Origin of the sequence: Moraxella sp. CTOTU47616 (genome assembly GCF_032017465.1) — a bacterium.
Taxonomy (GTDB): domain Bacteria; phylum Pseudomonadota; class Gammaproteobacteria; order Pseudomonadales; family Moraxellaceae; genus Faucicola; species Faucicola tetraodonis.
This window is the reverse complement of the sequence record NZ_DALZPU010000002.1, coordinates 230,686-288,356: the sequence shown is the minus strand read 5'-3', so window position 1 is coordinate 288,356 and position 57,671 is coordinate 230,686. Positions and strand designations below refer to the sequence as shown.

At 43.3% G+C, this 57,671-nt stretch carries 51 protein-coding genes and 3 tRNA genes (1 of these 54 running past the window's edge); 32 read left to right on the top strand and 22 right to left on the bottom strand.

Going from position 1 to position 57,671, the window contains the following annotated elements; all coding sequences use genetic code 11:
• Positions 1-145: 145 nt before the first annotated feature.
• From RTS10_RS03345 to RTS10_RS03315, 7 genes are all read left to right on the top strand, one after another.
• Positions 146-934, top strand: a complete 789-nt coding sequence (locus RTS10_RS03345; RefSeq protein WP_312539225.1) for a KilA-N domain-containing protein — start codon at positions 146-148, stop codon at positions 932-934.
• Positions 935-999: 65 nt separating this feature from the next.
• Positions 1,000-3,150, top strand: coding sequence for a hypothetical protein (locus tag RTS10_RS03340; protein WP_312539224.1), 2,151 nt, complete (start codon positions 1,000-1,002; stop codon positions 3,148-3,150).
• A gap of 58 nt (positions 3,151-3,208) precedes the next feature.
• Positions 3,209-5,449 carry a glycoside hydrolase family protein gene (locus RTS10_RS03335; protein WP_312539222.1) on the top strand — a complete coding sequence of 747 codons (2,241 nt, stop codon included), beginning with the start codon at positions 3,209-3,211 and terminating at the stop codon, positions 5,447-5,449.
• Complete coding sequence (locus RTS10_RS03330; RefSeq protein ID WP_312539221.1) at positions 5,440-5,676, top strand: hypothetical protein; 237 nt, start codon at positions 5,440-5,442, stop codon at positions 5,674-5,676. The genes RTS10_RS03335 and RTS10_RS03330 overlap by 10 nt, the downstream gene beginning before the upstream one ends.
• A gap of 414 nt (positions 5,677-6,090) precedes the next feature.
• Positions 6,091-6,441, top strand: a complete 351-nt coding sequence (locus tag RTS10_RS03325) for a hypothetical protein (RefSeq protein WP_312539220.1) — start codon at positions 6,091-6,093, stop codon at positions 6,439-6,441.
• Complete coding sequence (locus RTS10_RS03320) at positions 6,438-6,827, top strand: hypothetical protein (protein ID WP_312539219.1); 390 nt, start codon at positions 6,438-6,440, stop codon at positions 6,825-6,827. Before RTS10_RS03325 ends, RTS10_RS03320 begins: the two co-directional genes overlap by 4 nt.
• Positions 6,817-7,515, top strand: a complete 699-nt coding sequence (locus RTS10_RS03315; RefSeq protein WP_312539218.1) for a glycoside hydrolase family 19 protein — start codon at positions 6,817-6,819, stop codon at positions 7,513-7,515. The genes RTS10_RS03320 and RTS10_RS03315 overlap by 11 nt, the downstream gene beginning before the upstream one ends.
• Here RTS10_RS03315 and RTS10_RS03310 read toward each other — a convergent pair.
• The 6 genes from RTS10_RS03310 to RTS10_RS03285 all read right to left on the bottom strand — a co-directional run bounded on the left by RTS10_RS03310 (position 7,512) and on the right by RTS10_RS03285 (position 10,284).
• Positions 7,512-7,706: a hypothetical protein gene (locus RTS10_RS03310; RefSeq protein WP_312539217.1), complete on the bottom strand. Its 195-nt coding sequence runs from the start codon at positions 7,704-7,706 to the stop codon at positions 7,512-7,514. The genes RTS10_RS03315 and RTS10_RS03310 overlap by 4 nt on opposite strands.
• A gap of 14 nt (positions 7,707-7,720) precedes the next feature.
• Complete coding sequence (locus RTS10_RS03305; RefSeq protein WP_312539216.1) at positions 7,721-8,137, bottom strand: hypothetical protein; 417 nt, start codon at positions 8,135-8,137, stop codon at positions 7,721-7,723.
• A 108-nt stretch (positions 8,138-8,245) separates the two neighbouring features.
• Positions 8,246-8,371, bottom strand: coding sequence for a YHYH domain-containing protein (locus tag RTS10_RS03300; RefSeq protein WP_312539215.1), 126 nt, complete (start codon positions 8,369-8,371; stop codon positions 8,246-8,248).
• 150 nt (positions 8,372-8,521) lie between these two features.
• Positions 8,522-9,769: a tyrosine-type recombinase/integrase gene (locus RTS10_RS03295; protein ID WP_312539214.1), complete on the bottom strand. Its 1,248-nt coding sequence runs from the start codon at positions 9,767-9,769 to the stop codon at positions 8,522-8,524.
• A gap of 176 nt (positions 9,770-9,945) precedes the next feature.
• A tRNA-Leu gene (locus tag RTS10_RS03290) sits at positions 9,946-10,032 on the bottom strand.
• Between the two features lie 178 nt (positions 10,033-10,210).
• Positions 10,211-10,284, bottom strand: a tRNA-Cys gene (locus tag RTS10_RS03285).
• Positions 10,285-10,507: 223 nt separating this feature from the next.
• Between RTS10_RS03285 and folD the strand changes: the two genes are divergently transcribed.
• From folD to RTS10_RS03250, 7 genes are all read left to right on the top strand, one after another.
• Entirely contained in the window at positions 10,508-11,377 is an 870-nt protein-coding gene (folD, locus tag RTS10_RS03280) for a bifunctional methylenetetrahydrofolate dehydrogenase/methenyltetrahydrofolate cyclohydrolase FolD (RefSeq protein ID WP_312539213.1), read from the top strand.
• Positions 11,378-11,457: 80 nt separating this feature from the next.
• The gene (locus RTS10_RS03275) at positions 11,458-12,237 is read left to right on the top strand and encodes a class I SAM-dependent methyltransferase (RefSeq protein ID WP_312539212.1); all 780 of its coding nucleotides are present in this window, start codon (positions 11,458-11,460) and stop codon (positions 12,235-12,237) included.
• Between the two features lie 280 nt (positions 12,238-12,517).
• Complete coding sequence (locus RTS10_RS03270) at positions 12,518-13,675, top strand: beta-ketoacyl-ACP synthase III (RefSeq protein ID WP_312539211.1); 1,158 nt, start codon at positions 12,518-12,520, stop codon at positions 13,673-13,675.
• Positions 13,676-13,809: 134 nt separating this feature from the next.
• Positions 13,810-14,904 carry a peptide chain release factor 1 gene (gene prfA / locus RTS10_RS03265; protein WP_203172078.1) on the top strand — a complete coding sequence of 365 codons (1,095 nt, stop codon included), beginning with the start codon at positions 13,810-13,812 and terminating at the stop codon, positions 14,902-14,904.
• Between the two features lies 1 nt (position 14,905).
• Complete coding sequence (locus RTS10_RS03260) at positions 14,906-15,589, top strand: phospholipase D family protein (RefSeq protein WP_312539210.1); 684 nt, start codon at positions 14,906-14,908, stop codon at positions 15,587-15,589.
• A 29-nt stretch (positions 15,590-15,618) separates the two neighbouring features.
• Complete coding sequence (lysS, locus tag RTS10_RS03255) at positions 15,619-17,166, top strand: lysine--tRNA ligase (RefSeq protein WP_312384113.1); 1,548 nt, start codon at positions 15,619-15,621, stop codon at positions 17,164-17,166.
• Between the two features lie 340 nt (positions 17,167-17,506).
• Positions 17,507-18,775 carry a S1C family serine protease gene (locus RTS10_RS03250; protein ID WP_312539358.1) on the top strand — a complete coding sequence of 423 codons (1,269 nt, stop codon included), beginning with the start codon at positions 17,507-17,509 and terminating at the stop codon, positions 18,773-18,775.
• Between the two features lie 86 nt (positions 18,776-18,861).
• Here the strand turns inward: RTS10_RS03250 and RTS10_RS03245 are convergent, their stop codons facing one another.
• The 5 genes from RTS10_RS03245 to rsgA form a co-directional block, all read right to left on the bottom strand.
• Positions 18,862-19,665 carry a pteridine reductase gene (locus RTS10_RS03245; protein WP_312539209.1) on the bottom strand — a complete coding sequence of 268 codons (804 nt, stop codon included), beginning with the start codon at positions 19,663-19,665 and terminating at the stop codon, positions 18,862-18,864.
• A 328-nt stretch (positions 19,666-19,993) separates the two neighbouring features.
• Positions 19,994-20,425, bottom strand: a complete 432-nt coding sequence (gene secB / locus RTS10_RS03240; protein WP_050325070.1) for a protein-export chaperone SecB — start codon at positions 20,423-20,425, stop codon at positions 19,994-19,996.
• A gap of 152 nt (positions 20,426-20,577) precedes the next feature.
• Positions 20,578-20,838 (bottom strand): glutaredoxin 3, encoded by a 261-nt coding sequence (gene grxC, locus RTS10_RS03235; RefSeq protein WP_036589920.1) that lies wholly within the window; start codon positions 20,836-20,838, stop codon positions 20,578-20,580.
• 134 nt (positions 20,839-20,972) lie between these two features.
• Positions 20,973-21,401 (bottom strand): rhodanese-like domain-containing protein, encoded by a 429-nt coding sequence (locus RTS10_RS03230; RefSeq protein ID WP_312539208.1) that lies wholly within the window; start codon positions 21,399-21,401, stop codon positions 20,973-20,975.
• A 131-nt stretch (positions 21,402-21,532) separates the two neighbouring features.
• Entirely contained in the window at positions 21,533-22,603 is a 1,071-nt protein-coding gene (gene rsgA / locus RTS10_RS03225; protein ID WP_312539206.1) for a ribosome small subunit-dependent GTPase A, read from the bottom strand.
• 220 nt (positions 22,604-22,823) lie between these two features.
• Here rsgA and orn point away from each other — a divergent pair, with 220 nt between their 5' ends.
• From orn to RTS10_RS03210, 3 genes are all read left to right on the top strand, one after another.
• Positions 22,824-23,375 carry an oligoribonuclease gene (orn, locus tag RTS10_RS03220; protein WP_100270198.1) on the top strand — a complete coding sequence of 184 codons (552 nt, stop codon included), beginning with the start codon at positions 22,824-22,826 and terminating at the stop codon, positions 23,373-23,375.
• 302 nt (positions 23,376-23,677) lie between these two features.
• The gene (locus RTS10_RS03215; protein ID WP_157819377.1) at positions 23,678-23,842 is read left to right on the top strand and encodes a hypothetical protein; all 165 of its coding nucleotides are present in this window, start codon (positions 23,678-23,680) and stop codon (positions 23,840-23,842) included.
• Between the two features lie 10 nt (positions 23,843-23,852).
• Positions 23,853-24,617, top strand: a complete 765-nt coding sequence (locus RTS10_RS03210) for a 3-hydroxyacyl-CoA dehydrogenase (protein WP_312539205.1) — start codon at positions 23,853-23,855, stop codon at positions 24,615-24,617.
• Between the two features lie 142 nt (positions 24,618-24,759).
• On the opposite strand, the gene hemP is transcribed toward RTS10_RS03210, so the two are convergent.
• Entirely contained in the window at positions 24,760-24,924 is a 165-nt protein-coding gene (hemP, locus tag RTS10_RS03205) for a hemin uptake protein HemP (RefSeq protein ID WP_007114963.1), read from the bottom strand.
• A gap of 152 nt (positions 24,925-25,076) precedes the next feature.
• On the opposite strand from hemP, the gene RTS10_RS03200 reads away from it, so the two are divergent.
• The 4 genes from RTS10_RS03200 (at position 25,077) to obgE (ending at position 29,743) form a co-directional block, all read left to right on the top strand.
• Positions 25,077-26,108, top strand: a complete 1,032-nt coding sequence (locus RTS10_RS03200) for an NUDIX domain-containing protein (protein WP_312539203.1) — start codon at positions 25,077-25,079, stop codon at positions 26,106-26,108.
• Between the two features lie 174 nt (positions 26,109-26,282).
• Positions 26,283-26,891, top strand: a complete 609-nt coding sequence (locus RTS10_RS03195) for a lipocalin family protein (protein ID WP_219331444.1) — start codon at positions 26,283-26,285, stop codon at positions 26,889-26,891.
• 126 nt (positions 26,892-27,017) lie between these two features.
• Positions 27,018-28,370, top strand: a complete 1,353-nt coding sequence (locus RTS10_RS03190; RefSeq protein ID WP_219331443.1) for a glyceraldehyde-3-phosphate dehydrogenase — start codon at positions 27,018-27,020, stop codon at positions 28,368-28,370.
• Between the two features lie 152 nt (positions 28,371-28,522).
• Positions 28,523-29,743 (top strand): GTPase ObgE, encoded by a 1,221-nt coding sequence (obgE, locus tag RTS10_RS03185; protein ID WP_312539202.1) that lies wholly within the window; start codon positions 28,523-28,525, stop codon positions 29,741-29,743.
• A 74-nt stretch (positions 29,744-29,817) separates the two neighbouring features.
• Here obgE and RTS10_RS03180 read toward each other — a convergent pair whose 3' ends face one another.
• Entirely contained in the window at positions 29,818-30,699 is an 882-nt protein-coding gene (locus RTS10_RS03180) for a DegV family protein (RefSeq protein WP_312539200.1), read from the bottom strand.
• A gap of 313 nt (positions 30,700-31,012) precedes the next feature.
• Here RTS10_RS03180 and proB point away from each other — a divergent pair, with 313 nt between their 5' ends.
• The 6 genes from proB (at position 31,013) to clpA (ending at position 38,994) form a co-directional block, all read left to right on the top strand.
• On the top strand, positions 31,013-32,161 hold the full coding sequence (gene proB, locus RTS10_RS03175; RefSeq protein WP_312539199.1) for a glutamate 5-kinase: 1,149 nt from the start codon (positions 31,013-31,015) through the stop codon (positions 32,159-32,161).
• A gap of 102 nt (positions 32,162-32,263) precedes the next feature.
• Positions 32,264-33,373 (top strand): uroporphyrinogen decarboxylase, encoded by a 1,110-nt coding sequence (gene hemE / locus RTS10_RS03170; protein WP_312539198.1) that lies wholly within the window; start codon positions 32,264-32,266, stop codon positions 33,371-33,373.
• Positions 33,374-33,394: 21 nt separating this feature from the next.
• Positions 33,395-34,462 carry an N-acetyl-gamma-glutamyl-phosphate reductase gene (gene argC / locus RTS10_RS03165; RefSeq protein ID WP_312539196.1) on the top strand — a complete coding sequence of 356 codons (1,068 nt, stop codon included), beginning with the start codon at positions 33,395-33,397 and terminating at the stop codon, positions 34,460-34,462.
• A 289-nt stretch (positions 34,463-34,751) separates the two neighbouring features.
• A complete protein-coding gene (locus RTS10_RS03160; protein WP_312116364.1) occupies positions 34,752-35,612 on the top strand; it encodes a hypothetical protein in 861 nt (286 codons plus the stop codon).
• A 42-nt stretch (positions 35,613-35,654) separates the two neighbouring features.
• Positions 35,655-36,140 carry an ATP-dependent Clp protease adaptor ClpS gene (locus RTS10_RS03155; protein WP_228274218.1) on the top strand — a complete coding sequence of 162 codons (486 nt, stop codon included), beginning with the start codon at positions 35,655-35,657 and terminating at the stop codon, positions 36,138-36,140.
• Between the two features lie 394 nt (positions 36,141-36,534).
• A complete protein-coding gene (clpA, locus tag RTS10_RS03150; protein ID WP_312539194.1) occupies positions 36,535-38,994 on the top strand; it encodes an ATP-dependent Clp protease ATP-binding subunit ClpA in 2,460 nt (819 codons plus the stop codon).
• 120 nt (positions 38,995-39,114) lie between these two features.
• On the opposite strand, the gene RTS10_RS03145 is transcribed toward clpA, so the two are convergent.
• From RTS10_RS03145 to RTS10_RS03115, 7 genes are all read right to left on the bottom strand, one after another.
• Positions 39,115-40,266 (bottom strand): AAA family ATPase, encoded by a 1,152-nt coding sequence (locus RTS10_RS03145; protein ID WP_312115159.1) that lies wholly within the window; start codon positions 40,264-40,266, stop codon positions 39,115-39,117.
• A 261-nt stretch (positions 40,267-40,527) separates the two neighbouring features.
• Positions 40,528-40,612 (bottom strand) — tRNA-Leu (locus RTS10_RS03140).
• Positions 40,613-40,723: 111 nt separating this feature from the next.
• Positions 40,724-41,707, bottom strand: coding sequence for a serine/threonine-protein kinase (locus RTS10_RS03135; RefSeq protein WP_312539192.1), 984 nt, complete (start codon positions 41,705-41,707; stop codon positions 40,724-40,726).
• Entirely contained in the window at positions 41,704-43,488 is a 1,785-nt protein-coding gene (locus RTS10_RS03130) for a sigma 54-interacting transcriptional regulator (RefSeq protein WP_312539191.1), read from the bottom strand. Before RTS10_RS03130 ends, RTS10_RS03135 begins: the two co-directional genes overlap by 4 nt.
• A 100-nt stretch (positions 43,489-43,588) precedes the next feature.
• On the bottom strand, positions 43,589-44,845 hold the full coding sequence (locus RTS10_RS03125) for a two-component system sensor histidine kinase NtrB (protein WP_312539190.1): 1,257 nt from the start codon (positions 44,843-44,845) through the stop codon (positions 43,589-43,591).
• Between the two features lie 284 nt (positions 44,846-45,129).
• Entirely contained in the window at positions 45,130-46,953 is a 1,824-nt protein-coding gene (locus RTS10_RS03120) for a TonB-dependent receptor domain-containing protein (protein WP_312539189.1), read from the bottom strand.
• Between the two features lie 260 nt (positions 46,954-47,213).
• Positions 47,214-47,702, bottom strand: a complete 489-nt coding sequence (locus RTS10_RS03115) for a hypothetical protein (RefSeq protein WP_007114980.1) — start codon at positions 47,700-47,702, stop codon at positions 47,214-47,216.
• 342 nt (positions 47,703-48,044) lie between these two features.
• Between RTS10_RS03115 and recJ the strand changes: the two genes are divergently transcribed.
• From recJ to RTS10_RS03095, 4 genes are all read left to right on the top strand, one after another.
• Positions 48,045-49,823 carry a single-stranded-DNA-specific exonuclease RecJ gene (recJ, locus tag RTS10_RS03110; RefSeq protein ID WP_312539187.1) on the top strand — a complete coding sequence of 593 codons (1,779 nt, stop codon included), beginning with the start codon at positions 48,045-48,047 and terminating at the stop codon, positions 49,821-49,823.
• A gap of 292 nt (positions 49,824-50,115) precedes the next feature.
• Entirely contained in the window at positions 50,116-51,201 is a 1,086-nt protein-coding gene (locus tag RTS10_RS03105) for a helix-turn-helix transcriptional regulator (RefSeq protein ID WP_312539185.1), read from the top strand.
• Positions 51,202-51,253: 52 nt separating this feature from the next.
• The gene (locus RTS10_RS03100; RefSeq protein ID WP_248145976.1) at positions 51,254-52,294 is read left to right on the top strand and encodes a TerD family protein; all 1,041 of its coding nucleotides are present in this window, start codon (positions 51,254-51,256) and stop codon (positions 52,292-52,294) included.
• Between the two features lie 381 nt (positions 52,295-52,675).
• The gene (locus RTS10_RS03095; RefSeq protein WP_312384075.1) at positions 52,676-54,913 is read left to right on the top strand and encodes an NADP-dependent isocitrate dehydrogenase; all 2,238 of its coding nucleotides are present in this window, start codon (positions 52,676-52,678) and stop codon (positions 54,911-54,913) included.
• Between the two features lie 139 nt (positions 54,914-55,052).
• Here RTS10_RS03095 and RTS10_RS03090 read toward each other — a convergent pair whose 3' ends face one another.
• Together RTS10_RS03090 and RTS10_RS03085 are read right to left on the bottom strand one after the other, a co-directional pair.
• The gene (locus tag RTS10_RS03090) at positions 55,053-56,405 is read right to left on the bottom strand and encodes an adenylate/guanylate cyclase domain-containing protein (protein WP_312539184.1); all 1,353 of its coding nucleotides are present in this window, start codon (positions 56,403-56,405) and stop codon (positions 55,053-55,055) included.
• 38 nt (positions 56,406-56,443) lie between these two features.
• Entirely contained in the window at positions 56,444-56,881 is a 438-nt protein-coding gene (locus tag RTS10_RS03085; protein WP_036601311.1) for an HIT domain-containing protein, read from the bottom strand.
• A 228-nt stretch (positions 56,882-57,109) separates the two neighbouring features.
• Between RTS10_RS03085 and RTS10_RS03080 the strand changes: the two genes are divergently transcribed.
• A protein-coding gene (locus RTS10_RS03080; protein WP_312539183.1) for a mechanosensitive ion channel family protein crosses the window boundary here: on the top strand, positions 57,110-57,671 show its start. Its footprint extends 1,202 nt past the window's final position; 562 of the gene's 1,764 nt are visible here — the first part of the coding sequence; it begins with the start codon at positions 57,110-57,112; its stop codon lies beyond the right edge, outside the window.

The following is a 57,671-nucleotide window of genomic DNA, read 5'->3' as shown; positions in this document are numbered from 1 at the left end:
AAAAATGTATTTGACAAGATAATAACACTATGGAATAATAAATTCAATGACAAGATAATCATGTCAGAAACTAAAAAGCCTTCGTTCTTCCGACCAAAGACTAACGAAGGCTTAGAACACTCAACGTCATAATGGAGAATATTCTATGACAAGTTTATCAGTTTTAAACCATGAAATCCATCAAGATGATGGTTTGTATTGCCTAAATGATTTGCACAAAGCAAGTGGTGGCTTAGAAAAACATCAGCCAGCATTTTTTATGCGTAATCAAGAAACCAAGGATTTGATTGCAGAACTTGAAAAGGAAACTAAATTAAGCTCTGCAAATTTGCAGACCATAGTTAAAAAGATTACTGGCAAAGGATTACATCAAGGCACTTACGTTTGTAAAGAAATCGTTTATCGCTATGCAATGTGGATTAGCCCAAAATTTGCTTTAGCGGTTATCCGTGTGTTTGATGCTTTTGTGACGGGCAAGCTTCAACCCCAAAACAAGGGTCAAGCCAAAACCACAGTCGCTGACCGTGTACCATTAAAAGATGCAGTTAATGTTTTGGTGGCTAAGTCATCATTAAATTACAGTGATGCCTACAAAATGGTTCATCAATTCATGGGCGTTGATAGCATCGACCAGATACCGCTTGAAGATTTGCCAAGAGCCGTAGCTTATGTGCATAGTTTGATGTTGGTGGCAGGTAGAGCAAGCCACCCATTAGATGCCTATGCTTTAACTAACCTAAAAGCCTTGGTGACTCATAACTTTTTGATGGTGTCGTTTTATAAAACGATTGAGCAACCGATAAAAGCACTTAACCCAAGTTTGTGGTCACATACTTTTGAGCATTTTTGGAGCGCCAAATCACTTGCTATTGGATTTAACAATCAATTTGATTTAGGCGTAGATGAGCGGTATTTATTGCCTTACCGTTGTTAGTATTAACTTTTAACCTACAAAACCTCAGTCGAAAGATTGGGGTTTTTATCGCCCAAGGAAACCACATGGCAATCTCTAAAGAAACCCAAGCCAAAATCAATATGGCACGCAAAGACGGCTATAGTGACGCAGAGATTTTTGCTCACTTGAAAAATAGCCCAAAGTACAAAAACCGCTTTACCATGGCTAAAAAAGACGGCTACACCGAAAGCGATATCGCCCAGCAATTAGGATTAAATATTACTATCACGGTCAAACAGCCTGAACAGCCGAAGTATGAGAAACCGTCTTTTTTGGCAGACGTTGGCGCGGGTATGGATGACGTATTTAGCGGTATCAAGCAAGGCGCATTGTACTTAAAAGATGGCGTTACTGGCGGTAATGACTACGAAAAATTCACCAAAGAAAAAGCCGATGAGAAAGCCTTTTATGAAAAAGCTCGAACAGAGTCAGGGGCAGGCACTAACTTTGGTCGTTTTGTTGGGCAAACCGTAGCAACATTGCCAGCCGCAGCATTTGCCAAGGGCTATCAAGGCGTCAATGCTGCAACGAAAGCGGGTAGAGTGGTGCAAGCCGCAGGCGTTACGGGTCAAAATGCGCTATCGGGTGCAGCGGCAGGCGGGGTGATGTTTGCCAAAGACGCAGATGAGCGATTGAAAAATACTCAGTATGCAGCGGCAGGCGGTGCCATCGGTGGGGTAATCGCGCATCCAATTGGCAAAGGCATTGCTAAGTTAAACACTAAACTATCGCCCAATGCGTCAAGCCGTGCGTCTGCTAGACTGGGCGCAACGATTGACGACCAAATTGAGATTGCGCTAACTTCTCGTAATATCCGTATGGGCGACCTGTCTGATGATATTTTGCGCGGTTTGCGTAAAGATGTGGGCGCGGCATTGAAGTCTGGCAAGGCGGTCAATAAAGAAGCGGTAGCGCGTAAAGTGGTGTTTGATAGACTTGGTATTACCCCTACTAAAGCGCAACTTACAGGCGACCCTAAGCTATGGAACAAACAAGCTGAACTTGCCAAAATTCACGGCGCTGGCGACCCATTGCGCGACAAACTCATTCAAGACAATGAAAAGCTATCTACCCTCATGGATGATTTTGTGACCAAGACAGACGGTCAAGCTATTGACCAATACGGTGCGATGAGTAAAGCCGTTGACGCACTAGATAATCACAACGCCACCATGAAGCAGCAAGTCGGACAAATGTATGACGCGGCTAAATCAGCGCAGGGTAATGATGTGCTGTTAGATGGCGCAGGGTTTGCCAATGACGCGATTACACGCCTTGATGCAGATTATGCCATGTCAAGCCTACCGCAAAACATGCATAAGCTAATCAAAGATATCAGTAATAACCCCGATAAATTCACACTAGGAAAATCTGAGGAATTTATCAAAATCTTGAACCGTGAGCACAAGGCAAGTCTGCAAAATGGAAAACCGACAAGTACTACTCATGCCATTGGCGTGGTGCGCGATGCTTTAACTAAGCGCCAAGAGCAAGCCATGCAAGGGCTACTAACCCAAGGCAACAATGATGCAGCTCAAATGTATAACCTTGCCCGCACCGCTCACAAAATGCGCGTTGAGCAAATTGAAGCCAACCCTCTGCTAAAAGCCACCGTAAAAGGTGAGCAGCCCGATAAGCTATTTAACAAGCATATCTTGGGCGGCAATATTGCTGAGCTTGAAAACACGGTGAAATTACTGCGTAGCGTTGACGCTCAAGCGGTCAATGACATTCGCGGGCAAGTTGCCAAGTACATCATGGATAAAACCTTGCAAAGCAATGGGCAGCCAAGCCCTGCTGCAATGGCAAAGGCACTGGGTCAAATCGGTGATAGACGACTTAATATCTTGTTTTCCCCTGAAGAAGTGGCAAAGCTAAAAGATATCGGCTCAGCGATGCACTATCTGATTACGCAGCCACCGCATAGCTATGTCAACAACTCAAACACAGCATCGGCAGCCATGAACTTCTTGGGTAATATCTTAAATCGCCCTGGTGTACGCCGCGCGCTATCGCCGCTTAAAGATGTGCAGGACAGTGTAAAAGTTAACCGTGCATTAAAAGGCTCGGTAGCCAGTGATGCAAAGGCGTCAAATGATATGTTAGACAATATCTTGTACGGCGAAGAAGAAAAGAAACTCATCGACATACTGACCAAACTCGGTGTTATTGGCGGTGCCAATACTGCCAAGTAATACCAAACCACCCAACAAACCACCCTAGCGGTGGTTTTTTATTATCTAAGGAAAAATTATGGTAAGAGCTGTAACCCCAATCCCGTTTGTAAAAGCTCGATTCTTTGACCGATGCGGCAAGCCGTTGACAGGTGGCAAAGTATATACGTATGAAGCTAATACCACCACCTCAAAAGCAACTTACAAAGACCCTTACGGCTTAACACCCAACACCAATCCGATTATCCTGGATGCGGCGGGTGAAGCGGATATTTATCTTGAGGGTACTTACCGCATCCGTATTACTGATCGCAATGATGTATTGGTCAATGATGTAGCAAAAATTGGCTCGTGGTTTAGTGACAATTTGCAAGACACGCTAGATAATATTTCGGGGGCTATGGACGATGCGCTCAAGCCCATACTGCAAAATCTTGACGATGTTATCAACACCGCAGCCGCAGCCGCAGCAGGTGCAAATGGTTGGACCGCTACGCTTGTTAAAGATGCGAGTGGTTTATCTCAACAGCAAGTGAATGACCAACTTGGAACAGGTTTTTACGCTGAGAAATGGGGTGCTAAAGGGGATGGTGTTACCTTTGATACAGCAGCTATTAAAGCTGGAATTGATGCACTATCAGCCAAATTTAAAGCTGATGGTAAACCACGTAGCTTACTTTTCCGCTCAGACGGTGTTTACGTATGTCGTTACATTGAATTAAAACCCGGTGTAAATTTAATTTGTCCTAATGGGGTGGCTAAGTTATTACGCACACCTGCTGAACCCTCAACACCAGAGTCAGAGGCAAAGTGGTGGCGAATTATACAGACTGCTACAAATACTTGGTCAACTGATGCTGATTTTGACCATCGAATTATTATTAAAAATCTAGTATTTGACGGTAATTACAGAAATACAAATTGGACGTGGAATACTTACAATCAAGAGCAAGCATCTTGCTTAGCTCTATCTGGTAATAGTTCCCTTACAGATATAACTAAACGCCGTAAGTTTCATTTAGAAAATTTAACTTTCATGAACTCAACGTCAGATGGTTTACACATAGTTAATGATGTTGATGTGACGTTTAAAAATCTAAATGCGGTACGTTGTTTCCGTGGTGGCTTGGTATTAACAGGTGGAAATTCAATAGTTTACGGTGACGGTATGGTGTCGTATGACGCACGAATGGATGTTGAGATTGATAGCAACGGCATCGGAGGCACAAACAAATCATACTTATACTTGAGTAATTATTATCAAGATGTTAATTTTCCCGATGATAAGCGTTTATTCGTGGCTGGATGCGATATCGGTGGTATGGGTGGCGGTGTAATGCACTTGAATAATGTTAATGTGCATAGCTATCCGCTACAAGTGTTTTTCGGTAGTGCTAAAAACGAGAAATTTGAAAAACTTTTAATAGAAAACTGTTTATTTCATACTAGCGGTAAAGCCAACGAAAGTTGGTATAACCCGACTAGCGGACTTGTCATAAATTGTAAATTTATTATTAGAAACGATGTTAATGCGTCCGCTATATTTAATTTTTATACAGCATTTAACGGTTATGCTCAAGACAATACAACTGAACTTGTTTTTGATAGTTGTGTTTTTGAGTATAAAGATACAGCAAACCCACCGACAGTCTCCACATTTAAGATTGAGTCGCAAGAGTCAAGAAATAAAGTTTTGATTAAATTTTTAAATTGTGATATGTCAAACTGCAATACACCTAAGTATATGTTTGAAGCTGCGCTCGGTGGTGCATTTTATGTAGATAAGTGCAAAATTGGCTCAGCTAAATTCATGAGGGGATACGGTTCGTACTCATATAAAACTGACACATATCCTATCAATTTTACAATCGGCAATAACGAATACAATAGTGCAATGACAGTGTTTTTAGATGCGTCATGGGACTATGGTAGTAATGTAAATGTACTAACTTTTTTACCATCTTGTACTGTGCCTCAAAGCATTAATACGTTTCTAAAAGATAACGGTCAGACGGGTATAGCTGCAGTTAAAACAGGACATCGTACAATACTCGGTACGACACCACCAACTGCATCAACACAATCGTACAGTAATGATGTTTATGTTTTAGACGGCGCTCGGACAGTTGGGTATCCGTATGAGTGGGTATCAACAAAAACAAATTTTGGTACGACAGGGACTTGGCAAGCTACAAAATGGCTGACAGGCTCATTCGCTACAACAACGCTACCAACGCTAACCGCGTTTGACGTAGGCGTGACTAACTTTGATACGGCAACAAATACATTTAAACGGTGGAGTGGTACAGCATGGATATAAATATGGTAAATGAGATTGACTTTATCAACGCTAACGGGCTTAAAGCTGCAAGAAACTTGATTGAGGCAGGAGATATAATTGAGGGGATTAATAAAGAAAACCTAATAATACTCATAGAAGACCATGATATCATCATTGAGATTGGTGGTCTCGAAGCTGCTATTAATGCTATTCAATCTGATTCAGATAATCAGTTGCTTGCCCGTGCGGTGAAAAATCTATCGTAGAGCAAAACCCCTTCGGGGCTTTTTTGTTGCCGTACAACAAGCTGTAAGACTCAGCAAGTTGAGGCATTTGATAATAAAAATGGCGATAGGATAGATTGAGTAACATCCACTTTACTGAGGTACACTACCAAATTTGACTTACTATCTCTTTAATAACATACTCCAGTAATAAAACTTACTGGAGTATTTTTATGTTAAAACAAATTAAAAATGGAGGTGCGGTCTCCCGATACAGCACAGCAGTCAGTTGTTGGTTTTAACAATGTGCTATATCGTAATGTTATCGCTGATGCTAACGTGACGTATGTACAAAAACAAATACATCCAATGTTACTGTTAGTGATGTTGTAGCAGCGACAATGCACTAATTATCCAACCCACCAATACGGTGGGTTTTTACATTCAGGAGGCGATATGCCAAAGGATTTAACAGTAACAGCCTTGGCGATGTGGGGGCTGTTTGCATTGGGGGTGATTGTCGGTACTTGCTACTGCTATTACTCTGATAATCACATTGACGACAAACTAGGTGTCAGTAAAGGAAAAATCAAACTAAGCGCCGCTATCATCAGCGGCGTTTTTTTATCCCTGCTATCTATCAAAGTAGCCAAAATGGATATACCGGGTATCGAGCTTGCTGCGGTAGCTGCATTTTTGGCAGCGTCTGGGCAAACATTGGTAGCGACTTTTGTAGCATTAGTTCCAGAGTTTATGGCCGCAAAACTGCGTAAATATATGGGTATTAAAGAGGAGGATGCACAATGAAATTCGTCATCACAAAACAAGGCGCAGTCTTTGCGTTGATTTTGATAGTCGCATTGTTTGCCTATCTTTATATCACATCACCCATGCTTGAGTTTATCAAAGTGTTTGGCTGCTCACTGTCTTTGTTACTTTTTCTGATTGCGATGCAAGCGCGGCTTTGCAAGCACATTGATACAAAGCAGCTTGGCGCTGATTGGGCACTGCTATTTGTTGGGGCGTGTGGGCTATCGTTTTTTGTATTCTTCTGGGATTTATCGGCTGGCTACGTTAGTAATAAAGCGTGGTGGGCATTAATCATCGGCGTGCTGTGCCATGTTATCGGGCTGGCATGTTGGTATGGGCAGAATTATCTAAATGTGAAACGGAGTAACGGCAATGTCAATTAAACAAATCCAACGCTCGCTAGGCGTAACTGCTGATGGCGTATGGGGCAATCAGTCCCAATCAGCACTTGATAACAGCAACTTAAAACTAGGCTATTCGTGGGACAAACTGCGCTATGCTTTTGGTGGCTTTACCCAATCACAGGTAGATGGGTTTAATGAAATCATGGCAGCGATTAACGCCAATCAATCGGCTAAAAATCCATTGTTTGCAGCTTATATCTTAGCGACTGTGTGGCATGAGACAGCTAAAACCATGCAGTCTATCGCAGAATATGGTAAGGGCAAAACGCGCAAGTACGGTCAGTGGTTTACCAATAGCAAGGGGCAAAAATACGGCATACGCAATGGCGGTGGCGCGGTATATCTGCAAAGCGAATACCCGCATTTGTACTATGGGCGCGGACCGTGCCAATTAACATGGCTCGATAACTATATCAAGCTAGGCAAAATGATTAACGTGGACCTGGCAAACAATCCGGAACTTGCACTGATACCAGAGAACGGTTATAAAATTATTATTGCTGGTATGTTGTCAGGTGCATTTACCGGTATGTCGTTGTCACGAGCTATCAAAACTGGTAGTAATGCGGATTATGTGACAGCGCGCAAAATCATTAACGGTACCGATTGTGATGATCAGATTGCTGGATATGCTGTTAAGTTTTTAGATTGTTTGGTACTTAACTAAAGATAATAATCATCACCACGGCTTTTACTTTCAAGCCTTGCTATTTTTTCTCTCAGACAGAGTAGCCGGTTTTCAAGTTCTTCGTCTGATAGTTCTGCCACCATCTTATCGCCAATCTCAAGGTTGGGATTGGTGGCAAGGTGGTACAGGGCTTCGGTGATTATTCGGTAGTCTAGGTTGTCGAGTTGCATATTGAGCCTTAATATCAAAACAGTTGCTTAACGTCAGTAATCTTAATGTAATAGGCAGAGTCATAGTTGATGAAGCCGTTTTCTACTTCATTCCATTTGACCATGGTTTCTTTGTCCAAATGTCCAACTACGGTACAGGCAGGATTAGCACAAGTGCGAATTTCAGCGCGTTTTGTCGTATAACCTTGATGTATTTTCTCAACATATACGGGCTTCATTGCTTGTTCTAACCTTTCTTGTTCTTGTCGCTGCTGTTGGGCTTTTACATTCGCCATGGTTTGTTGATAATTCTGCTCACTTTGTTGGAGGAAGTCAGTACCAGCTTTTTGTACTCTGCCCATGTACCAGGGTAGGACAACAAAGTATAAGAATGCTAGAAAAGTCATGCTTAGTAAAAATTGTTTTAATACTTTTTGCTGTCTACGATTCATTAGATATCCATCTTAAAGCTTAAAAAAATGTATCTGAATTGAATTTCTTAAAAAAATAATAAAAACCCAAGCAGATTTAGCTTGGGCTTAATACTTACAAACTAAAAATTAATGGCAATGGTAAACACCAGTTTTGTGGTCAACATGGCAACCAGAAGCATTAGTACCACCAGAATGAGCATAAGCGGTAGTAAAAGACAAAGAAAGAATGCACAAAGCTAGTAATTTTTTCATAATAAAATCCTTTAGTGATTTGTTTGATAATGTAGTAATATTACATAATATTACTAAAATGAATTAAATCAGAAACAATTGTATTATGCAATAATATTCTTTTAAATTAAAAATTTAGATACATTAAGGCTAGGTATTTGTTTGCTGTATTTAAGCAAATAGTTTTTTGATTATATCATCTTGAATCAATCCAGCTTCAGCAAAATAAACTTTCTCAATTTCATTTAATGCCTCACGGATTTCACGCTGTGAGATTTGGATATATTGCAGTGTTACATCATCACTGACTTTGCTGTCTTGATGATTCAATAGGCGCTTTAACACAGGATAATTCATTGACAATCGATTGGCCACACTAATGAAAGTGCGCCTCAAATCATGCGGCGTAATGTATAGACCAGCCTTTCCGCTAATCACTTCATAGCTTCCGCCCAAGTCTTTGACATGATCATCAATCCGTTTTATCTGCGATGGGAACACCCAAGCACTACCCTGGGCAAATTTGGCGCGATGTTTCATTAGTGCCCAAAGCACATCACCCATAGGTAACGGGTAATCACTGCCATTTTTGGTATCTTTAAATAGTATCTTGCCAGTCTTTAAATCGATATCCGACCATGCCAGCGTTTGAGCTTCATTCAATCGCACACCAGTTAGCATAAACACAAGCATGATATCGCGGGCGTTATTAGAGTAGGGGGCTTGGCGATGTGACCATCTATCGATATGCTCAAGCACTGCTTTCAAAAACTTGCCCAAATATTCTTCTTCGACGTGGCGTTTTTTAGGTTTAATCGGGTTCCAGTCTTTTTTGACGTTGAGAATATTAATGGGTTGTTCTTTGATGATAGGTTCTTCGTCATCGTCGAGAAAAGAGTGACGGCAATAGTTCCATACTGACCTAAGCACGCGCATGGCCGCATTAGCTTGCGCTGGACTGTCTTTTGTAAGGCGGGCGTGACGGTCACTAATCATTGACTTGGTGATATCATTAATTGGTAAATCGAGCCAATCTTTAAGCAGTGTTAATATTTGGCGGTCATAGGATTTAATCGTTTCATCAGTCAATGTCTTTTTACTTTTAAAGTACTCATAACATTCTCTGAGTGTTGGTACCGTGGCGGGGGAATCACTTTGCTTTTTATTGGGGTCAATACCTTGGACCAGATTGCTAATAATGGTAACGGCTTTTTCTCGTGCCTCGGTAAGCGTGATAAGCGATATGTCAGATATGACAACTCGGTGCAACTTGCCAGCCACACGTTTATTGACTATATAAGTTTTTCCAGACTTGCGGACAAACACAGCAAAACCGGCTAAAGATGAGTCTTGATAGATTTTATCTTTACCGTCGTATTTGAGATTATCAATGAATGTTTTAGAGAGTTTATTTGCCATGAAAATATACTACATGTGACTACATGGCAAATATATTAATCCATTTAAAAACGCTTGTAAAAGTATACTGATAGTATACTCGACAGCGAAAGACGTGTGATTTAGATAGCTTAAAAAAGGTAGATTTTAGGCATTAAAAAACCCCTGATATCAGCATTATCAAGGGTTTCAATATATGGTGCCCGGGGCCGGACTTGAACCGGCACGCTCGTAAGAGCGAGGGATTTTAAATCCCTTGTGTCTACCAATTTCACCACCCGGGCAGGGTAGTCACAGCACTGACGCTTGGCGTCGTGTGGTGTCTGTGTCAGAAGTGGGTGCTATTATAATCAGTTTTGTTAACTTTGCAAGCAATTTTTTACGATATTTTTTCGCGTTTATTGCTGACTCATAATAACAAAACACCCATAATAATAAAACAATAGTACCGCAAAATGAAAATGGAGGCTGAGGCCGGAATCGAACCGGCGTCCGCGGATTTGCAATCCGATGCATGGCCACTGTGCTACCCAGCCATTTCATTTAGGTTTGCTATGATAGCAAAAATTTTTAAAAGTGCAAGGACTTTTTTAGCCATTTGAGCAATGTAATGAAGGATTGTGAAGGGTATTAGAGCGCTAAATTAGCGGTTAAACATTTTCAATGGATGTTATCACACCGCAAAATCGGTTAAAATAACGCAAATTTTTTGCTAACCGACTTTTTGTTGACCGATTCGTTATTGATTGAGGAACCACCATGACTGCGACAGTGTTAGATGGCAAAGCGTATGCCAAACAAATGGAAGCTGAACTTGCCGAGCGGGTTGCCAAGTTAAAACAAGACTCTGGACGCACGCCGATTTTGGCAACGATTTTGGTGGGTGATGATCCTGCCTCTGCAACTTATGTCAAAATGAAGGGCAATGCCTGTCAACGTGTGGGTATGGATTCTTTAAAAGTTGCCATGCCACAAGCCACCACCACCGAGCAACTATTGGCAAAAATTGCCGAGCTTAACAACAATCCAGACGTGCATGGGATTTTGCTACAACACCCTGTGCCCAGCCAAATTGATGAGCGTGCCTGTTTTGATGCCATTGCACTGGCAAAAGATGTGGATGGCGTGACTTGTTTAGGCTTTGGCAATATGGCGATGGGCGAGCCTGCGTATGGTTCTTGCACCCCGCAAGGCATTATGTATTTATTAGAAAAAAACGGCATTGAGCTTGCCGGTAAGCATGCGGTGGTCGTGGGTCGTAGCGCGATTTTGGGTAAACCGATGGCGATGATGCTATTAAACGCCAACTGTACTGTGACCATTTGCCACTCACGTACCCAGAATTTGGCAGAATTGGTCAAACAAGCGGATATCGTGGTGGGTGCTGTGGGCAAACCAGAACTTATCAAAAAAGATTGGATTAAATCGGGCGCCGTGGTGGTCGATGCAGGGTTTCACCCGCGTACCCATGCGGATGGTACGAGCGGTGGCGTGGGTGATATTGAGCTGACAGGTATCGAAGATATTGCCTCAAGCTATACCCCAGTGCCAGGTGGCGTAGGTCCAATGACCATCAATACACTCATCCGTCAAACGGTAGAAGCGGCAGAAAAAGCAGCAGCAAAATAATGGGTTTGAATTAAAAAAGGAAGTGTTTAAAGCTTCCTTTTTTTGTACATTTTTTTGTATTCATTTTTACACTATGAATCATGACTGGAAATCTCTACGTGACTGATGCTGAAACTTCCGCTTATAAAACGTCCCCCTATAAAACTTCAACGCCATCAAATGCTTCTGACGCGTCAATCGTTTTTCATCAACTGATTACCGCATTGCAGCAAGTGTTGCCTAGCGCTAATCTTGCCAAGACATATGTGCCGCTATTATCTAAGCCGAATCAACCTTTTTATTTATGGCTCATTGATGCAGATTTTTGTCATGAAGATTTGACGCCAACGGTGATAGAAAATCTGTGGAATAATTGTCCATATTGGGTGTTTGCATGGGCGTCAGGGCAAGTGTTGGCGCAGTATATTTTGCAGCAGCCACAGATGGTGCGCAATAAAGTGGTGATGGATTTTGGCGCAGGGTCGGGGATTGTCGGTATTGCCGCAAAAATGGCCGGTGCCAAACGAGTCATTTGCTGTGATATCGATAGCGTGAGCCTAACTAGCTGCCAAGCCAATGCGCAATTAAATGGGGTAACGGCTGAGCTGCTAGATAATTTATTCGAGTTAAAACAGCAATTTGGCATGGATAAAGTCGATGTGCTGTTGGTCGCGGATGTGCTGTATGACAAAGCCAATTTGCCATTATTAGATGTGTTCTTACAATACGCGCATGAGGTTTGGGTCGCTGATAGCCGCGTCAAAAACTTTGCTCACCCGCGCTACCACAAGGTAACGACGTTAGATAACACAACCACTTTGCCCGATATGGACGAAGCCAAGCAGTTTAACCAAGTAGTGCTTTATCGCAGCACCGATTGACCCAGACAGTAGCAGGGATACAGTAGTATGGAGTGTATGTTCGCAAAAAACCCTCGCCTTTGTTTTCTGTACTTTTAAGGCTATGAAATAATTTGTAACATAGTTATCGCATTATCGCTATTTTCAAGGCATAATAAGCCACACACCTATTTTTAATCATCTATCTGTTCAATACCATCCCCGATGGGATGCAACACAGCATCGTTAACACAGCATCATTATTGATGACAACAGCTAGATGATTACCTTGCCGTTTTACGTTTAGAAAAGGAATCCTAATATGAGTATTTGTATCACTGCCACAGGATTATACACCCCGCCTTACAGCATCAGTAACGAAGAGTTGGTCGCTACTTTTAACCAATACGTTGAAAACTATAATGCCAAAAATGCCGATGCCATCGCCCGTGGTGAGAAGACGGCACTTGTGCATTCGACGGCTGAATTTATCGAAAAAGCCTCAGGTATCAAATCCCGCTATGTGATGGAAAAAGACGGAATTTTAAACCCAGATATCATGGCGCCTGTGATTCCTTATCGCAAGCTTGGTGAAGAGATGTCAATCATGGCAGAAATGGGTCTAGATGCACTCAAACAAGCCCTGGACAATGCAGGTTTACAAGGTAAAGACTTAGACGGTATTATTGTTGCTTGTTCAAATTTCCAGCGCGTGTATCCTGCCATCGCCATTGAAATCCAACAATACATTGGTATGCAAGGCGGTTTTGGCTTTGATATGAACGTCGCCTGTAGCGCAGCAACCTTTGGTATCGCCCAAGCGGTCGGTCTGATTAAAGCTGGCACTGCCAAACGTGTCGCTATGGTCAATATCGAAATCACCTCAGCGCACCTCAACTGGCGCAACCGTGACAGCCACTTTATCTTTGGCGATGTGGCAACCGCGACGATTATCGAAGAGATTGACGAAAAAACAGCCACACCCAAAGGCTATGAAATTTTAGATAGTCATCTGTTTACCCAGTTTTCAACCAATATTAAAAATGAATACGGCTTTTTGGATCGCAGTGAATTCTTAGCCGCTGGCACACCGATGTATCCTGATATCGACGCACCTGTGACCGACAAATTGTTCTTGCAAGAAGGTCGCAAAGTATTTCGTGAAGTATGTCCTGCCGTGTCCAATTTAATCCTTGAACTGCTCCATAAAAACCACATTGAGCCCAAACAGCTCAAAAAAATGTGGCTGCACCAAGCCAATGCCAACATGATTGATTTGATTTTACGCACCGTATTGGGCAAAGAAGCGGATAAGTCGATTGCGCCTATGGTACTGGCGGAATATGCCAATACCAGCTCAGCCAGCCCTATGATTGTGTTTCACAAGCACCAAGAAAATATGCAGTCAGGTGATTTGAGTGTGATTTGCTCGTTTGGCGCAGGTTACTCAATTGGGGGTGTGTTGGTCAAAAAAGTCTAAGCTTTTTATTGTCTCTCACGAAACCCATGCAAATCCCCCCAAAATGTGGCAAAATATCCGATTATTTTGCCATTTTTATTTTTAAGCCCTAAATTAAGCCAAAACTTTTAAGCCATTATTTTTAAGCTATCATTATGAAAGAATCTTTACGTTTTCGCCTTGACCAAATGTCTGACCGTTTCGAAGAAGTCACCGCCATGCTGTCTGAGCCAGAAACCATGAATGACAACAAAAAATTCCGTGAATTATCGGTTGAGCACAGTGATTTATCCGCATTGGTCGATGTCTGGGGCAAATACCGCCAAGCGGAAGAAGATTTGGCAACCGCTGAAGAAATGCTGTCAGATTCAACGGGCGATGGCGACATGAAAGAAATGGCGCAAGAAGAAATCCAAGCCGCCAAAGACACCATCAATGAGCTTGAAGACGTGCTCAATGTGATGATGCTGCCTAAAGACCCGAATGATAAAGTGCCTGCCTTCTTGGAGATTCGAGCAGGGACGGGCGGCGATGAAGCGGCAATTTTTAGCGGGGATTTGTTCCGTATGTATGAGCGTTATGCGGCAACCCAAGGTTGGACAGTGGAAGTATTGTCCGAGAATGAAGGTGAGCATGGCGGCTATAAAGAAATCATCAGCCGTGTATCGGGCACGGGCGTATATGGGCGCTTAAAATTTGAGTCGGGCGCACACCGGGTGCAACGGGTGCCAGAGACTGAAAGCCAAGGACGGGTGCATACTTCGGCTTGCACGGTCGCGGTGATGCCAGAGATTGAAATTGATGATACCGTAGATATCAACCCTGCCGACTTGCGTATCGATACTTATCGTGCCAGTGGGGCAGGTGGTCAGCATATCAATAAAACCGACTCTGCGGTGCGTATCACCCATATTCCAACAGGCACGGTGGTTGAATGTCAGCAAGAGCGTAGCCAACACGCCAACCGCGATAAAGCCATGAAAATGCTGGTATCCAAAATTCAGCAAGAAAAAGTACAAAAACAAATCGATGCGTCAAGCGATATGCGTCGCAATTTGGTCGGTAGTGGTGATCGCTCGGAGCGCATTCGCACTTATAATTTTCCCCAAGGGCGGATGACCGACCACCGTATTAATTTAACCTTGTACAAACTCGATGCCATTATGCAGGGTGACTTAGATGAGCTTCTCGACAGCCTACTGCGTGAGCACCAAGCTGACTTGATGGCATCGGTGAGTGGGGAAGAATAAGATGGCAAAATTTTTAAATACCAGTGGTACTACTTACCATTTGGAAGAACTCATCAAAAAGTCATCTGACCGTTTAATTTTAATTAGCCCTTATCTAAAGCTCAATGAAAGAGTTAAAGAATTACTCGAAGACAAAAATCGCCTAAAAATTGATATTCGCATTGTATATGGTAAGAGCGACTTGCAACCTGAAGAAATTAATTGGCTCAAAAATTTAACGTTCATTCGAACCAGTTTTTGCAAAAATTTGCATGCCAAATGCTACATGAACGAGAATGAATGCATTATCACAAGTTTAAATTTATATGAATTTAGCCAAATCAATAACAATGAAATGGGCATTTTAATCGCTCGTGATGCAGATAATCAGCTATATAGCGATGCATATGAAGAAGCACAGCGTATTATTCGTATTAGTGAAGAAGTGAGAATGTCAGTTGACAAGGTAAATGAAATGTCAACGACATCAGAAAATAAAGAGTATGGCAAAATAACGATTGCTAAATTAGCCAGTCAGTTGGGTATGAAAACCCCAGAACTCTCTGCCAAAATGATTGAAAATGGTTATTTACAAGAAATTGCAGGCGAATTGCGTTTGACTCAACTTGGTAGTGAAAAGGGTGGTGAAGAAAAACGCGGCAAGTTCGGTATTTTTACCATTTGGCATAAAAATTTTAACTTTTGATAGCGTAACTAAAATTGTGGGAAAACATCATGTCACAGCAAAACCAAACTGAAAATGCAGCAACCGAAGCGCATGTGGAAGACATCCAAGACGTCAACGAACTTATCAAACAACGTCACAGCAAACTTGATTTAATCAAACAAGCAGGCAAAAACCCTTACCCAAACCAATTCAAACGCAAAGAATACGCCCAAGACTTGCAGCAGCAATTTGCTGATAAAGACAAAGAAGCATTGGCAAACAGCGATAAAGTCATGGTGACAGTCGCCGGTCGTATCATGCTCAAACGGGTGATGGGTAAAGCCAGCTTTGTGACCATTGCCGACATGACAGGTCGTATCCAAGCCTATGTCAGCAAAAACGACTTGGGCGAAGAGATTTATAATGACTTTAAAACATGGGATATCGGAGACATTATTGGTGTGACAGGGTATGTATTTCGAACCAACACCGGTGAATTATCTGTGCATGCTACCGAAGTACAATTATTGACCAAATCATTACGCCCACTACCAGACAAATTCCATGGGTTAAGCGATACGGAGGCTCGCTATCGTAGCCGTCATCTTGACCTGATGACCAATGAAGACAGCCGTAACGCCTTTATTATCCGTAGTAAAGTCATTGCAGGGATTCGTGAGTATATGCTTAACGAGCGTTACATGGAAGTTGAAACCCCGATGATGCACGTCATCCCAGGGGGCGCTGTGGCTCGCCCATTTGTCACCCATCATAATGCGCTTGATATGCCGCTTTTTTTACGCATTGCGCCAGAGCTGTATTTAAAACGTCTAGTCGTGGGTGGTTTTGAGCGTGTGTTTGAAATTAACCGTAATTTTCGTAACGAAGGGGTGTCGGCGCGTCACAACCCAGAATTTACCATGATTGAGTTTTATCAAGCGTATGCCGATTACGAAGATTTGATGAAACTAACCGAAAATATGTTTGAAAAACTGGCAAACGATATTTTAGGTACCACAGAGATTGATTATCAAGGTGAAGCAATTAGTTTTAAAGCACCTTTTGAACGCTTGCCAATGACCAAAGCGATTGAAAAATACGCGGATAATTTTGACATGAGCAAAATCGCAGACCGTGATTATCTAGCGGATTATGCCAAAAATGTACTCAAACAAGACGTTAAAGATATCTTTGGGATTGGCAAACTGCAAACCATTATCTTTGAAGAAACCGCAGAAACCAAACTGCGTCAACCAACCTTCGTCACAGAATATCCTGCCGAAACCTCACCGCTAGCACGCCGTAACGATGACAACAGCGAAATTACTGACCGTTTTGAACTGTTTATCGGCGGGCGTGAGATTGCCAACGGCTTTAGCGAGCTCAATGACCCAATCGACCAAGCTGAGCGCTTTAAACAACAAGTGGCTGAGAAAGACGCAGGCGATGATGAAGCGATGCATTATGATGCAGAGTTTATCGAAGCATTGTCCTATGGCTTGCCACCGACTGCAGGCGAGGGCATCGGTATTGACCGTTTAGTGATGTTATTTACCAATGCACCAAGTATTCGTGATGTGATTTTGTTTCCGCATATGCGTCGTAAAGACGTCTGAAAAATTCCAATACAGCGTTAATATAGCGATAGCTTTCAAAACCGCAGTCACAGTAATGACTGCGGTTTTTTTATGATAATCCAGTCCTCAACAAAGCCAACCCTTACCCTTATTGAAGCCAGTAATATCAAAGATATCTTTTGAAACAAAACTAATAAAAAATCGGCTCAACTCACCAAATAATCAGTGTTAGACTAAACCGTATTTTTCGCTCAAACCCGTCTATTTTCTGACCTATCGTTGAGAAACATTGACTATGACAGACCCTCGTTCAGACAAGCCTTTGGAAACCCCACCCGTTTTGCCGCCTACGTATCGTAAACCTAACAAATTTACTCTAATGCTACCCTGGATTTTGTTACTGCTACTGCTGTTGGCGGGCTTGTGGATGATGACCAAGCCACAGCTGCCTTGGCACAAAAATCAAGCGATGGTAGCCAGTCAGACCAGTTGGCAGCCGCCCAAATCTGAGCCTGTCGATACCAAAAAACTCGGTGACAATCCAAATGCTGCGGTGGCATCTTATCACAATGCTGTCGCAGTCGCTGCCCAGTCAGTTGTCAATATCTATACCACGCAAAAAATCGAGGAGCATCCCTATATGAATGACCCGATGATGCGCCGCTATTTTGAATATCACGGTATCCCTAATGGCGAAAGCGATAATACCAATTTAGGCTCGGGGGTTATTATTTCGCAAGATGGCTATATTGTCACCAACTCGCATGTGATTTCTAAAGCCGATAACATTATCGTGATGCTCAATGATGGTCGCAAGGCAACGGCAAAAGTCATCGGCAACGATGTGGAAAGTGATTTGGCGGTGATTAAGGTTGATTTGACAGGGCTGAAACCCTTAGGATTTCGTGAACAGTCGACCCAAGTGGGCGATGTGGTGTTGGCAATTGGCAACCCGTTTGGGGTCGGTCAAACCGTCACCCAAGGTATTATCTCGGCAACGGGGCGCACGGGACTGGGTATCAACACGGTGGAAGATTTTATCCAAACCGATGCCGCTATCAATCCCGGTAACTCAGGGGGTGCGCTGGTCGATGCTTATGGTCAGCTGGTTGGTATCAACACCGCGATTTTTTCACGCTCGGGCGGCTCGATGGGGATTGGATTTGCGATTCCTACCGAGATTGTTAAGCTTGTGATGAATGGCATTATTAAAAATGGTAAAGTGCACCGCGGCTGGCTTGGGATTGAATTACAAAGTTCGATGAAAGACCCAACCAAACTCAGTGATGACACGCAGGGCGTTGAAGTGATGAACGTGATGCGTGATGGTCCTGCCGCCAAAGCGGGCTTGCAAAAAGGGGATATCATCACCGCAATGGATAATAAACCTGTCAATGATGCCAATACACTGATTCAAATGGTCGCACGTAAAGCCCCCAACAGTGTGGTTAATCTGCAAGTGATGCGTAATAAAGCGCAAAGCAGCGTCAATGTGACCCTAGGTGAAAGACAACCCCAAGAGGCTTTGACCGAGCTACCCACGTCACAAAACTTTGACCAAAACAATGACAGCGCTAATCAAAATGGCGCCAGCAATGAGGATGACATTCCAGCAGAATTAATGGAATTACTCAAAAAACATCATTAAACGTTATTCAAAACTTCAAAAGTTTGATGCGCTGCGGTTAGTCAGGTGCTTTACTTGCTCTGGCTGCCGGCTGTGATTAGCTGTTTTCATTGCCTGCTTTCGTTACCCGCTAAGGTCAAACTACGACCGCCATCCACGGCAATAATCTGCCCTGTGATATACGGGGCAGCTGCCAAAAATACCGCCACTTGCGCGATATCTTGCGGTGTGCCAATTCTTTTTAACGGTACGGCATGGCAGATTTTTTCAATCGTTTGGGCGGTGAGCGCTTGCTCAGAGCCCTCCATGGGTAAAATGTTAATACCCGGCGCGATACCATTGACGCGAATATCGGGCGCTAGTTCGATTGCTAGCGACTGCACCATCATTTGGTGCGCGGCTTTTGCCATGTTATAGACTGTATAACCCCCAAATGGCTTGCCATTGGCGTGAATGTCCAAAATGCTTATAATGCAGCCTTGCGATTTTTTTAGATAAGGGTATAAATATTGGCTGATAAATAACGGGGTTTGCGCATTGGTCAAAAATAAATTTTGCCAGTCTTGCTGAGAGATTTGACCAAAGGGCGTCGGGTAAAACCGTGAGGCATTATGAACTAGACAATCCAATCGACCAAAACTGTTGACTATTTGCCAAGTCAATTGTGGCAACGTTTCAAAGTTCTCTAAATCCCCTTGCACGCTTTTTGCTGACTGTGGGCGAATGGCATTACAGTAATTAACAAGTTCGATGGCTTCTGATTCACTGGTATGGTAATGGATAATGATATTATAATTGGCTTGGTGCAGTGCCAGCACAAGCGCCCGACCAATTCGTTTGGCGCCACCTGTGACACACGCCACACGGCACGGATTGGATACTTCGCTCATCGCGGCTGGATTCAACATCATTTGCTACCTATGTCTATTTGATTAAGCGTTTATTTGATTAATCGGTTTGTCGTTTTAATCATTCATGCTTTAATCCATATGAGCCCAATTGGTTGGGATTGGAAAACCCCATGATTATCACACACCTTGAACGAGCGACACAACTTTATCAAGCGCTGCAGGATTATCAGCAAAGCACCCATGCCTTTAGCCAAAGCATCACCAAATGGCGCACCAAGTCCTAACAATTTACCTTAAATTTACATAAAAAAAGAGCAGGGCTTAGCCTGCTCTTAATTTTTTACACTTAAAAATTAGTTAGCTTTAAAATAGTTAACTTTAAAAAAAATTAGTTACCTTGCTCAAGCGTTTGTTGATAGGCTTGGTCAAAATTGACTGGCGCAAGTAACAATTGTGGGAAACTACCACGGGTCACAATGTCACTGACCACTTCACGGGCATAAGGGAACAATACGTTTGGACAATACGCACCTAAAATTGCGCCCAATTGTTCTTCAGGGATATTTTGCAACATAAAGATGCCCGCTTGGTGTACTTCTGCGATAAACGCGGTTTCCCCACCGTTATTGGCAGTCACATTAACGGTTAATATTACTTGGTAGTGGTCATCGTCCAATTTTTCAGCGGCACTTGATAGGTTGATATCAAGCTCTGGTTGCCATTCACGGGTAAATACCTCTGCACCCGGTACTTCTAATGACATATCTTTAACATAGATACGTTCTAGCGCCAGTTGTGGTAAGTTTTGTTCGTCTGCCATGGTAGTGTCCTCAATTAACTGTTTTTACGTGGATTATAACAATATGACAGCTTTAACTTTCTCTAAAAAATAGTCTAAAAACTATCAACTGTATTTATAATGGGGGTTATTTATCTAGTAAATTCTAGTAAAATTTTTTAATCTGCGAGCGATTAATCCGCTAATAAACCATCAAGTTTGCCTTGACGCTCCAGACCAGCAAGTTGGTCATAACCACCAATGAAATTATCGCCAATAAAAATTTGGGGTACTGTGCGGTAATTATTGGTTTTTTGCGCCAATGCCTGACGTTCCTCTGTGGTCACATCATACATGTTAACTTCTTCAAATGCTTGCCCTTTGTTTTTTAATAACATTTTAGCTTGCATACAGTAGGGGCACGTCGGTGTGGTATAAATTTTCACCATAGCCATAACAATCTCCTTATTTCTGGATTTTTTAACATGGGTTAAAAGCTTATTATCAGATACCGATGAGATAATAAAGCGTTATTGATGGTTATGGGGCTTGGCGATTTAAATTTCAAATTGTGAACAGCCAACTAATCTTATTTGGTTTTGCCGGGCACGGTTTTTTCTACCACCAAAGGTAAACCTGCGGCTTGCCAATTGGTAATACCACCATCGAGACGATACACGTTGTCGTTACCAATCATTGCCACTGCAGTACCCGCGGTCATACCCATTTGGCAAACGATGATAATAGGATGGTCAGCACTGCGAAGTGTTTCAACGTGATCTTTTAGCTCAGTAAACGGGATATTGCGGCTGCCTTTGATATAGCCTTTTTCAAAATCTTTTCGTGGACGGATATCAATCAGCTGAGCGTTTTGGTTGTTAACCATTAAGCCCACTGCATTTGGATTGATTTTTTTGCCGCCACGTTTGTTCTCAAGCATAAAAAATAGCACAATTAGCACAAACATGGTGCCAAATAAAAATGGGTGATGACCCATAAACTCAAACCAACGTTCCAAGATATCCTCCACAGGGGCATGTCGTCAAAATTATCGTTTGATTGCCCATAAAAAATTGACTGTATTATAACGGTAGTTGTCAATTTTAAGAAACTTTTATTTAGTCTAATATTTAGTCTAAAATCGCAAGCTTAAAAATCCTGCGAGGCCGCTTCTTGTTGCAGTAGCACCAAATTATCCACCCGCCTTGCTAGCACTTGCCCGTCTGTCACCGCCTGCCACATCGCACAATTGGGCGTGGACTCGGTGTGTTTGCAATCGCGAAAACGGCAGTAGGGGGCGAGCGGCGCAAGCTCGATAAAGCCTTGCAAAATATCATCAGGGGTCAAATGCCAAAGCCCATATTCGCGAATACCGGGTGTATCAATAATGGCGCCTTTGCTGAGCGCCATCGAGTCAAACGCTAAAAATCGACTGGTGGTAGTGGTATGTTGACCCAACTGTGAAATGGTTGAAATTTCATTGACTGATTGTCCCGCGGCAGGCAATAACTGATTGACCAAGCTGCTTTTGCCAACCCCTGATTGACCGGCAAAAATCACGTTCTTGCCGGCAACGGTGTTTTTTAGCTCAGTTAAATCACCATTCGATTGGGTCACCAAGGTGGCGTAGCCAAGCTGTTGATAGGCTGACAGTAGCTCTACAACCTCGCTATGACTGCCATCTGCCAACAAATCGGCTTTATTTAAAATCAGCAATGGGGTAATGTCTGAGTGATGGCAAGCCACCAAATACCGATCAATCAGCTGGGCAGACGGTAGCGGTAGCGGCGCGAATACGACCGCTAAAATATCGACATTGGCGGCGATGGGTTTGAGCTTGTGGTAACGGTCGGGGCGGTTGATGATACTTTGTCTATCATAAATCGCTTCAATGCGTCCAAGTCCTGTATTTGGGTCAGCGACAAAGCGGACTTTATCCCCAGTGGCAATCAGTGGCAAGTTGGTACGGGTGTGACAACGCCAAACACTGTGCAGGGTAATGGGTTGCCAAAACGGTTCTGGCTCGTCAGCGGCGACAATCGGTTTTTCAGGCAGGGTTTGCGGTAGGCTAGTGGCTTGGACTTCAAGCTGCTTGCCGAAGTTTGCGACAACAATGCCATCCATCAGCTGGGCATCGTCCAGCACTTGCTGGGATTTTTGTTGTTTTTGGATGCGGCGGGTTTGCTGGTCAGTGAGTTTACGTTTACGGATTAACGCCATACGCTATCTACTACATCAGCCACTAGGGGATTTTTTACCATACTAACACCTTATAAAATTTTGCAATACTTTTAGGCATTGCTACATGAACACTTATGGCTACATGAACACGTATGGCTACATAGGCACGCATGAGCAATCGCCAACAAAACCGATATTTTACCTGTAAAATCTGCTAAGATGGCGGATTATTTGTTAAAGAGTATGAAAAGGCAACAGTATGGCGGTTGATAAAAAACATCTGATTTGGATTGACCTTGAGATGACAGGTCTAGATACCCTCAACGATACCATCATCGAGATAGCGACGATAGTGACTGACAGTGAACTCAATATTTTAGCCGAAGGTCCTGTGTTTGCCATTCATACGCCTGATATTGTGCTCAACAGCATGGATGATTGGAACACGCGCCAACATGGGCAATCGGGACTGATTGACCGTATTCGCCGTAGTAATGTGACGATGGCTCAAGCAGAAAGCGAAACCATTGCATTTTTGAGTAAATATGTGGAAGCAGGACGCTCACCGATGTGTGGCAATTCGATTTGCCAAGACAGACGGTTTTTGGCACGTCAAATGCCAACGCTTGAGCGGTTTTTTCATTACCGCAATTTAGATGTGTCAACGGTCAAAGAGCTGGCTTATCGCTGGCGCCCCGATATTTTGTCAAGCTTTGAGAAAAAAGGAAATCATTTGGCACTTGACGATATCCGTGATTCGATTCGTGAACTGCGCCACTATAAAGCGCATTTTTTTAAATTTATTGGTTAACAGTAAATTTTTTAAAACGATACAATTCATATCATAATACTTGAAATTGTCCAAAAGTTTAGGCATCATAAGCTGACAAAAGGAATTTGTTAGCTTGACTTGAGACAAGTAAATCGAGATACAAATAAATCAGCGTGAGTGTAAATCGGCAATAGTTGTGAGCCCATCGTAAAAAAACTGGTTGTATCAACTCAAATTTATTCCAAGCCAGATTTATTTCAAGTCAGCGTTATTTTAAGCCAGTGGGTGACCGTTGACACTGGCACTTATTCCTATCTCATGGACGACATTAGGAGCCTGTCATGGACAATCTTGACACCCAAACCCCGCAATCTGTTTATTTCTTTGGGGGTGAAAAAAGGCGATCGGGTATCAACCATGCTGCCCCGTACACCGACAGCCATAACCGTGAAAAATTTAATCACATAAACCCACTGCTTTTAACACCAACAAAAATAACAGGTTAACGGAAAAACAATGCAAGTACAAAATAATACATTTTTGGTCACAGGCGGCGCGTCAGGTCTAGGTGAGGCGACAACCCGTTATTTGGTGGCGCATGGCGCAAATGTTATCATCGCCGATCTGAACCAAGAAGCCGGTGAGAAATTAGTGGCGAAATTGGGCGACAACGTGATTTTTGCAAAATGTGACATCACCAGCGAAGCGGATGTCAAAAATGCGATTGAGGCGGGTGTGAACAAATTTGGTAAATTATCAGGGTCAATCAACTGTGCCGGTATCGTGGTGGTGCAAAAATTACTGGACAAGGAAGGCAACCCAGCCGATTTAACCACCTTTACCCGTGGTATCCAGATTAACCTCATCGGCACTTTCAATGTGGTGCGACTGGCAGCGGCGGCGATGGCAAAAAATACTGCAGACAGTAATGAAGATAAAGGTGTGATTATCAACACCGCTTCAATTGCCGCATTCGATGGTCAGGTCGGGCAGGGCAGTTATTCGTCATCCAAAGCAGGTGTGGTGGGCTTAACCTTACCACTCGCGCGTGAGCTGCAGCGTCATCAAATACGTATCATGACCATCGCCCCAGGGGTGTTCGGCACACCGATGATGGCAAGCTTGCCAGAAGCTGCCCGTACCAGTCTTGAGCAAGCCGTGCCTTTTCCCAAACGTTTGGGCAATCCAGAAGAATTTGCTAAATTGGTGGCACACATCATCGAAAATAGCTATCTCAATGGCGACGTTATTCGTTTGGACGGGGCTATTCGCATGGGTTAATTCAGTTGATTGTTGCCAGTAACTGCGCACAGTGACTAGCAACAGTAAATATCAACTTAGTCCTCTAAAAAAGCCACTCTCAAGAAGATTGGCTTTTTTTATTAACAATTTCACAATTTCACCGGGACTATTTGGTAAGTCACTATTTGGTGAGTATTAGGCGGTTATTACGGGTCAATCGAAGACGGTATTCTTCGCCGTCATGCTGAATGCGAATCTCTTTGGTCAGCGCAAATAAATGATTGGAATATAGCGTTGGCAAGGAACTTTGTTGGATGAGATTGGCGCGATTTAATAAGTGTAGCATAGGATACTCCTTTTCTCTGTAAGATGGGCGGATAGTGTCTTTAATTGATAATGATTATCATTTATATTTGATGGGTCGTCAAGTGACTTTTTTCACTTTTTCATCAAATTTAATGCTTTATAATGGGCAACAATCAACAGTTTGAGAAAAATATGTCAAAAGTCGTTAATGTAGCAGTCGCGGTGATACATTTTAACAATCAATATCTACTGGGATTTCGCCATGCCAGTCAACACCAAGGCAATCGCTATGAATTTGTCGGGGGAAAAATTGAGCCAAATGAAACCCCAACACAAGGGTTAATCCGTGAAGTCCATGAAGAGATTGGCTTGGATATCGCGCAAAATACCGCAGTCAAAATGGGGGTAATACGCCATGATTATGCTGATAAAACCGTGGCATTGCACGTTTTTAAAATTGAAGTGAGTCAAGCGCAGTTTGATGGTTTGCAAGAAGGTAAAGGCAAGGAAGGTCAAACGGTCACATGGGTTCACCAGTCAGACTTGGTTGCTAATCAGTACCCGCTGCCCGATGCCAATGCCCGCATTTTAGAGTGGTTGAGATTGCCTATTACGATTTATATCACGCAGCCCTTAGATCACTTCATTGGTGTGGATAAGTGGGTTGATTTTTATAGCCAAAAACTGCCCCAAAGTGCCCATTGTTATCTTCGCCCGCAAACCAGCGATGAAAATGCCACCGCTATGATTGATGGCTTACTCACGATAAGGGCGGATATCACCCCGATTATTCAATATGCAACAGTTGAGCGCTTATTTGAGTACTTACCTGAGCGCTTATTTCAGCGTTTAGATGCGTGGTTAAAAAACGGCATGGTACATTTAAATCACCAACAACTCATGACGCTTGATTTCTCAAGTTTATCAAAAAATTATCACTATTTTGCCAGTTGCCATGACCAACATAGCCTAAGCAGATTAAATGCCTTGGCAACCTCGCATACTGTGATGGGCTGTTTTTTATCCCCGGTGAAAGCCACTCCGACACACCCAGAAACCTTTCAAAGTGGGGGCATGGGCTGGCAAACCTTGAGTGAATTGGCAAAAATCTGTGATGTGCCGGTTTTTGCGCTGGGTGGGGTGGGGCAAGAAGACTTAGCCACCGCCTATGAGCATGGGGCGATGGGAATCGCGGGTATTCGGTTATTGGTCGACAAGGTATAAAAACTAGCCAACAGGTTGACAATAGCGCATTCACTGTAACAACTGGCTGACAAAAAGTGCCCCAATAGTCACCGTTTGAGCGTTTATTTTAGGCTAAAATGAGTAGTGTAATGACTAATAAAACCACCAATCTAGAATCACCAATCACAATGACCAACTAAGGTGACATACACAATGAAACTGATGAATAAAAAAACGTTAGCAGTGGCAGGTATTGCAGGTACATTAATTGCGATAAGTGCTTGCTCCACCACCACCCCCACCAAAAACACCTCAACCGAAACCACCGCCAAGTCCACAGGCATTGGTAAAGCTCAGGCGGTGCAAAGCGTTGATTTAAACCGTTATGCGGGCAAATGGTACGAAATCGCCCGTTTGCCGATGTTTTTTCAGCGTAACTGTGCCAGTGATGTCACCGCCACTTATACCCTACAACCGACAGGCAAGGTGGAAGTTAATAACCAGTGTATGGGCAAAGACGGCAAACCCATGCAAAGCATTGGTGAAGCCACCAAAAATGGCGATAGTGGCAGTAAACTTAAAGTTACTTTCTTGCCGCAAGGATTGCGTTGGTTGCCTGTGGGTAAAGCCGACTATTGGGTGCTTGCTTTAGACCCCAATTATAACCATGCGTTGGTAGGTACGCCAAACCAAAAATACTTGTGGATTTTGTCACGCACACCCACGATGGATGAAGACACTTATCAAACAATGGTCGCTACCGCAAAATCTCAAGGGTACGATGTCAGTAAATTGCAAAAAACCGTACAAAACAGCCGATAAGCTTGCTAGCTGAAACACCCTGCTTTAAAATTGCTAAAACGCCTAAATTCCGTTACAATTTAGGCGTTTATTTATTGCTGCATTTTCCACAGATTTTATTTTTCCTTCACAAAAAAAGGTCATACTATGTCTGCCAATCTCTACCAAGACCACCTCACTACTCGCAAAAATCAAGAAGCCCAAGCGATTCAGTTGTTAGTTGAGCTAAATACCCTAGCCAATAAAGGCGTCGATGTGCTGTTTTTTGGCAACCGCATTGCCTTAAACCTTGTTGATATCATCGCCCATCATGACAAAAACGCCCTTAACATCGCTGATACGCTCGCCTTTGTCACCGCGTTAAACGACCAAGATCTAAGCCATACCACCGTGGACTTGGGTCAAGCGCTAAAATCAGGTAAACAAGCCGACAGCTTTACCAGCGGTGACGAAGTGCCTGCGACAGATGTCGTGTTGTATGGTTTTGGTCGTATCGGTCGTATCTTGGCTCGGTTGCTGATGAGCCGTCCTGCCTCAGACAAAGGCTTACAATTAAAAGCCATCGTCGTCCGTCCAGCCGGTGAAGCCGATTTGGAAAAACGTGCAAGCTTGCTTGAGCGTGACTCGGTACATGGCTGGTTTGATGGCTCAGTGGTGGTGGATAAAGCAAACAGTGGTATCATCGCTAACGGTCGTTTTATCAAAGTCATTTATGCTTCTGACCCAAGCGAAATCGACTACACATCTTATGGTATCGACAATGCCTTAATCATCGACAACACCGGTAAATGGAAAGATGAAGCAGGTCTTGGCAAGCATTTACAGTCAAAAGGTGCCAAAAAAGTGCTATTGACTGCCCCAGCGTCGGGCGATATCAAAAACATCGTCTATAATGTCAATGATGACACCATCGGTAGTGATACCATCGTATCAGCGGCAAGCTGTACCACCAATGCGATTACCCCTACGCTTAAACTCTTAAACGATAAATACGGCATTGAAAACGGTCACATGGAAACCATCCATGCGTTCACCAATGACCAAAACTTGGTCGATAACCACCATAAAGCCGAGCGTCGTGGGCGTGCTGCAACCTTAAATATGGTGATGACTAGCACAGGCGCTGCCAAAGCGGTCAGTAAAGCGATTCCAGAATTAAAAGGCAAATTGTCAGGCAGCTCGGTACGTGTACCAACGCCAAACGTGAGCCTTGCGATTTTGAATTTGAATTTCAAAAACCCGGTTAATTCAAGCGATGAACTCAATGCCTTTATCAAAGAAGCCAGTCAGAGCGAACAATGGCAAGCGCAAATTGCTTACTCAGATTCGGATGAAGCCGTTTCTACCGACTTTGTGGGCTGTGAAAAAGTGGCGATTTGGGACGCCAAATCTACGCTTGCGCAAGACAACCGCGCGGTGATGTACCTATGGTATGACAACGAAATGGGCTATAGCACCCAAGTATTGCGTGTCGCTGAAACCATGGCAAAAAATGCCTAAGTGTTCCTAAGCGTTAAGAACGATTACAAAACCGCTCAAGTTTGGGCGGTTTTTTATTGGATAAAATTTCAAACATCGATTGTGTTCAAATTTTTCTTACTAAAATTCATGCTATAATACTTGGTTATCCAAGAATTTAAGGAAAGTCTTCAATGCGTTTTATCGATGAAGCAATCGTAACAGTCAAAGCAGGCGACGGCGGCAATGGTATCGTCAGTTTTCGCCGAGAAAAATACGTCCCCAAAGGCGGCCCCGATGGCGGTGATGGCGGCAAAGGCGGTGATGTATACGTGGTGTGCGACGACAACACCAACACCCTCGTCGATTACCGGTTTACGCGTCGCTATGATGCCAAACGCGGCGAAAATGGCGGTGCCAAAAACTGTTCAGGTCGGGGGGCGGATGATATTTATCTATCTGTGCCCATCGGTACCACCGTGATTGATACCGAAACAGGTGAGGTCTTAGCGGACTTGACCAAAAAAGGGCAAACGGCGAGGATTGCCAAAGGCGGTGACGGCGGGCAAGGCAATACCCATTTTAAAACCTCCACCAATCAAGCACCACGACGTGCCACCCCAGGTTTCCCAGGCGAATTAAAAGTCTTGAAGTTTGAGCTAAAAGTGGTGGCTGATGTGGGTCTTATTGGTCTGCCAAACGCGGGTAAATCCACCTTTATTCGTCAAGTCTCTGCTGCCAAACCCAAAGTTGCCAATTATCCGTTTACCACTTTGGTACCGAATCTAGGGGTCGTGGATGTGGGTAAACACCGCTCATTTGTCATGGCAGATATCCCAGGGCTCATTGAAGGCGCCTCTGAAGGAGCTGGACTGGGTATTCGCTTTTTAAAACACGTTGCTCGTACCCGTCGATTATTGCATCTTGTCGATGTACAGCCCATTGATGGTAGCGACCCTGTGGCAAACGCCCAAGTGATTTTTAATGAGTTAGAAAAATTCTCGCCAGAGCTGTCAAAACTGCCACAGATTTTGATTTTGAACAAAATCGACCAAGTGCCCGCAGAGTCATTAAACCAACTTTGCACCCACATCGTGGCAGAGCTTGGTTGGACAGGGATGGTTTTTCGTACCTCCACGCTCACAGGGGAAGGGGTTGATGCGGTGGTTTGGCATTTGATGAACGAAATCGAGCAAGAGCGCGAGATGGAAGAAACCGATCCTGACTTTGCTGAAAGTCAGCGGTTGCGTTTTGAACGACTGGAAGCGGAAGTGCGCGCCAATACGGAAGAGCAAAAAGAAGCGTATCGTGCCAAACGTAAAGCTGAGCGTGAAGGTCGCGCATTGGATGAAGATGGTTTTGATGACGACGACTATGATGACGATGATGGCGTGGAAGTGGTCTACGCACCTTAGCGGTGATGGAAATAGCTTTAAAAAGGTTAGCGCGGGCTAACCTTTTTTATTAGCTGAATTTAGATAAGGACAGGTCATTTTTTTAATGCTTTGACAATGTGGGGTAATTCACCATAAAACACCCCAATGCCTGTTCCCATCAAGCCGTGATTGGCGAGCGAAATGGTCGACACGCGAATAACAGGTAAATCATGCCAACCGAAATGCGTCGCCAATAAATCTTTAAGATACTCGGTACTTTCGTGATGCCCCGTATCTGTCAAATAGATAAACGCGGGTTGATTTGCGGCAAGTTTTTCGACGGTTTTTCCCATGGTTGTCAGGGTTTTTTCAAGCTTACGCACTTTTTCCACCGCGATAATTTCGCCCATTTGATTAATTTGCATAATCGGTTTGATATCAAATAAGTTGGCAACAAATGCGGCAGGGGCGGACAATTTTTTGTTGCGAATAATATAGTCCAAGTCGCTGAGGGTAAATAAAAACTCACTGCGACGTCGCAAATCGTCAAGTTTTTTTGCCACGTTTTCAAACGATTCACCTTGCTCAATCAACACTTTTGCCTCGTACGCCAGCGCCCCTTCAGCAATATTGAGTGTTTTGGTGTCATACACAAAGATGTGCAGACGATTGGCATAATGTACTTTGAGTTCTTCAAGCATGGGCAAAGTTTGGCTAAATTTGGACGAGATGCCGCAAACAAATATCTCCGTGACCCCGCGAGCAATCAAATCATTAAATAATAGATGCATCTCATGGATGGATGGCGGAAATGTCCTCGCCACCGATTTGAGGTTGGTTTTCATGATGGTTGCCAGACGCTCACTGGTGATATTTTTACCATCGATAAAATCAACGTTATTGATGTTTACGTGTAAGCGCAGAATGTCCATGCCTTGCGACAATTCAAGGGCTTCAAGACAAGATGAGGAGGTGGCGACAACAGCTCTTTTCATAAATTTGATAAACCCAGTAGCCCATGAAGATGAGCAAATTTATATAAAAGCAATGTCGATAGCAAGTTATCCTCATCTAAATTGAGAAAACCTCAAGTCGATATTTTTTAGTTGACAATGTCAATTTGTTTTTTCAATGGTTGCTATTTAATTGGGATAAAAATGCGTATGGCAAAAACGTGTGATATTTAACGGCTACCGGCATCGATTAGCATTTATAAAGCCAGTAAAAATTGTTACAATGCTCAGCCAAGCCATTATGGCATTTAATTTGATTAAAAAATTGCACTTGACTGATTATGACTGCCAACTTATGACTGCCACCGCCTCACCTAGCTCAACTAAAAAAGCCCTTAAGTCCAACACCATTGTGGTAAAAATTGGTTCATCGCTACTGACCAACAATGGTAAAGGTTTGGATCGCACCGCAATTTATGAATGGGCGAAGCAAATCGCCAAGCTGCATAATGAAGGCTATCAAGTATTGCTAGTGTCCTCAGGGGCAGTGGCGGAAGGGGTGGTGCGGATGAATTTGGAAGAACGCCCCAAAAAATTGCAAGCCTTGCAAGCCTGCGCCGCCATTGGGCAGATGGGCTTGATTGAAACTTGGTGGTCGGCGTTGATTCAGTATGGTGTACAAAGCGCACAATTGCTACTGACCCATGACGATCTTGCCAATCGAAATCGTTATCTCAATACCGCCAATACGTTAAATCAGCTACTTGAATGGCGCGTGCTACCGGTCATTAATGAAAATGACACCGTGAGTGTCGATGAAATCAAATTTGGTGATAATGACAGTCTAGGTGCGATGGTGGCAGCCATGGTCAAAGCTGACCTATACATTATATTGACCGACCAGCAAGGCGTATTCACCGATAATCCTCGTACCAACCCTGATGCCAAGCTGATTAAGACGGAACGGGCAATGGCAGATTATTTGTTTGACGTGGCGGGAGATGGCGGCAAATTGGGTCGTGGCGGCATGATTACCAAAATTCGTGCGGCAAGGCTTGCGGCAATGGGTGGTTGTCCCACTGTGATTGTCAGCGGCAGCATCGATAACGTGATTAATCGCGTGGTCAAAGGGGAATCCTTAGGTACGATGCTCACCACCAATGACGATGATAAACGCATTGCCAAAAAACAATGGTTAGCCGCGCATCTGCGCATGGCAGGTCGCTTGGTGATTGACGATGGCGCAGTAGATGCCATCATTAAAAATAACAAAAGCTTATTGCCTGTCGGGGTGATTGAAGTGCAAGGTGATTTTGATGAGGGTGATGTGGTGGAGTGCGTTGATAAAACAGGGGTACGTATCGCGGTCGGTCAGGTGGATTTCTCATCAAATGAAGCTAAGCGCATCGCTCGCAAACGCAATAGCGACATCGAAGCGATTTTGGGTGAAAATGAGGAACGCCACGTGATGGTACATCGTGATAATATGGCGATTATCGTATGATTTTCGACAATTCTTGATTGAAATTTAACTAATTTTAGACTGATTCAATAGTATTTTTACCCAATAGTATTTTTATCCAAGATTATTTTTAAAGGCAATGACATGACCCATAATTTTCCGACGTTAAAAAATGACCGCATTTTAAGAGCCATGCGTTTTGAACCTGTGGATGTGACCCCTGTGTGGATGATGCGGCAAGCCGGTCGATATTTGCCTGAGTATAAAAAAACCCGTGCCCAAGCCGGTGACTTTCTATCGCTTTGCAAAAATACCGATTTGGCGACGGAAGTCACCATTCAGCCATTTCGCCGTTTTGAGTTGGATGCGGCGATTTTGTTTAGTGATATTTTAACCATTCCTGATGCGCTCGGTTTGGGTCTGTATTTTGAAGCAGGGGAAGGCCCAAAATTTCACAAAACTGTCAGAAGCATGGCAGAGGTTGAAGCCTTGCCAACCGTCGCGATGGCAGATGCACTTGACTATGTGATGAAAGCGGTGACCAGTATTCGTCATGCGCTGGCAGGCCGTGCGCCATTATTTGGCTTCTCGGGTAGTCCGTGGACGCTAGCGACCTATATGATTGAAGGCGGTAGTTCTAAAGAATACCGCTATGCCAAAGCCATGTTGTATGGCGAGCCTGACACCTTGCATGCGCTGCTCGCTAAAATCACTGATGCTGTGATTGATTATTTGCTAGCGCAGATAGCAGCGGGGGCGCAGTTAGTACAAATTTTTGATAGTTGGGGTGGGGCATTGGCGCATCGCCAATTTGTTGAATTCTCGCACCATTACAATACTAAAATTGTCGCGGCGATCAAAGCAACATACCCAGAGGTACCTGTGGTACTATTTACCAAAGGTGGCGGCTTGTGGTTAGATACCCAATGCCACAGTGGCGCGGATGCGCTAGGACTTGATTGGACGATGCCACTAGATAGAGCCCGCAGCATCGTCTTTGAACAACAAAAAGAATTGACCAAATTGCACAAAAAGCTGCATACAGGCATCGCGCTGCAAGGTAATCTTGACCCCGCGACATTATTTGCATCGCCTGAGCATATTCGCCAGCAGACGCATTTGATGCTACAGGACGCCTACAGCCTCGGTGATAAAACAGGCTATATAGCAAACTTAGGTCACGGTATTAACCAATGGGTTAATCCTGACCATGCCAAAGCTTTTATTGATGCGGTGCATGAATATAAACTTTAATACCAACATCAGGAGACGACCATGATCAAAGTAGGTATTGTCGGTGGCACAGGCTACACTGGCGTAGAGCTAATTCGACTATTGAGTCGTCATCCACAGGCACAAGTGACGATGCTGACATCGCGCTCAGAAGCGGGCAGACGCGTTGATGATATGTTTCCAAGTTTGCGGGGCGTGACCGATTTAACGTTTTCGGATTTGGATGAAAAAAAATTAGCAGCATGTGATGTGGTATTCTTTGCTACGCCCCACGGCGTTGCCATGAAGCATGCCAAATTTTTAACCGAAAATGGCACTAAAGTCATCGATTTGGCGGCAGATTTTCGTTTGCAGTCGCTACAAGATTTTGAAACTTGGTATAAACTTGAACATACTTGCCCCGATATTTTAAAAGAAGCTGTGTATGGGTTACCCGAAGTCAATCGTGATGCCATTGCCAAAGCCAAGGTCATTGGCAACCCAGGTTGTTATCCCACCACGGCGATTTTGGGATTAAAACCACTAATCGACGCCCAAAACAGCCAGCAGCAGGCATTGATTGAGCCTTGGATTATTATTGATGCCAAATCAGGCGTCTCAGGTGCAGGTCGCCAAGCCAAAATGAATTTGTTATTTAGCGAGACATCGGATAGTTTTAGCGCCTATGGCGTGGCAGGTCATCGTCACGCTCCAGAGATTAGCCAAGGGATTGACCAAATATTGGGTCAAAGCAAACGCTTTCAGTCGCATGATATCCGCTTTGTACCCCATTTAGTACCCATGATTCGCGGTATGTTTACCACGATTCATGTTCGCTTGACGGCGACGGGTCAAGCGTTAGATTTACAATCTTTATATGAAACCAGCTATCAAAACGAATATTTTGTAGACGTCATGCCAAAAGGTATGTACCCAGATACCCGTAGTGTACGGGGTAGCAACTATTTAAGAATTGCGGTGCAAACACTAGAAAATAGCCCGATGGCGACGATTTTGGTGGTACAAGATAATTTGGTCAAAGGTGCGGCAGGACAAGCCGTGCAAAATATGAACGTGATGTTTGGGCTTGCAGAGCAAACAGGGTTGGCGTTAGTTGCCGTCGTGCCTTAAGTGATTTCTTTAATAAGTGGTTTTCTTAAGCTATTTATGGTCAGCCTATTTAAAAATGTTAATGCCATAACAAGCATTGCTTTATTTTTTTTAGCCAAAAAAATATGACGCTATGATGAAATGGGCTAACTTTATTATTTTTTCAGTCAATAAATTTAGCTGAATTCATCATAATTTTTGTTTATAATGGGGTTCGCTTTAATGGATGTCATATTCATCAACCCTTTTTGAGCTATCATCAGTACTGTGATTATCCATGTTTTGATCGTTTTTCAATTTGAGTATCTCTATGGATTTGCCCGAAGATAATAACTCTTCTCAATCTTTGCCAGAAGCACAACGCAATTATATTGCCCAACCCAACAAGGTGTCGGGGTGGCTGATTGCGTTTGGGGTTAGTTTGTTGTTAGTTGCCATCATTGCACTGGTGTTAGGTCAACGCATTGGTTATCATCGCGGCTTGAGCTTTGCTGCTGAAGAAGCGAAAAAAACCGCCGCAGGTCTTGAAATCTCAGCAGAAAACATTAAATCATTAAAGCTAAAATCTGATACGTTACAAAGCCAATTAACCACTGCGCAGCAAGAGCGTGATATCAGCTTGGCGAACCTATCAGCGCTGCGTACCGATATTCAAGATCTAAAAGTCACCAACTTACAGCTTGAACAAGGTCAGCAATTCTTAACCACGTCGCTTGCCAAAAAAGGCGGTATGAGTTTACAAGTCATCGGGGCAAAAATCGCACCATTGCCAGAAAATGCCTATGAATACCGCTTTGATGTCGGTATGGTCGATCCATCAAATCAGCCAAAAAATCTGATACCAAAATTGACCTTGCTCGATGAAGTTAATATGGTCGAAGTCCCATTGCAACCCAATAGTTACTCGATTCATGGGATTGCAAGAATTCGCGGGCGTTTTTTGATGCCCAAAAACTTTGTACCCAAACAAGTGAAACTTGAATTAGCCGCCGGCAACCAAAAAACTGAGCAAGTGTATGATTGGCAACTCGGTCAACCGATTGATAACATGCCGTATACGCTTGAAGAAACGCCTGAAGCGGATAAACGACCTGTGAGTTCGACCGATAGCACGCCAGTGGCAAGCACAGCCAATACGCAAAAACCTGCCGCAACGACTGCTGTAAAGTAGTATAATCAATGTTTCGTCTAATCTTAGGTAAATGTTCAATTAATGATGCTTCAAACGCTTAATTTTTCTCGTCAATCAGTTGTATCACAGCCAACCACCACGAATATGGATTGGCACCTACCGGCATGGTTGCCAACACAACTCCCTAAACAGTCCCCTAAACAGCCACCTAGCCAATCACCAAATTCATTGCCAGCCCGTTTGACCGACATAGAAGGCGAGCCAAATACTGACCCCGTCGAAGATGTGCTATTGGCTGACCCTGAACTTAAAAAACCACAGATGTATGCGGTGGTCATGTATAACGATGACTATACGCCGATGGAATTTGTGGTGGATGTTTTACAAAATCATTTTAAACATTCGCTAGATTCGGCTATCAGTATTATGCTTGCCATTCATCAACAAGGCAAAGGGATTGCCGGTATATACCCTAAAGACATCGCAGAAACCAAAGCCCAAGCCGTCAACCGTGAAGCGCGTCAGGCAGGCTATCCGTTACTGAGTCAAATCGAACCACAAGGTTAGAGTCATTTTGCTATTTAACCCAGTTTTATTTTGGGTGGCACCTTATTTCTATTTTTTATTCATCATTGAATTTTTTCCAATTTTAAAACCCGCCATTAACTACGTTTTATCACTTGAATTTATTAGCAATGTCATTATATTAAACGTAATGATTTTGATTTTTCCCATTTTGTCATCTTTCATTTTTACTTCCTTTATAACCGAACTTAGCATTATTAGCCAGATATCCATAAGATGTTTGGTGCTGAGGTGACGGCAAATGAAACTTGAGAAAACATCAACGCAAATAACCATCAACACCTATAACGACATCAAACCAATCAATTAGATAACGCATGATTTTTCAAGTAGGGCAAAATCAAAAACCGTCGGTGACAAGTATTAAGGACATCTTATGTTAAGTTTAGAATTACAAAGCACGTTGCGGTTGGTAGTGACACTTGCAAAACAACGTGCACATGAATATTTAACGGTCGAGCATCTGCTATTGGCACTGTTAGAGAATGAAAATGCGGTAGAAGCCTTGGTGGCTTGTGCAGTCAATGTGGATCAGCTTGGCAAAGATTTGACCCAGTATATTGATGAACATACCCCAACGGTCGATATCAACGAAGATTACTCGCCACAACCAACGCGCAGTTTTGACCGTATCTTGCAGCGGGCGATTTTTCATGTGCAATCGGTTGCCAGCAGCCGTTTGGTGGAAGGCTCAGATTTGCTAGTGTCTATGTTCTCAGAGCATGACACCTACGCGGTGTACCTACTTAAAAAACAAGGGGTGACGCGACTTGAGTTGACCCAGTACTTATCGCATGGTCAAGACAAAAAAGTGCGCGACAAATTAACCAGTGTTGAAACTGAAGAAACGGGTGAAAAAGCCAATAAAGACCCATTGACTGAATTTACCGTTAATCTCAATCAAAAAGCCTCTACGGGTGGCACCGATCCGTTAATTGGTCGCCAAGCAGAAATCGAGCGTACCGCGCAGATTTTATGCCGCCGCCGCAAAAATAATCCGCTACTGGTGGGTGACCCAGGGGTGGGTAAAACGTCGATTGCGGAAGGCTTGGCATGGTTGATTGTCAATGACAAAGCACCAAAACCATTATCAGGCTGTGTGGTATATAGTTTAGATATTGGTGCGCTGATTGCCGGTACAAAATACCGCGGTGATTTTGAAAAACGGATGAAAGCGCTATTAGATGCCTTAAAAGCCAAGCCCAATGCGATTTTATTTATTGACGAAATCCATATGATTATCGGCGCAGGCTCATCGATGAGCAGCAATATGGATGTGTCAAATTTAATCAAACCTGCGTTGGCATCCGGTGAGCTGCGTTGTATCGGCTCAACCACCTTTACCGAATACCGCCAAGTGTTTGAAAAAGACCATGCCTTAAGTCGTCGTTTCCAAAAAGTTGATGTCAACGAGCCATCCATTGATGAAACGATTGATATTCTACGCGGTCTGAAAAAACAATATGAGAAATTCCATAACGTCAGCTATACCGATCAGGCGCTACAAAGTGCGGTGCATCTGGCGGTAAAACACATTCACGAACGCTTTTTACCTGACAAAGCCATTGATGTGATTGATGAAGCGGGTGCATTTGTTCGCCTGCAAAAACAAGCCGAAAATCAGGTTGAATCTACTGTGGACAGCAATCAATCCACTGATAATGTCGCAAATGACAAGTTATCAAATCAGCCTGTGGTGGATGAAGACGCACTTGTCGATGACTTAGATGTTAGCCATGCAGCGGATGGTGTTGTCGAACCTGAGGCTATGTTAAGCGAAGCCGACAATAAAGTGATTGACGCGGCACAACAAAATGGCGAGGTGGTGATTGATGTTCCGCAAATTGAATACATTATCTCAAAAATTGCGCGTATCCCACCAAAATCCGTCTCAACGGATGACAAATCGGTGCTGCAAAATCTTGAAAGCAACCTAAAACATCTGGTGTTTGGTCAAGATGAAGCCATCAAAAACTTGGCAGATGCCATCAAGTTGTCACGTGCAGGCTTAAAACCAGATGATAAACCGATTGGTTCGTTTATGTTCGCCGGTCCTACCGGTGTCGGTAAAACGGAAGTCAGTCGTCAGTTAGCGAATTTGTTAGGCATTGAACTGGTTCGTTTTGATATGTCTGAGTATATGGAAGCACATACGGCGTCACGCTTGATTGGGGCACCGCCAGGCTATGTGGGCTTTGATCAGGGCGGTTTATTGACCGAAAAAATCAATCAATTCCCGCATTGTGTACTATTGCTAGATGAGATTGAAAAAGCCCACCCTGACGTATTTAACTTGCTGCTCCAAGTGATGGATCATGGCTCGCTCACTGACAATAACGGTCGCACATCAAGCTTTAAACAAGTGATACTGATTATGACCACCAACGTCGGCGCTGATAGCATCAGTCGCAACAGCATGGGCTTTACCAAACAAGACCATAGCCGCGACAATAGTGAGGCGATGAAACGGATGTTTACCCCAGAGTTTCGCAATCGCTTGGATGCCATCATTCAATTTAACCCATTGGATCAAAATGTCATTGTATCTGTGGTTGATAAATTCTTGGTTGAGCTGCAAGCCCAGCTCGATGACAAGAAAGTGGTGCTTGAAATTGATGATGCGGTCAGAAATTATCTGGCAGAAAAAGGTTACGATCGTCTCATGGGTGCCCGCCCAATGAATCGCTTGATTCAAGATGAAATCAAAAAACCATTGGCAGAGCAAATATTATTTGGTGATTTGGTGAATGGCGGCACGGTTTCGATTCGTATGAATGCAGATAAAACAGCGATTGAGCTTGTGCCCATTGATGAAAAGCAAGTTGACAATGTTTAGTAATGTCTAGTATAAAAAAAGGAGCCAATCGAGCTCCTTTTTTTATGCCTGCTAATTATGTTTAATGATTATACTTAATGACTATCGCTAATGATTATAATTAATGATTAGGCTTAATAGTTATACAAAACCAAATTTGGGTTTTTCTGCTGGTTTCTCTCGATAGGACAGATGATCCATGTTGGTTAACTCTGCCAATGAGTGCGGTTTATTGACGGTGATAGCTTTATCAATCGATGCCAAAAACGCGTTGGATTTTTCAACGGACAGTTCTTTGAATTTATACTCAGCTATCAATCGACCTTTACGCAGCAGCGCGGGGTCAATTTTCGAGATATCGGAGTTAAAGGTACAGATAAACTGACACTCCAACACATCCGACAGCATACCATCAGCAATGTTCAAAATCGCCGATACCACATCGGTATTGGCGTTATCAATGCTACGCTCGGCAATGTAGTTTTCACAGTCTTCAAGCACTAATACCGAGTTTTTGTTATCCACCAATAGTGACATAAATTCAGGGTTGGTCAAATACCCAATCATGGTAGTGGGCACAAAGATGAATTTTTTATTAGGCACTTGGCTGGTTAGCCATTTGATATAGTTAGTTTTACCTGAACCCGCCACGCCATGCAACAGTACCACGCCTTTACCATCATGATTGAGTGATTCTTTGATATGCTGATGCACGGGCAGAAAATCCTCGTGATACATGGTATCTAAATTGATGGGAAATGGCTTGATACGATGGGTTTTAAATACAAAACCATGGACTTCTTTAAGTAAAATAGATACTTTAGCCTCTTGCGACACATACTTTTGCAAGTACTCATCAAACACGTTTTTGACACTCGCCGCCGAATGCGGATTGGTCGAAATATAGTAAATACTGACGACTTTTAGCAGACCTGATTCAAAGATATATTCGTCATAGTCATTGGACAAATCTTCGTTGGTGAGCATGAACACTTCATATTTGGGATGAAAATAACAAGCTTCACGCTCATACAAGGTATTATTTTTATGCGAATAGGCGACGGTGGTAAAATCGGTACAACGCTCAAAATCTTTAAGCTGTTCTTTGCGAATCACCATATCATGGTTGCCAACATGTACCCCAGGGAAAATATCATCGAGTAGCGACTCAAAAGGGTTATATTTGCTAGCGTATTGGATGTTATCTTCAATGAGTTGAACGCTATAGGGCGGCTCAGAGGAGGCGCTAAGCAGCTTTCGCGGCTGATAATAGGGCGATTGTAAAATTTTCATAGGAATATAGGCTTATAAAAGGCAGTAGAAAAATTAACATAGTTAGCAATAAACAAGCTAACTATAGAGATGGGGCAGTTAATACTAGATGCAAGCTAAAAAGTAGCTAGTTGGCAATTAGTTAAAAAATTTTTAGCAACAAAATGAGCAGCATACTGGCTAACAGTAAGGCAGTAAGCAATGGTGAGATAAGATAGACAGGAATTTTAGGCATAAAAAAACCTGCAAGAGGCAGGTTAATTTAACTAATACCGATTTGAGTGGTGGGGCTGAAGAGACTCGAACTCTTACACCTCGCGGCGCTGGAACCTAAATCCAGTGCGTCTACCAATTTCGCCACAGCCCCATGAGTTGCCTCAAAGTGTTGACTCAATATTTGTATCAGTGTCTTTGTGGTTGGCTATTATATAGAAAATTTTCGCTTTGGCAAGGGGTTTTTTAAAAAAAACGCATTTTTTTATTGGTTAAGTAAAATTTTTAGCGCATTGATAATATCTGCCAAGTTACTAATACGGTTTTCCACGCGTTTTGCCAGCAGCTTGTCAATAAAAGGCTGGCAAGCTTGGCAAGCAAATTCTGATAACTGATGATTTGGGCATAGAAAAGGCACGGGCTGTTGGCGATGCGCGATTGCCCAACCAGGATAATCATCTGCCATAAAAGGCAGACATCCCATCAATAATTCGTACCATATCACCCCCAAACTATAGTAGTCGCTAAACTTGTCAAAAGGCTGTCCTGTGAATTGCTCAGGACTCATATAGGCAGGCGTACCAGCGGTGTAAGTTTTGCAGTTCAGTGAGGCATTTTTCCCCATAGCATCGCCAAGACCAATATCACTAAAACTAAAATCACTCAGACCAAAATCAATTAACACCACTTCAAGATTGGGTTTTAAAATAAAGTTGGCGGGTTTGAGATCCAAATGCATCAGCCCAAATTGATGCAAACGGTTGACCACTTGGCAACTATGTAAAAAAATGGTCATTTTTTGCGGAAGATTAAGTATTGGCAATTTAGCATGCGCATACAGCAAGGATTTTAACGTCTCGCCTGGATGATACGACATGACTAGACACGGACTAACAGATTGCTGCGGCTGCTGTTGGTCAAAGATGAGGGTATCAGGTAGAAGGTTTGAAGCATACAGCGTGGGAATACCGCTTGTATGATGGGTGCTGTCAATCGCTAGGCTTTGGCAATGATGAAGGGCGTTAATTTCTTGCTCAAAATGGGCGAGATTGGTTGCATTAAAGTGAGGTAGTAATTGTTTAACGACAACGGCAGTAGGCGGGGAGTGAGTTGAATGCCATACCCCGTACCAAAGCTCGGTATGGTTGAGTGGATTTGAAGCTGATAGTGGCTGTAAGTCAGTAACGAGCGACTGACAGCCATTTTTTATGATAACCAGTACTTTGTGAGTTGACCTTGTCTCAATCATGATGGCTTAACGAGTCTACCTTCAATCAACTGCTGGTATTTTCGGGTCACGGTATTGCGCCCCCAACCCAGTAGGTCAGCCGCTTGTCCTTTATGCTGAGCAGTATGGGCAAGTGCCACTTCAAGTAAACATTTCTCAAACATCGGATAAGCGGTTTGCAGAATGTCGTACTGTCCTTCAGCGAGTGCTTGTTGTGCCCAAACTTGCAGCGGCGTGATCCAATCTGCGGTCGCGCCAGTTTGTGATGCAGGTAAGGTCGGTACGACCGTCGTAGCGGACAAAGGCGTTGGCAGCGCACTCGAATGGGCACTGAGATTGGCACTAGCACTGGGGGTGTTACTGGGAGCTGACAAAGATGATGGATGTTCGCTAGCTGGTGTCTCAAACTGAGTGTCAGGCTGATAATTATGTGTCTTATGTGTCTGTGTATTGGGCTCACGCGTAGTTATAGGCGTACTATCTTGCGATTCAAACGCTTGTAAAATCTCGGGTGGCAAATCACTGGGCTGAATGGTTTGCCCTGTTGTCATCACACTGAGCCAACGGCAGGTATTTTCAAGTTGACGCACGTTACCTTGCCAATGATAGCTTTGCAAAATATGCATGGCAGACGGCGTGATGGTTTTGGTGGGGGTATGCATGCTTTTGGTAATATTTTGCATAAAAAAATCGATTAACAGCGGAATGTCTTCGCGGCGCTCACGTAGGGAAGGTAGCGCCAGTCGAATGACATTGAGCCGATAAAACAAATCTTCACGAAACTTGCCTTGTTGCACCAGAGTTTCTAGGTTTTGATGGGTCGCTGCGATGATACGTACATCGACTTTAATGGGTTTGAGACCACCGACACGGTAAAACTCACCATTTGCTAAGACGCGCAGCAAACGTGTTTGGGTAGGTAAAGGCATGTCGCCGATTTCATCCAAAAACAAAGTGCCACCATGCGCCTGCTCAAAACGCCCTTGGCGCGTGGTAGTCGCACCTGTAAACGCGCCTTTTTCATGACCAAATAGTTCAGCTTCAATCAAATCATGCGGAATCGCCGCCATATTGAGCGCGATAAATGGTTTGGATTTGCGTGGCGAATGTTCGTGTAAGGCACTGGCAATCAGCTCTTTACCCGTCCCTGATTCGCCGGTGATGAGTACGGTCATCGGCATATGCGACAAGCGGCCAATCGCACGAAATACTTTTTGCATAGCAATCGATTGCCCGATGATACCCGATGGGTTGGTGGTGGTTTTTTCTGGCTCGGCTGCCACGGGTTCAGTTGGCGGCTGCTGTGCATCACGAATCAGAGAGTCGTTGTGGTTCTCGGACTTACTGCGCTTTTGTGTTTGGTTTGACTGGCTTTGCAGGCAAGCTTTTTTTACCATGGCAATGGCATCATCTAGCTCAAACGGCTTGGGTAAGTAATCAAATGCGCCTGATTGATAGCTATCCACCGCAGACTGCACATCGGCATGCGCGGTCATGATGATGACAGGAATTTGTGCAAAGGCTTGTTTGATTTTACTGCTAAAGTCCAAGCCATTCATCATCGGCATTCGAATATCGGTGACGATGATGCTTGGTAAGGAGGCACTATTGTCACTCTTCGGTTGACTGTCTTGCCCACTATCTTGTAGCAGCCGCCACGCCGATTGCGCATTGCCAAAGGTTTGCACTTGAAATCCACTATCTGTCAGCGTGTCTTCCAAAATCATACGTAACGCTTGGTCGTCATCGATGACCCAAACAATAGGCTCGGTGGTTGGCGTTTTATTATTGGGATAAGTCATATAAAAACCCTATATGGGAAACTTTATTGGTTTAAACATTATTGATTGAAAAATTCATAGCCGATCAGTCATGATGCTATGGTGTACCACGCTTAAACTATCATTTGGTTATTTGCCGAATTTGCCAAGGTAAAAAAATCGTAAACAGGGTTTCACCTGGCTGAGAGGTTACACTGATTTGCCCTTGATGACGCTGAATAATGTCATGAGCAAGTGCCAGTCCCAACCCCGTACCATTGGCGCGTCCTGTGACCAAAGGATAAAAAATTTGCGGTAACAACTCACTATCAATGCCCAAGCCATTATCAATAAAATCAACGCGCAATACGCTTTTATGTCGTATATCGCCAATGGTTTGTTGGTGCTGAATACGGGTTTTTACCGTGATGCTAGGCGATACAATGTCGTTTTCATTGAGCGCTTGTATCGCATTATTGACGATATTCATAAATACTTGTACGAGCTGGTCTTTATCAGCGGTGATTTCTGGCAATGATAAATCAAAGTCTCTGACTAGACTAATATTGGGGTTTTGTATCTCTGCCAATGTTAGTACATGCTGTAGTGGTTCATGCACGTTGATTACTTGCCAGTTGGGCAAATTTGGCGCGCCCAGCAATTGGGTCACCAAATTGTTGAGTCGTCTGGTCTCATCCATGATGATACTCAGATAATTGGCGACCTTTTGCGCCTTGGTATCGTTAATATAGCGGACAATCCCATCAGATTTCATGATTTGATTAAAATTCTTCTCAAGCAGTTGGCTTGCCCCAAGGATGCCGGCTAAAGGGTTTTTGACCTCATGTGCCATACTGCGAATCATTTGACGGGTTATCAAATGTTGGTGATTTTGATACTGTTCTTGTTGAATACGACTTTCGCGATCTTTTGCCCAAATTTCAATCAAATAGAAAAAACCCGCCTCGGTTTCTAATGGGGAAACCCCATAGTCGACCAATAATGGTGCACCAATGCCTTGAGTACTTAGACCCAAAATGGTGCAATCATGATGGATGAAGGCTTGATACATTTTTTTGGTATGTTCAAATTGGTTTTGTAGCGCCACTTTGACCTGTGCTTTGGTTTTTTTATGGGTTATCGGGTCATCATCCGTATGCGATTGCTCTGGTGCTTGCGTTAGTAATTTTTCATAGTTTGCCGGAGTTAAAATATCAATCACATTTTTATGAAGTAAATGCTGCTGACTGACTGACAAAATCTGCTCAGCCGTCGCGTTGATATAGACGCACTCGTAGTTGATGTCAGCGACAATTAACCCCGATAATAGGTTATTGAACATATCATCAAACAGGGTTTGGTTGGATTCAAGACTATGTAAAAAAGTAGGATGGGTCATTGGATAACTACCACAAATTTGAGCAATGGTTAAAGTGCAATTTAAATGCCAACAAACTATTGAATAATGTTTGGATTATTTTCACAACAGATAAATAATAGAACGATGGGTATCAAATCAGTCATTGAATATAAAATAATCACTCATTTATAGCAACGAGCTAATCGTAGTATGATATATTTTGAACCAAAATAGTGCAAAAGTTAAAGCCTAATTGCTAAAAAAAGACATATAAAAAAAGGGCATAAAATCTATGCCCTTTGATGTACTGTAGCTATAAAAATTTAGAACCATTGGTAGGTTAGTGAGACGAATGAATTAATGCCTTTTTGGCGGTAGCCATAAACGGTCTCATAATCTTTATCTGTGAGATTATTAAGACGACTGCTAATGGTTAGGTTGGGACTGACATAATAATTCCCAGTCAGGTTCAACAAGGTGTAGCTGTCTAGAGTTTGTGAATTGTTGGCATCACGATAACGCTCTCCGACGTATTGTACCTCCGTTCGAATGTCATATTTTGGCTGTTGATAGCCTAGGTAAACAATACCTTTGTTTTTGGGTTGATAAATTAATTCTTTGCCCGTTTTTTTATCTTCAGTATCTAGATAATCATAACCTAGACCAAATAAAGTATTATTTAACTGCCAGTCACTGGTTAACGAAATACCGTTAATATCCGCTTTATCTATATTTTGCATTTGACCTGCATAAGTAAGTGGGTCGGTGGTTACCCAAGCTAATTTATCGGTAAATTTAGATTGGTAGGCTGTTACGCGTGTGTGTTGATGATGATTGCTGTTTTCAATAAAGATTTCTGCATTTTTGCTGGTTTCAGGTTTTAAGTTGGGATTTTCTGAGCCTGGCCAATACAAATCGTTGAATGTGGGGGCACGAAAATTGGTTGCGTATGATGCACCAATGCGAGTGTTGGGGCTAAGACGATACGCACCGCCCACATTGTAGGTGGTCTTGCTATCAAATTGTGAGTTATCATCGTGACGCACATTTAATTGCACATCATATTTATCTTGAGCGAGCTGATATCCCAAAAACTCACTGTTGATAGTGCGGTGAGTCACGTCATAATCATTAGAGCTATCAACTTCTTGTTTTAAATTCTCATAACCACCGATAAGCTTACCGAGTGGCAACTGATAGCCAAGCTGTATGGTTACTTGTTTCTGAGTCGTATTGATTACATCGTCTAGGCGACCTGTTTGCCAATCTGCACCATCATACGTGGTAGATTTATCATAACTTTGACCATATTTAATATTTGCAGACAGTTTATCTTGTTGATAATCGGCAAAAGCTGAGACAGCCGCGTTTTTTTGGTCAGCATACGCGTTTGGCACTTCTGAACCACTATCAATATCTGTAGTGGATTTTGCAAATAATCCTGTTGCTCCAATTTCAACATTGTCATTGACTTTATGCTTGGCGACCAAACTTGCGTTTTTGGACTCAAAACCGTCTTTGTCAGCATGATGTATGCCGAACTGAGCGTAAGGTTTCGTCGCGTCAATGCCATTGGTCTTTTCATAACCCGTAGAAAGGCTTAAAGTCGTTGCAGAATTAACCAGTTGTCCTGTAATTTGCCCTTTATAGCTGTTTTCTGTGCCGCCGCCAACAGTCAATGCGACATTAGACTGTTGGGCGTTTTGACCTTTAGTAAAGACTTGAATCACGCCGCCCATCGCATCTGAGCCATAAAGACTTGAGCCAGAAGCACCATAAACTATTTCTATTCTATCGATTTGGTCGACTGGTAACAGCGATAATGCTGCTCCACCTGCGGTTGCAGAGCTGTAACGAATCCCATCGATTAATACTAAGACTTGACTATTGGAGTAACCACGCAATCTGACACCACTGCTCGCACCATCCCCACCATTTTGAGTAACATATATGCCACCTTGTCCACGAAGTACATCTATCACGCTTTGACCGCGATAACGTTGCAATTGTTCTTCATCAATCACGGTGGTTTGGGCGATGGTATTCTTGACAAGCGTCGGCGTTTTGGTTGCTGTGGTGGTAAACGTAAGGCTCGGCAAAGTCGTTTCAGCTTCGCTAGTCGCTGCATGAGCGCTAACACCAGTCATGGACATGCCAATAATTACCAAAACGCTTTGCGTGATTGGATGGATATTAAAAAATGGCTTTTTGATAAAACGTGGTGATGTCTGACAGGTATAACGCATAACTTGACCCAAAAAAATAGTTTAAAGATACATTGTAGAAAAATATCGTTACATAAGCTATTACTTTTGCTTGGTCATTGCTCATCAAAGCTTGAGGATTTTTCAATAAAAAACCCCTCTAGTAACTAAAGGGGTTTTAATACAAGCCTTTGTATCAACAATTAGCTGGCTTGTTGCTGTAATTTTTTAGCTTTTTGGTAGCATTCATTGATGTGATTTTCAGCAATTTTTTTAAACATCAAATAACCGATGGTACCTGCTACTAATTGACCGCCAAATGGTACAAATTTGGTGACTTGCTTGGCGATAATACGGCTACCAAAACCTTGGAAAGTTTTTTTAGCGATACTGCGCGTCACCACTAGCCCTGCAAAATCAACCGCTTTATCTTTTAGTTGGTTGATTTGCGCGCCGTTGTTCAAATCTACCGCTGCTTGAGCTGGTTCAATTAAACCAAATTTAGCGGAGATTTCAGGTAGCAATTTTGATAATAGACCTGCGTCAACCGCAACGTCTAGCAGCGGCACAGGGACAACCGCTGCTACGGCAGACATTTTGGCTTTACTTTTAATCATCGCCTCGCATTCGCGTTTGATTTTTTCTAAATCAAGTTTTGGGTCGATGGTTTTGGTCGAATTTTCTGCTGACATAATTTTTCCTTCTAAAAAATTTCAATTATCAATAGTAAAGGTAGTATTGCAAAACGCTTGCAACAAGAGATGATTATTCATTAATGGTCATTGATACTGTTTCATTAATGGTAAGTGAGGACTCTTTGGTTTGATTATAACTGAGTGTAAACGTATCAATAAGCATCTTTTTGCAAAAAAATGCTAATGGTTTGTAGTGGCATTATTACGATATGCAAAACGCACAAATAGCTACGAAAGCTGATGGGGTGTTTTTCATCATTTTGCTGTTGTAATTTTGCCTATTCACTCTCATTATGCTAGTTTGTTCTCTCTACTTTATTTGACAACCATGATAAATTTATGTTGACTGTGACTCCCCGTTTTAGTGCGACCCATATTGACGAGATTCCCCGCGATTTACAGCCCTTGGCGCAGACATCGATGACATTAGCCCGCGTTTTGGCTGGGCGGGGCGTGCAAGATGTGGCAAATTTAGACACCGCCTTCAATAAGATGTTACCTGCAAATTCGCTGACTGGCATTACCAAGGCAGTGGCGCTGCTTGACAAGGCGATTGATACGCAGCAAAAAATACTGATTGTGGGTGATTTTGACTGCGATGGCGCGACCAGCACGGCACTGATGGTAAGGGTGCTCCGTGAAATGGGCGCGAAGGTTGAGTTTTTGGTGCCCGATCGTTTTAAGTACGGTTATGGACTGACGCCAGAAATTGTTGCGCTAGGTATTGAAACCTATCATCCTGATGTCATTGTCACGGTTGATAATGGTATCTCTAGCCATGCGGGGGTCGAACTTGCCAAAGCCGAAGGGCTAACGGTGATTATTACCGATCACCACTTGACGACGCAGGCGACACCAAACGCCGATGCCGTGGTCAATCCCAATCAGCTGGGCTGTGATTTTGCTAGTAAATCATTGGTAGGGGTTGGGGTGGCATTTTATGTGCTAGGCAATCTTGCCAAAGTCAGACGCCAAGCCAACAAATCCACCACCCAAGTGAGTCGCTATATTGATTTGGTGGCACTCGGCACGGTGGCGGATGTGGGCGTATTAGACCAAAATAATCGTATTTTGGTGCACCAAGGTATCCAAGCCATCAAGCAAGGTCGTTGCTGTGTGGGTATTTTGGCATTGTTGGAGCAGGCGAGTCGGCAGGTAGCCGACATCACGGCTCAAGATTTTGGTTTTATTTTGGGACCCCGCATCAACGCCGCAGGTCGTATGGATAGTATGCGCATAGGCATTGACTGCTTGCTCACCGATGATTGGGGGGAGGCACAGCGGCTTGCGCATCAGCTCGACAAACTTAATCAAGAGCGCCGCCAAGTCGAGCAGGGCATGCGACAACAAGCCGATAGTGTATTAAGGACGCTTGAGAATCCATCTGAGCAAAATGCTGTAAATCAAGTAACGCACCGCAAACGCAGTATTATTTTGTATCAAGATGAGTGGCACCAAGGGGTGATTGGTATCGTCGCAGGCAGATTAAAAGAAAGCTACCATGTGCCCGCTATCGTGTTTGCCCCTGCTGATACAGCATTGATTGAAGATGACGATGCTATCAAAGGTTCCGCACGCTCTATTGAAGGCATTCATATCCGTGATGCCATTGAATCAGTCGCGCAAACCTACCCCGAACTCATTAGCCACTTTGGTGGGCATGCGATGGCGGCAGGCCTGACAATCAAACGGAAAAACTTTGAGCCATTTTGTAAAGCGTTTGATGAGGTAATTGCAGCGGTGGCTGATGAGGTATTTGCAGAGACGTTATATAGCGATGGCGAATTGACAGCCGGTGAATTCACGGTTGATTTTATAGATAGCTTGCAGACGTTGGCTATTTGGGGACATGGGTTTGTGGCACCGATATTTGATGGGGTGTTTGTAGTGCAAGATTATCGGGTGTTAAAAGAGCGGCATTTAAAATTATGGTTATCGTATCCCGATGTCCCTTTTACTATCGAAGCGATTTGGTTTAATGCTGACTTTGACGCGATAGCTTTGTCTGCTATCAATCGCAGTGTGTCAAAAGTGCATTTACTCTATGAGCTTGAAAAAAATTTATTTAATGGACAAACCAAGTTGCAGTTAAGGGTAAAAAAGGGTGTGATACTCTAATCAAGCGTTCTTGCTGATTCATACACAATCTGATAACCATAACACCCAATAAAGATGATAAACGACATAAAATGACATGTTAATATAATTTATCACCTATACCGCGCTAAATTTTGATAAATTAGGCAAGGTATCAAGGTGTTAATTGTTGGCGTTAATTTTTAAAGTTTGAATAAAGCTTTGGCACTTAGCTGGCTATTATTTATTATTTAACCGTTTGTCTTTTAACTAGATATCTTTTAACTGGCTGTTTTTTAACTATCTGTTTTTTACCTGCGTATGGAGAATTGCCATGAGTAAATCGCTTGCCAACAATGCAACCGCAACGACGGCTCGGCAATGGCAAATCCTGTCACAGCTGGATCGCAAGCGTTGGCTCGGTACCACCCATATCAAAGAGCAGCTTGATTTGATGGGTTTTGATATCAGTTTGCGCACCATTCAGCGAGATTTAAACGCTTTGGCAACGCGTTTTCCGATTGAAAAAAACAACACCAACCCACAAGGTTGGCGCTGGCGTGAAGATGCACCGATGCAAAGCTTGCCGCACATGAATTTGTCGCAAGCGGTGGCATTTAGTATGATGCGCCATAATTTGACCCAGCTATTACCGCCGGCTATCTTAGATGAATTGATTCCGTGGTTTGACCTAGCGAATCGGCAACTCAAAGAAAGCAAAGTAGTAAACACTTGGCTCGATAGAGTGCGTATCCTGTCAGCCAATCAACCGCTCATCCCGCCATCGGTCAATCCAGCCGCCAAAGACGCCGTCTATGACGCGTTGTTTCAAAATAAAAAACTTATCGCCTGTTATAAAGCGCGTGGGCGAGAGGAAGCGCAAAAATACACCTTAAATCCGCTAGCCATTGTGCAGCGTGGTGTGGTGATTTACTTGATTGCCTCGCGAACTGACAGAGCCTCTGACGATGTGCGCCAATTTGCTTTGCACCGTTTTGAAAGTGCTGAAGTAAGCGCAAGCGACGCGCAAACCCCAAAAGATTTTAATTTAGACAATTATATCAACACAGGCGCGATGGGGTTTAATTATCCGTTATTCCAAAAGCTCATGCCTGACAGCGAAAAAAACAACCACGAGCCCCCCATACAGCAAGTGCAGTTACTGTTTCATCCGTTATCGGGGGCAAGTTTGCTTGAAAGCCCATTATCAACCGACCAGCAAAGCTGGGAAGATGACGAAGGATTGCATATCACAGCCACAGTGAACATGACGTCCCAACTGGTATGGTGGCTACGCGGTTTTGGTAAAGGACTGCGAAAAATAGAGCCTGAGATTTTATCAATCGCCGTCTTTGAAACCCAAACGCCTAATCGACAAACGCCCGACCAACAACCCACCATCCAAACAATAAACGAATAACTAACAAACGCCCAAACAAGCTAACTACTTTTTCCAATTTTTCGAGAATCTTATGAAACATGCTAATAATAACACCCTTGAGGCCACTGCTACCGACACCAACACACAGCAGCCTAGTAAGCTAAAAACCACGATTTTATACAGTGATTTGACGGACGATTCACCTATCACATCTGCCAAATCGCCTGACAATCTGACACCCAGCACTACCACAGAGACCTACCAGATTATTTCGGCGCAGTTTGCTGACCCAGCGGTTGAAATAATAGCGCCTGTCAACTCACCCAATTTGACCGATAAAAACACCAATGAGACAGTAGTGTCAGGCACCTTGCCGCTACAGAAAGCGCCAACAATAAACCCCATGACTGATGACAAGATTTTGCAAAAAAGTCATCAGCTAGCAATCACCCAAGACGATCAGCTTGAAGATGATAAAACAGCTTCAGGTATAGCCGTCGAGCATATGGATGTGGTACTCAAGCAGTGGTATTTTACCGTGCAATGGCAGAAAACGCAGATGCCAAAATCTGGGCTTTATAATAAATTTAAAAAACGCACGCAAGCCATGGATATAGACTTATCCTGCTTGCTTTGTAACCGATATGGCGAGGTAATCGAAACTGTTTGGTTCAAAAATGTCCGTGATAAAGCGCAATCAGTGCGTCATCAAGGCGATGAATTATTGGGCAAAAAGCCATTTAGCGCTATCGATGACCGCAAAGAAGACGCTGACAACAATCAAAGCACCAAGGTCAATGATGCCAACCTCAATCAAGAAAGTATGGTGCTTTTTTTAAGTAAGCTTCCGCCCCAAGTATTTCATGTGGTTATGATTGTGTCATCTTATCACGGCTATGCGCTTAGCAAAGCGAAAGAAGCGTCTTGTCAGCTCAGTGATGATGAAGGTAATGTGATTAGTGAATTAGCTTTTACCAAACTGCCGACTGATACTAAGGCCTTATGGTTTGCCAGTCTTACCCGTTTTGCCGATAGCTGGCGCTATAATACCGAGCATCAACCTTTAGATAATAATAAGATGGCACTAATTGAAAAAGAAGTGAGTGAAAAATTGGTACGTACGGCGAGATGATTGGGGGATGTAGTGTAAACTTATTGTTTCTCAGAGGTAAAATAATGAAGCAATTTTAAAGCCAAAAATTTATACATTTGACGACGTTGCTATAGCGACTGTCAGTGATTGGATATATTCGCCACCGTGATACTGTGGTACACTAGGAAAAAAAAGGGATTGTCTTAATCGATAGGGATACATCGCATCTGCATTATTTTTCTCCTAAATATAGGTATTCCTAGATACATTATTGACTCATTATGCGGTAACCGTATACTTTGCTTTAAAATGGTCAATCACATTTTATCCCCTAATTAGTAATGCTTACTGTGAAATTTCTCACGCTGCTAGATGCATCATCTAGTATCTCAATTAACATTCATATAAAAGAGGTTCTCTATGGCTAGTGGAAAGTCAAATATTATCTATACCTTAACTGACGAAGCACCGCTACTGGCGACTTATTCACTACTTCCTATCATTGAAACATTTACCAAGCCTGCTGGCGTTGAAATCACTAAAACCGATATTTCCGTTGCCGCGCGTGTATTGGCAGAGTTCTCCGATTACCTGACCCCAGAACAACAAGTGACCGACAATCTTGCTGAGCTTGGTCGGTTGACCCAAGACCCAGACACCAATATCATCAAATTGCCTAATATCAGTGCCTCAGTGGCTCAGCTACAAGAATGTATTGAAGAGTTACAAGCCAAAGGCTACAACATTCCTAATTACCCAGAAAACCCAACCACAGACGAAGAAAAAGCCATCAAAGCCCGTTATGGTAAATGTTTAGGTTCTGCGGTAAATCCCGTATTACGTGAAGGTAACTCCGATCGCCGTGCACCCGCTGCCGTAAAAAACTATGCCAAAAAACACCCGCATTCAATGGGTGAATGGAAACAATGGTCAAAAACCCACGTCTCTCACATGGAAGAAGGGGACTTCTACCATGGCGAAAAATCAATGACCCTTGATAAAGCGCGTAAAGTCAAAATGGAGCTCATCACCAACAGTGGCAAAGCTTTGGTGCTAAAACCCGAAGTTGCCCTACAAGACGGTGAAGTGATTGACTCAATGTTTATGAGTAAAAAAGCCTTAATCGAGTTTTATGAAAAAGAGCTAGAAGATTGCCGCGAAGGTAAAATCCTGTTCTCTCTACACGTCAAAGCCACGATGATGAAGGTATCACATCCTATCGTATTTGGTCACTGCGTAAGAGTGTATTACAAAGATGCATTCGAAAAATGGAACAAAACCTTTGACGAACTAGGTATTAATGTTAACAACGGTATGGCAGGACTATACGAAAAAATCGAAACCTTACCGACTACTATCCGTGAAGAAATCGTCCGTGACCTGCATGCCTGTCAAGAACATCGCCCCGCGTTGGCAATGGTGGACTCAGCGAAGGGAATCGATAACTTCTATTCGCCAAATGATGTCATTGTAGATGCCTCAATGCCAGCGATGATTCGTAACGGTGGTAAAATGTGGGCAGCGGATGGCAAGCCTTACGACTGTAAAGCGGTGATGCCAGAATCGACCTTTGCCCGTATTTACCAAGAAGTCATCAACTTCTGTAAATGGCATGGCAACTTTGACCCAGCGACCATGGGTACCGTACCAAACGTAGGTTTAATGGCACAAAAAGCGGAAGAATACGGTTCTCACGATAAAACTTTTGAAATCCCAGAGGCAGGCGTTGCCAATATCACTGACATTGAGACAGGCGAAGTATTGATGTCACAAAATGTTGAAGAAGGTGATATTTGGCGTATGTGTCAAGTCAAAGATGCGCCAATTCGTGACTGGGTAAAACTGGCAGTGACGCGTGCACGTAACTCAGGCATGCCAGCTATCTTCTGGCTTGACCCATACCGCCCACATGAAAATGAGCTTATCAAGAAAGTTAAAAAATACTTACAAGAGCATGATACCACAGGTCTAGATATCCAAATCATGTCCCAAGTTCGTGCGATGCGTTATACCCTTGAGCGTGTGGCGCGTGGCTTGGACACCATCTCAGTTACAGGTAACATCTTGCGTGACTACTTAACTGACTTGTTTCCAATCCTAGAATTAGGCACGTCAGCCAAAATGCTATCAATCGTCCCATTGATGGAAGGCGGTGGTCTTTATGAGACAGGGGCAGGCGGCTCAGCCCCAAAACATGTCGAGCAGTTGGTTGAAGAAAACCACTTGCGCTGGGATTCACTCGGCGAGATGCTGGCGCTTGCGGTATCTTTAGAAGACTTGGGGATTAAAGAAAACAACCCACGGATAAAATTACTGGCAAAAACCCTAGACTTGGCAACGGGTAAATTGTTGGATAACGACAAATCACCATCGCGTCGTACCGGTGAGCTCGACAACCGTGGCAGCCATTATTATCTAGCCAAATATTGGGCAGAAGAATTGGCGAACCAAGACCAAGATGGCGAGCTTAAGACCAAGTTTGCACCACTTGCTCAAGCGTTGTCAGAAAATGAAGACAAAATCGTGGCGGAATTAAATGAGGTTCAAGGTCAAGGTGCGGATATTGGTGGTTACTATCAACCAGACCAACAAAAGCTAAGCCAAGTGATGCGCCCAAGTGCGACATTTAACCAAGCATTGGCTTCGTTTGATGCCTAAATCAATAGTATAAAAAAAGCCGAAGCTGGATGCTTCGGCTTTTTTAGTGCCTGGCTTTTTTAGTATCTGTAAATGGTTGAACATAGCTAAGCTAAGAGTATAGCTGAGTTAAAAAATGGGTAAGCCAAAACCGTCAACATCATTGTTTGTGCTTTTCTTCAACAAGCGCCAATGCAGATTTTAGCTGGTTAGTAATATCATTTTTATCATAATTACGAATATCATGAAAATTTAAATGCAAATTAAACCCAGGCAAGCTAAAGTCCACCCAATCGGTTTGCTCTATAGATTCGCTGTTGGGTTCGAGCAATTCCCACACATTCATGGCATCTTGAAAGCCCTTAAACTTAAGTTGCCCCACGGCTTGGCAATGATGGACATGACCAATTAAATTAAACGTGCTTTCGCTGATCAAAATTTGATTGTTTTGCGCGGCAGTTTCAAGGCGAAAGGCAAAATTGGCCTCTTTTCCAACCACGGTATAAGTCATACGATTGCGGCTGCCAAAATTGCCCACATAACAATACCCAGTATTGATACCCATACGTACATGCAGCCCTTCAAAACCGAGTAATCGCCACTGGTGGCGCAGTACTTCCATCTCACGGCGCATCTCGATGGCCATACTGGCACAAGCAATCGCGTTATCACGGTCATTACCACCCATATCACCAAAATAGCACAATAACCCATCACCCAAAAACTTATCGAGGGTCGCCCCATATTTTTGGCTCACTTGGGTCATACGGTCAAGGTAAGTATTTAAAATATTGGCTAAATGGTCGGAGCTAATATGATCCGACAAATCGGTAAAGCCAACAATGTCCGAAAACAAAATAGTTAGCTTGCGACGTTGATTAATGACTTCAACCTTGGTGTTATTTTTGACAATGGGCTGCCAAATCTGGGGAGGCAAAAAACGGGTTAATTTATTGGTTACCTTGACTAAGGTATCAATCCGTGCTTGTTGCTGAGCAAGCATTTGATTTTTTTGGCGTAAGCGAACTACCATGGACCAAATATGATAACCAACTATCAAGATATCGGTAAATACAATGGCGAAATTTAAAATATCTTCTTGTTTGGCGGTCAAACTAATGGCGGGTAATAAAAAATGCGCAGATATCAGACTAAGTAGACCCACTGCTACGGTTAATAATACCAACGAAACAGTGTGTTTGGTATCTGAAAAAATCAGACGAATCAAAATCAACAACCATAACGCAAGGCTTGGGATATAGTTAAACTGCAACATACCCGTTGCCAACGCCATCAGGGTTAATACACTGGCCGAAGTAATGTAGTGATGGGGACGGATAACACTCAAAGCAGTGACAATAACGCCCGCTACCAACAGCAAAATACTGAGCGTATGATAAATAGGCGGTACATCAAGAGAGGTTAAGGTAAGCAATAAAATAAAAAATGCCGCCAGTTCAATGAATTTCGGACGTTTTAGATTGGTCGAAAGACCTTGAATGGATTCACGCAATTTAGTTCGTCTACCTCGTGCCTCGTAGTAAAATTTTTTTAGACGTTCATTTGCCAATCAAATGGCATATCACGATGACCCCGCAGTGCCATCATCAGTGTCTGCTGCATATGGCTCAGCACTTCAGGGGTATAAGGGATGGCTGGATTACCCCATACTGGATTGGGCCAAGCAATGTCATTTTGGTAGCGCACGATATGATGAAAATGCAATTGCGGCACTTGGTTGCCAAGCGCGGCGATGTTCATTTTGTCGGCTTGAAAAGTTTTGGCAAGCTGACTTGATAGCCAGCTGGATTCACGTAAAAACTGGGCTTGGTCACTGGCGGATAGTTCGTATAATTCTTTGATACCGGGTACACGCGGAATTAAAATCAACCAAGGAAATTGACAGTCGTTCATCAAGCGGCAAGTAGATAACGGAAATTCGCCCACCAAAAAAGTATCTTTTGCTAGTTGTGGATGTAAATTAAACATAATAACTCAATGCGTTTAAAAGTGTTTTTGGAATTTAAAACTGATAAAATCAAATAATTCGCGTATTTTAGCAGTTATACCTACAAGACGAAATACTTTATTCAGAATAAGCGCATTGCAATTTAAGATTTCTTAAAGCATAAAGCAAGGCCGTTATCATCTGGCCTAACTATTAGCCTAAGTATTAGCCTAGCTATGTCTGAGCGTTTTACAAATTTTGGGAAGTTTATGCAATTGTCAAAGTCTCTTAATCAATGTCAGCATCATGCTGATGCAACATCTTTATACCGCCGTTGTTTTATGATGGCATTGTTTGCTTTACTCATGGTTATCACCAGTGTCAAACCTACCGCTGTATGGGCGGCTGATAGCAGCAAATCAGCCAGTAGCGCCAGTGGCACGGCAACCCCACAAGACACCTTTGGGCGTGATACCCCGCGCGGCAGCATGCAAGGCTTTATTCAAGCCTTGGCAAAAAGTGATTGGATGCTAGCGAGCCGTTATGTGGATTTAAGCTATACCAAAGACCCCAGTGGCACGCTCGAATCTTTAAAATCGGCACTCGATAGCGGCGGACGCATCAACGAGCAGCTACAAATTAGCAATGACCCTACCGGCAATCTCGATGACAAACTAGCGCCCAATCTCGATAAGGTAGGGGAAATCAACAATCCCACCGCTGACAAAAAGAGTATCGACATCTTAATGCAGCGTGTCAAACAATCTAACGGTACCTATATTTGGCTGATTTCACAACAAACCTTGCGAGAAGTGGCGTCGTTATCACAGG

What these genes read in the sequence shown, in the direction of transcription:
- RTS10_RS03120 (WP_312539189.1), bottom strand. Translation starts at nt 46,953, where the DNA reads ATGACTGGTGTTAGCGCTCATGCAGCGACTAGCGAAGCTGAAACGACT.
- RTS10_RS03245 (WP_312539209.1), bottom strand. Translation starts at nt 19,665, where the DNA reads ATGATGTTGAATCCAGCCGCGATGAGCGAAGTATCCAATCCGTGCCGT.
- RTS10_RS03305 (WP_312539216.1), bottom strand. Translation starts at nt 8,137, where the DNA reads ATGAATCGTAGACAGCAAAAAGTATTAAAACAATTTTTACTAAGCATG.
- prfA (WP_203172078.1), top strand. Translation starts at nt 13,810, where the DNA reads ATGAAAGAATCTTTACGTTTTCGCCTTGACCAAATGTCTGACCGTTTC.
- obgE (WP_312539202.1), top strand. Translation starts at nt 28,523, where the DNA reads ATGCGTTTTATCGATGAAGCAATCGTAACAGTCAAAGCAGGCGACGGC.
- RTS10_RS03330 (WP_312539221.1), top strand. Translation starts at nt 5,440, where the DNA reads ATGGATATAAATATGGTAAATGAGATTGACTTTATCAACGCTAACGGG.
- RTS10_RS03115 (WP_007114980.1), bottom strand. Translation starts at nt 47,702, where the DNA reads ATGTCAGCAGAAAATTCGACCAAAACCATCGACCCAAAACTTGATTTA.
- grxC (WP_036589920.1), bottom strand. Translation starts at nt 20,838, where the DNA reads ATGGCTATGGTGAAAATTTATACCACACCGACGTGCCCCTACTGTATG.
- secB (WP_050325070.1), bottom strand. Translation starts at nt 20,425, where the DNA reads ATGGCAGACGAACAAAACTTACCACAACTGGCGCTAGAACGTATCTAT.
- RTS10_RS03295 (WP_312539214.1), bottom strand. Translation starts at nt 9,769, where the DNA reads ATGGCAAATAAACTCTCTAAAACATTCATTGATAATCTCAAATACGAC.
- RTS10_RS03190 (WP_219331443.1), top strand. Translation starts at nt 27,018, where the DNA reads ATGTCTGCCAATCTCTACCAAGACCACCTCACTACTCGCAAAAATCAA.
- RTS10_RS03100 (WP_248145976.1), top strand. Translation starts at nt 51,254, where the DNA reads ATGAAACATGCTAATAATAACACCCTTGAGGCCACTGCTACCGACACC.
- folD (WP_312539213.1), top strand. Translation starts at nt 10,508, where the DNA reads ATGACTGCGACAGTGTTAGATGGCAAAGCGTATGCCAAACAAATGGAA.
- rsgA (WP_312539206.1), bottom strand. Translation starts at nt 22,603, where the DNA reads ATGGCGTTAATCCGTAAACGTAAACTCACTGACCAGCAAACCCGCCGC.
- RTS10_RS03135 (WP_312539192.1), bottom strand. Translation starts at nt 41,707, where the DNA reads ATGATTGAGACAAGGTCAACTCACAAAGTACTGGTTATCATAAAAAAT.
- argC (WP_312539196.1), top strand. Translation starts at nt 33,395, where the DNA reads ATGATCAAAGTAGGTATTGTCGGTGGCACAGGCTACACTGGCGTAGAG.
- proB (WP_312539199.1), top strand. Translation starts at nt 31,013, where the DNA reads ATGACTGCCACCGCCTCACCTAGCTCAACTAAAAAAGCCCTTAAGTCC.
- RTS10_RS03105 (WP_312539185.1), top strand. Translation starts at nt 50,116, where the DNA reads ATGAGTAAATCGCTTGCCAACAATGCAACCGCAACGACGGCTCGGCAA.
- RTS10_RS03250 (WP_312539358.1), top strand. Translation starts at nt 17,507, where the DNA reads ATGCTACCCTGGATTTTGTTACTGCTACTGCTGTTGGCGGGCTTGTGG.
- RTS10_RS03200 (WP_312539203.1), top strand. Translation starts at nt 25,077, where the DNA reads ATGTCAAAAGTCGTTAATGTAGCAGTCGCGGTGATACATTTTAACAAT.
- RTS10_RS03260 (WP_312539210.1), top strand. Translation starts at nt 14,906, where the DNA reads ATGGCAAAATTTTTAAATACCAGTGGTACTACTTACCATTTGGAAGAA.
- RTS10_RS03085 (WP_036601311.1), bottom strand. Translation starts at nt 56,881, where the DNA reads ATGTTTAATTTACATCCACAACTAGCAAAAGATACTTTTTTGGTGGGC.
- lysS (WP_312384113.1), top strand. Translation starts at nt 15,619, where the DNA reads ATGTCACAGCAAAACCAAACTGAAAATGCAGCAACCGAAGCGCATGTG.
- RTS10_RS03345 (WP_312539225.1), top strand. Translation starts at nt 146, where the DNA reads ATGACAAGTTTATCAGTTTTAAACCATGAAATCCATCAAGATGATGGT.
- RTS10_RS03210 (WP_312539205.1), top strand. Translation starts at nt 23,853, where the DNA reads ATGCAAGTACAAAATAATACATTTTTGGTCACAGGCGGCGCGTCAGGT.
- clpA (WP_312539194.1), top strand. Translation starts at nt 36,535, where the DNA reads ATGTTAAGTTTAGAATTACAAAGCACGTTGCGGTTGGTAGTGACACTT.
- RTS10_RS03315 (WP_312539218.1), top strand. Translation starts at nt 6,817, where the DNA reads ATGTCAATTAAACAAATCCAACGCTCGCTAGGCGTAACTGCTGATGGC.
- RTS10_RS03275 (WP_312539212.1), top strand. Translation starts at nt 11,458, where the DNA reads ATGACTGGAAATCTCTACGTGACTGATGCTGAAACTTCCGCTTATAAA.
- RTS10_RS03125 (WP_312539190.1), bottom strand. Translation starts at nt 44,845, where the DNA reads ATGACCCATCCTACTTTTTTACATAGTCTTGAATCCAACCAAACCCTG.
- RTS10_RS03300 (WP_312539215.1), bottom strand. Translation starts at nt 8,371, where the DNA reads ATGAAAAAATTACTAGCTTTGTGCATTCTTTCTTTGTCTTTTACTACC.
- orn (WP_100270198.1), top strand. Translation starts at nt 22,824, where the DNA reads ATGGCGGTTGATAAAAAACATCTGATTTGGATTGACCTTGAGATGACA.
- hemE (WP_312539198.1), top strand. Translation starts at nt 32,264, where the DNA reads ATGACCCATAATTTTCCGACGTTAAAAAATGACCGCATTTTAAGAGCC.
- RTS10_RS03215 (WP_157819377.1), top strand. Translation starts at nt 23,678, where the DNA reads ATGGACAATCTTGACACCCAAACCCCGCAATCTGTTTATTTCTTTGGG.
- RTS10_RS03325 (WP_312539220.1), top strand. Translation starts at nt 6,091, where the DNA reads ATGCCAAAGGATTTAACAGTAACAGCCTTGGCGATGTGGGGGCTGTTT.
- RTS10_RS03160 (WP_312116364.1), top strand. Translation starts at nt 34,752, where the DNA reads ATGGATTTGCCCGAAGATAATAACTCTTCTCAATCTTTGCCAGAAGCA.
- RTS10_RS03340 (WP_312539224.1), top strand. Translation starts at nt 1,000, where the DNA reads ATGGCAATCTCTAAAGAAACCCAAGCCAAAATCAATATGGCACGCAAA.
- RTS10_RS03335 (WP_312539222.1), top strand. Translation starts at nt 3,209, where the DNA reads ATGGTAAGAGCTGTAACCCCAATCCCGTTTGTAAAAGCTCGATTCTTT.
- RTS10_RS03095 (WP_312384075.1), top strand. Translation starts at nt 52,676, where the DNA reads ATGGCTAGTGGAAAGTCAAATATTATCTATACCTTAACTGACGAAGCA.
- RTS10_RS03145 (WP_312115159.1), bottom strand. Translation starts at nt 40,266, where the DNA reads ATGAAAATTTTACAATCGCCCTATTATCAGCCGCGAAAGCTGCTTAGC.
- RTS10_RS03130 (WP_312539191.1), bottom strand. Translation starts at nt 43,488, where the DNA reads ATGACTTATCCCAATAATAAAACGCCAACCACCGAGCCTATTGTTTGG.
- RTS10_RS03155 (WP_228274218.1), top strand. Translation starts at nt 35,655, where the DNA reads ATGATGCTTCAAACGCTTAATTTTTCTCGTCAATCAGTTGTATCACAG.
- RTS10_RS03270 (WP_312539211.1), top strand. Translation starts at nt 12,518, where the DNA reads ATGAGTATTTGTATCACTGCCACAGGATTATACACCCCGCCTTACAGC.
- RTS10_RS03310 (WP_312539217.1), bottom strand. Translation starts at nt 7,706, where the DNA reads ATGCAACTCGACAACCTAGACTACCGAATAATCACCGAAGCCCTGTAC.
- RTS10_RS03320 (WP_312539219.1), top strand. Translation starts at nt 6,438, where the DNA reads ATGAAATTCGTCATCACAAAACAAGGCGCAGTCTTTGCGTTGATTTTG.
- recJ (WP_312539187.1), top strand. Translation starts at nt 48,045, where the DNA reads ATGTTGACTGTGACTCCCCGTTTTAGTGCGACCCATATTGACGAGATT.
- RTS10_RS03180 (WP_312539200.1), bottom strand. Translation starts at nt 30,699, where the DNA reads ATGAAAAGAGCTGTTGTCGCCACCTCCTCATCTTGTCTTGAAGCCCTT.
- RTS10_RS03195 (WP_219331444.1), top strand. Translation starts at nt 26,283, where the DNA reads ATGAAACTGATGAATAAAAAAACGTTAGCAGTGGCAGGTATTGCAGGT.
- hemP (WP_007114963.1), bottom strand. Translation starts at nt 24,924, where the DNA reads ATGCTACACTTATTAAATCGCGCCAATCTCATCCAACAAAGTTCCTTG.